This window comes from Scardovia wiggsiae F0424 (assembly GCF_000269605.1).
GTDB classification, from domain to species: Bacteria; Actinomycetota; Actinomycetes; order Actinomycetales; family Bifidobacteriaceae; genus Scardovia; species Scardovia wiggsiae.
Map to the genome: position 1 here is coordinate 115343 of NZ_AKCI01000001.1, position 57671 is coordinate 173013.

Annotated in this window: 51 protein-coding genes, 3 tRNA genes and 1 pseudogene (2 of these 55 running past the window's edge); 41 read left to right on the forward strand and 14 right to left on the reverse strand. The window is 53.5% G+C overall.

What is annotated here, in order from left to right:
* A protein-coding gene (locus HMPREF9156_RS0100570; protein ID WP_007148293.1) for a metallophosphoesterase family protein crosses the window boundary here: on the forward strand, positions 1–1161 show its 3' portion. 231 nt of this gene lie to the left of the window's left edge; 1161 of the gene's 1392 nt are visible here — the last part of the coding sequence; the start codon falls outside the window, past its left edge; the stop codon is at positions 1159–1161.
* Between the two features lie 33 nt (positions 1162–1194).
* Here HMPREF9156_RS0100570 and HMPREF9156_RS07255 read toward each other — a convergent pair whose 3' ends face one another.
* A complete protein-coding gene (locus HMPREF9156_RS07255) occupies positions 1195–2010 on the reverse strand; it encodes an IclR family transcriptional regulator (protein WP_029246289.1) in 816 nt (271 codons plus the stop codon).
* A gap of 728 nt (positions 2011–2738) precedes the next feature.
* Between HMPREF9156_RS07255 and murA the strand changes: the two genes are divergently transcribed.
* The 4 genes from murA (at position 2739) to HMPREF9156_RS0100600 (ending at position 7583) form a co-directional block, all read left to right on the forward strand.
* Positions 2739–4070 (forward strand): UDP-N-acetylglucosamine 1-carboxyvinyltransferase, encoded by a 1332-nt coding sequence (gene murA, locus HMPREF9156_RS0100580; RefSeq protein WP_007148295.1) that lies wholly within the window; start codon positions 2739–2741, stop codon positions 4068–4070.
* Between the two features lie 50 nt (positions 4071–4120).
* Positions 4121–5065: a lysophospholipid acyltransferase family protein gene (locus tag HMPREF9156_RS0100585; protein WP_007148296.1), complete on the forward strand. Its 945-nt coding sequence runs from the start codon at positions 4121–4123 to the stop codon at positions 5063–5065.
* 169 nt (positions 5066–5234) lie between these two features.
* A complete protein-coding gene (locus HMPREF9156_RS0100595) occupies positions 5235–6233 on the forward strand; it encodes an NAD(P)H-dependent glycerol-3-phosphate dehydrogenase (protein ID WP_007148297.1) in 999 nt (332 codons plus the stop codon).
* Positions 6234–6293: 60 nt separating this feature from the next.
* The gene (locus HMPREF9156_RS0100600) at positions 6294–7583 is read left to right on the forward strand and encodes a D-alanine--D-alanine ligase family protein (protein WP_007148298.1); all 1290 of its coding nucleotides are present in this window, start codon (positions 6294–6296) and stop codon (positions 7581–7583) included.
* 47 nt (positions 7584–7630) lie between these two features.
* On the opposite strand, the gene HMPREF9156_RS0100605 is transcribed toward HMPREF9156_RS0100600, so the two are convergent.
* Positions 7631–9037 (reverse strand): mechanosensitive ion channel family protein, encoded by a 1407-nt coding sequence (locus tag HMPREF9156_RS0100605; protein WP_007148299.1) that lies wholly within the window; start codon positions 9035–9037, stop codon positions 7631–7633.
* A 424-nt stretch (positions 9038–9461) separates the two neighbouring features.
* Between HMPREF9156_RS0100605 and HMPREF9156_RS0100610 the strand changes: the two genes are divergently transcribed.
* The 7 genes from HMPREF9156_RS0100610 to rsmD all read left to right on the forward strand — a co-directional run bounded on the left by HMPREF9156_RS0100610 (position 9462) and on the right by rsmD (position 16349).
* The gene (locus HMPREF9156_RS0100610; RefSeq protein WP_231198117.1) at positions 9462–10001 is read left to right on the forward strand and encodes a hypothetical protein; all 540 of its coding nucleotides are present in this window, start codon (positions 9462–9464) and stop codon (positions 9999–10001) included.
* 105 nt (positions 10002–10106) lie between these two features.
* Positions 10107–10460: a hypothetical protein gene (locus HMPREF9156_RS0100615; protein WP_007148301.1), complete on the forward strand. Its 354-nt coding sequence runs from the start codon at positions 10107–10109 to the stop codon at positions 10458–10460.
* Between the two features lie 81 nt (positions 10461–10541).
* Entirely contained in the window at positions 10542–11678 is a 1137-nt protein-coding gene (locus HMPREF9156_RS0100620) for a permease (RefSeq protein WP_007148302.1), read from the forward strand.
* Positions 11675–12655, forward strand: a complete 981-nt coding sequence (locus HMPREF9156_RS0100625; RefSeq protein ID WP_007148303.1) for a TIGR03943 family putative permease subunit — start codon at positions 11675–11677, stop codon at positions 12653–12655. The genes HMPREF9156_RS0100620 and HMPREF9156_RS0100625 overlap by 4 nt, the downstream gene beginning before the upstream one ends.
* Before the next feature lie 138 nt (positions 12656–12793).
* Positions 12794–12988, forward strand: a complete 195-nt coding sequence (gene rpmB / locus HMPREF9156_RS0100630; protein WP_007148304.1) for a 50S ribosomal protein L28 — start codon at positions 12794–12796, stop codon at positions 12986–12988.
* Between the two features lie 129 nt (positions 12989–13117).
* The gene (locus HMPREF9156_RS0100640; protein WP_007148305.1) at positions 13118–15559 is read left to right on the forward strand and encodes an ATP-dependent DNA helicase RecG; all 2442 of its coding nucleotides are present in this window, start codon (positions 13118–13120) and stop codon (positions 15557–15559) included.
* Between the two features lie 193 nt (positions 15560–15752).
* A complete protein-coding gene (gene rsmD, locus HMPREF9156_RS0100645; protein WP_007148306.1) occupies positions 15753–16349 on the forward strand; it encodes a 16S rRNA (guanine(966)-N(2))-methyltransferase RsmD in 597 nt (198 codons plus the stop codon).
* 342 nt (positions 16350–16691) lie between these two features.
* Here the strand turns inward: rsmD and rpmF are convergent, their stop codons facing one another.
* The 4 genes from rpmF to coaD all read right to left on the reverse strand — a co-directional run bounded on the left by rpmF (position 16692) and on the right by coaD (position 19160).
* On the reverse strand, positions 16692–16889 hold the full coding sequence (rpmF, locus tag HMPREF9156_RS0100650; protein ID WP_007148013.1) for a 50S ribosomal protein L32: 198 nt from the start codon (positions 16887–16889) through the stop codon (positions 16692–16694).
* A 144-nt stretch (positions 16890–17033) separates the two neighbouring features.
* Complete coding sequence (locus tag HMPREF9156_RS0100655) at positions 17034–17624, reverse strand: YceD family protein (RefSeq protein ID WP_007148014.1); 591 nt, start codon at positions 17622–17624, stop codon at positions 17034–17036.
* Positions 17625–17720: 96 nt separating this feature from the next.
* Positions 17721–18509, reverse strand: a complete 789-nt coding sequence (locus HMPREF9156_RS0100660) for a hypothetical protein (RefSeq protein WP_007148015.1) — start codon at positions 18507–18509, stop codon at positions 17721–17723.
* Positions 18510–18659: 150 nt separating this feature from the next.
* Positions 18660–19160 carry a pantetheine-phosphate adenylyltransferase gene (gene coaD / locus HMPREF9156_RS0100665; protein ID WP_007148016.1) on the reverse strand — a complete coding sequence of 167 codons (501 nt, stop codon included), beginning with the start codon at positions 19158–19160 and terminating at the stop codon, positions 18660–18662.
* Between the two features lie 216 nt (positions 19161–19376).
* Between coaD and HMPREF9156_RS06790 the strand changes: the two genes are divergently transcribed.
* Entirely contained in the window at positions 19377–19643 is a 267-nt protein-coding gene (locus tag HMPREF9156_RS06790) for a DUF3039 domain-containing protein (protein WP_193378046.1), read from the forward strand.
* 72 nt (positions 19644–19715) lie between these two features.
* Here the strand turns inward: HMPREF9156_RS06790 and HMPREF9156_RS0100675 are convergent, their stop codons facing one another.
* Positions 19716–21062: a nicotinate phosphoribosyltransferase gene (locus HMPREF9156_RS0100675; RefSeq protein ID WP_007148018.1), complete on the reverse strand. Its 1347-nt coding sequence runs from the start codon at positions 21060–21062 to the stop codon at positions 19716–19718.
* A gap of 158 nt (positions 21063–21220) precedes the next feature.
* On the opposite strand from HMPREF9156_RS0100675, the gene rph reads away from it, so the two are divergent.
* Genes rph through HMPREF9156_RS07145 form a run of 4 tightly spaced genes read left to right on the forward strand, consistent with a single transcriptional unit; the run spans position 21221 to position 23666 of the window.
* A complete protein-coding gene (rph, locus tag HMPREF9156_RS0100680) occupies positions 21221–22057 on the forward strand; it encodes a ribonuclease PH (protein ID WP_007148019.1) in 837 nt (278 codons plus the stop codon).
* A gap of 3 nt (positions 22058–22060) precedes the next feature.
* The gene (locus tag HMPREF9156_RS0100685) at positions 22061–22762 is read left to right on the forward strand and encodes a non-canonical purine NTP pyrophosphatase (RefSeq protein WP_007148020.1); all 702 of its coding nucleotides are present in this window, start codon (positions 22061–22063) and stop codon (positions 22760–22762) included.
* A 42-nt stretch (positions 22763–22804) separates the two neighbouring features.
* Complete coding sequence (locus HMPREF9156_RS0100690; protein ID WP_007148021.1) at positions 22805–23428, forward strand: hypothetical protein; 624 nt, start codon at positions 22805–22807, stop codon at positions 23426–23428.
* Positions 23429–23474: 46 nt separating this feature from the next.
* Positions 23475–23666: a hypothetical protein gene (locus HMPREF9156_RS07145; protein WP_155998884.1), complete on the forward strand. Its 192-nt coding sequence runs from the start codon at positions 23475–23477 to the stop codon at positions 23664–23666.
* 33 nt (positions 23667–23699) lie between these two features.
* Here HMPREF9156_RS07145 and HMPREF9156_RS0100695 read toward each other — a convergent pair.
* Together HMPREF9156_RS0100695 and HMPREF9156_RS0100700 are read right to left on the reverse strand one after the other, a co-directional pair.
* Positions 23700–23780, reverse strand: a tRNA-Leu gene (locus HMPREF9156_RS0100695).
* Between the two features lie 78 nt (positions 23781–23858).
* Positions 23859–23931 (reverse strand) — tRNA-Thr (locus HMPREF9156_RS0100700).
* A 271-nt stretch (positions 23932–24202) separates the two neighbouring features.
* Here HMPREF9156_RS0100700 and HMPREF9156_RS0100705 point away from each other — a divergent pair.
* From HMPREF9156_RS0100705 to HMPREF9156_RS0100765, 12 genes are all read left to right on the forward strand, one after another.
* Positions 24203–27445 (forward strand): Rne/Rng family ribonuclease, encoded by a 3243-nt coding sequence (locus tag HMPREF9156_RS0100705; protein ID WP_017147349.1) that lies wholly within the window; start codon positions 24203–24205, stop codon positions 27443–27445.
* 186 nt (positions 27446–27631) lie between these two features.
* Positions 27632–27940: a 50S ribosomal protein L21 gene (gene rplU, locus HMPREF9156_RS0100710; RefSeq protein ID WP_007148023.1), complete on the forward strand. Its 309-nt coding sequence runs from the start codon at positions 27632–27634 to the stop codon at positions 27938–27940.
* Between the two features lie 46 nt (positions 27941–27986).
* Complete coding sequence (gene rpmA, locus HMPREF9156_RS0100715; RefSeq protein WP_007148024.1) at positions 27987–28238, forward strand: 50S ribosomal protein L27; 252 nt, start codon at positions 27987–27989, stop codon at positions 28236–28238.
* Between the two features lie 227 nt (positions 28239–28465).
* Positions 28466–30124, forward strand: coding sequence for a GTPase ObgE (gene obgE / locus HMPREF9156_RS0100720; protein WP_007148025.1), 1659 nt, complete (start codon positions 28466–28468; stop codon positions 30122–30124).
* Entirely contained in the window at positions 30081–31310 is a 1230-nt protein-coding gene (locus HMPREF9156_RS0100725) for a pyridoxal phosphate-dependent aminotransferase (RefSeq protein ID WP_233417606.1), read from the forward strand. The genes obgE and HMPREF9156_RS0100725 overlap by 44 nt, the downstream gene beginning before the upstream one ends.
* Positions 31311–31575: 265 nt before the next feature.
* Positions 31576–31648: transfer RNA gene (locus HMPREF9156_RS0100730), tRNA-Trp, on the forward strand.
* Positions 31649–31717: 69 nt separating this feature from the next.
* Positions 31718–31948 (forward strand): preprotein translocase subunit SecE, encoded by a 231-nt coding sequence (gene secE / locus HMPREF9156_RS0100735; RefSeq protein ID WP_007148027.1) that lies wholly within the window; start codon positions 31718–31720, stop codon positions 31946–31948.
* Positions 31949–32022: 74 nt separating this feature from the next.
* Complete coding sequence (gene nusG, locus HMPREF9156_RS0100740; RefSeq protein WP_007148028.1) at positions 32023–32970, forward strand: transcription termination/antitermination protein NusG; 948 nt, start codon at positions 32023–32025, stop codon at positions 32968–32970.
* A gap of 157 nt (positions 32971–33127) precedes the next feature.
* On the forward strand, positions 33128–33559 hold the full coding sequence (gene rplK, locus HMPREF9156_RS0100745; RefSeq protein ID WP_007148029.1) for a 50S ribosomal protein L11: 432 nt from the start codon (positions 33128–33130) through the stop codon (positions 33557–33559).
* Between the two features lie 61 nt (positions 33560–33620).
* A complete protein-coding gene (gene rplA / locus HMPREF9156_RS0100750; protein WP_007148030.1) occupies positions 33621–34313 on the forward strand; it encodes a 50S ribosomal protein L1 in 693 nt (230 codons plus the stop codon).
* A 919-nt stretch (positions 34314–35232) separates the two neighbouring features.
* Positions 35233–35913: an HNH endonuclease family protein gene (locus HMPREF9156_RS0100760; protein ID WP_231198120.1), complete on the forward strand. Its 681-nt coding sequence runs from the start codon at positions 35233–35235 to the stop codon at positions 35911–35913.
* Between the two features lie 485 nt (positions 35914–36398).
* Positions 36399–37799 (forward strand): NCS2 family permease, encoded by a 1401-nt coding sequence (locus tag HMPREF9156_RS0100765; protein ID WP_007148033.1) that lies wholly within the window; start codon positions 36399–36401, stop codon positions 37797–37799.
* Positions 37800–38079: 280 nt separating this feature from the next.
* On the opposite strand, the gene HMPREF9156_RS0100775 is transcribed toward HMPREF9156_RS0100765, so the two are convergent.
* A complete protein-coding gene (locus HMPREF9156_RS0100775) occupies positions 38080–38331 on the reverse strand; it encodes a hypothetical protein (RefSeq protein ID WP_162097890.1) in 252 nt (83 codons plus the stop codon).
* Between the two features lie 538 nt (positions 38332–38869).
* Between HMPREF9156_RS0100775 and HMPREF9156_RS0100780 the strand changes: the two genes are divergently transcribed.
* Entirely contained in the window at positions 38870–39769 is a 900-nt protein-coding gene (locus HMPREF9156_RS0100780; RefSeq protein WP_007148035.1) for a hypothetical protein, read from the forward strand.
* A 647-nt stretch (positions 39770–40416) separates the two neighbouring features.
* Here HMPREF9156_RS0100780 and HMPREF9156_RS0100785 read toward each other — a convergent pair.
* Both HMPREF9156_RS0100785 and trxA read right to left on the reverse strand, forming a co-directional pair.
* A complete protein-coding gene (locus tag HMPREF9156_RS0100785) occupies positions 40417–41457 on the reverse strand; it encodes an aggregation-promoting factor C-terminal-like domain-containing protein (protein WP_007148036.1) in 1041 nt (346 codons plus the stop codon).
* 260 nt (positions 41458–41717) lie between these two features.
* Positions 41718–42071, reverse strand: coding sequence for a thioredoxin (trxA, locus tag HMPREF9156_RS0100790; RefSeq protein WP_007148037.1), 354 nt, complete (start codon positions 42069–42071; stop codon positions 41718–41720).
* Positions 42072–42995: 924 nt separating this feature from the next.
* On the opposite strand from trxA, the gene HMPREF9156_RS0100795 reads away from it, so the two are divergent.
* The 11 genes and pseudogenes from HMPREF9156_RS0100795 (at position 42996) to HMPREF9156_RS0100840 (ending at position 54698) form a co-directional block, all read left to right on the forward strand.
* Positions 42996–43631, forward strand: a complete 636-nt coding sequence (locus tag HMPREF9156_RS0100795; RefSeq protein WP_007148039.1) for a DUF4916 domain-containing protein — start codon at positions 42996–42998, stop codon at positions 43629–43631.
* A complete protein-coding gene (locus HMPREF9156_RS0100800; RefSeq protein WP_007148040.1) occupies positions 43631–44635 on the forward strand; it encodes an alpha/beta fold hydrolase in 1005 nt (334 codons plus the stop codon). The genes HMPREF9156_RS0100795 and HMPREF9156_RS0100800 overlap by 1 nt, the downstream gene beginning before the upstream one ends.
* A gap of 464 nt (positions 44636–45099) precedes the next feature.
* On the forward strand, positions 45100–45471 hold the full coding sequence (gene gcvH, locus HMPREF9156_RS0100805; RefSeq protein ID WP_231198121.1) for a glycine cleavage system protein GcvH: 372 nt from the start codon (positions 45100–45102) through the stop codon (positions 45469–45471).
* On the forward strand, positions 45446–47032 hold the full coding sequence (locus tag HMPREF9156_RS06795) for an App1 family protein (RefSeq protein WP_007148042.1): 1587 nt from the start codon (positions 45446–45448) through the stop codon (positions 47030–47032). The genes gcvH and HMPREF9156_RS06795 overlap by 26 nt, the downstream gene beginning before the upstream one ends.
* Before the next feature lies 1 nt (position 47033).
* A complete protein-coding gene (locus HMPREF9156_RS0100815; protein WP_007148043.1) occupies positions 47034–49565 on the forward strand; it encodes a S9 family peptidase in 2532 nt (843 codons plus the stop codon).
* A 54-nt stretch (positions 49566–49619) separates the two neighbouring features.
* Positions 49620–51167, forward strand: a complete 1548-nt coding sequence (locus tag HMPREF9156_RS0100820; protein ID WP_007148044.1) for a lipoate--protein ligase family protein — start codon at positions 49620–49622, stop codon at positions 51165–51167.
* A gap of 125 nt (positions 51168–51292) precedes the next feature.
* A pseudogene (locus HMPREF9156_RS07355) lies at positions 51293–51556 on the forward strand (ribosome maturation factor RimM); the annotation flags it as partial.
* Entirely contained in the window at positions 51548–52081 is a 534-nt protein-coding gene (locus HMPREF9156_RS07375) for a hypothetical protein (RefSeq protein ID WP_457851264.1), read from the forward strand. The pseudogene HMPREF9156_RS07355 and the gene HMPREF9156_RS07375, both read left to right, overlap by 9 nt.
* A 103-nt stretch (positions 52082–52184) precedes the next feature.
* Positions 52185–53153, forward strand: a complete 969-nt coding sequence (trmD, locus tag HMPREF9156_RS0100830; RefSeq protein ID WP_007148046.1) for a tRNA (guanosine(37)-N1)-methyltransferase TrmD — start codon at positions 52185–52187, stop codon at positions 53151–53153.
* Between the two features lie 793 nt (positions 53154–53946).
* Positions 53947–54462, forward strand: coding sequence for a 30S ribosomal protein S16 (gene rpsP, locus HMPREF9156_RS0100835; RefSeq protein WP_007148047.1), 516 nt, complete (start codon positions 53947–53949; stop codon positions 54460–54462).
* 2 nt (positions 54463–54464) lie between these two features.
* Positions 54465–54698: an RNA-binding protein gene (locus tag HMPREF9156_RS0100840; RefSeq protein WP_007148048.1), complete on the forward strand. Its 234-nt coding sequence runs from the start codon at positions 54465–54467 to the stop codon at positions 54696–54698.
* Positions 54699–55142: 444 nt separating this feature from the next.
* Here the strand turns inward: HMPREF9156_RS0100840 and HMPREF9156_RS0100850 are convergent, their stop codons facing one another.
* Together HMPREF9156_RS0100850 and ffh are read right to left on the reverse strand one after the other, a co-directional pair.
* Positions 55143–56315, reverse strand: coding sequence for an endonuclease/exonuclease/phosphatase family protein (locus tag HMPREF9156_RS0100850; RefSeq protein WP_007148050.1), 1173 nt, complete (start codon positions 56313–56315; stop codon positions 55143–55145).
* 223 nt (positions 56316–56538) lie between these two features.
* Positions 56539–57671 carry the 3' portion of a signal recognition particle protein gene (gene ffh / locus HMPREF9156_RS0100855; RefSeq protein WP_007148051.1) on the reverse strand. It continues 496 nt past the right edge of the window, so 1133 of the gene's 1629 nt are visible here — the last part of the coding sequence; its start codon lies beyond the right edge, outside the window; it ends in the stop codon at positions 56539–56541.

Here is a 57671-nt window from a genome sequence, read left to right on the forward strand (position 1 = left end):
TGTGATTCGGCACGTCCCGATATCGTTATTTTTTCCGGCAACCAGATCGCGGGCTATGATCCGGCGTATGCCGGCACTTTTATCAACCGGCCATGGGCTGCGAACTGGAAGGAGTCCTCACTTTCCGAGCAGGAGAGGCAGCGTAGCATGGAAGAGACATCCAGCCTGGTGCGGTCCAGTATCGCGCAGTTCCTCCAGCCCCTTATTGACCGTGATATCCCTTTTGCCGTAACGTATGGCACGCATGATTTCCAGTGCGGGCTCAATACTGCTGCTCTTGATGCTATCTACCGCGAATTCCCGGGATGTCTCAATCCGAAAGCTGTTGTTGCGGATCTCCGTGACCCTGAGCCTGTCCCTGCACAGGGTATGGACCGTCAGCACGTGTATGCATGCGAACCGGGGACCTTTGCGCTCACCGTTTCGGATACTGAAGGGAATGATACTTTAGGCATAATGCTTGTCGATTCCGGTACATATGCGTTAGGCGGGGGGTATGGTTCCCCTTCGCTGGATGCTCTGGAGTTTATGCGCGGGTTTGCGCATCAGTCCCCGGCAAAGTCAATAGTTTTCCAGAACATCCCTGTACCGCAGTATTACGAGCTCCTGCGTGAGACTGCCCCTACGCGCGCCCATGCAGTCAGGGGGTACAGGGCTTTCGATCATGCCTATTATGAGATCGACCCTGATAAGACACTTCCCGACAGCTACCTGGGGGAGGGGATAAGCTGCCCGGACAAAGATTCGGGCGAATTCGATATCATGGCCTCTTCCCACGGCTATTGTGCGATCTCAGCGGGACATGACCACCGCAATGGATTCGCAGGCGAATACAGGGGCATCCTTATGGTAGCCAACCCTACATGCGGTTTCGGTTCTTACGGGCCTGCGCCGCAGAAACGCGCAGGGCGGCTGTTTGAGTTCGATATCAGGCACCCGTATGAGCCTCGGATACAGCTCCTCGAATTCGGGCAGATCGTGGGCAGGCCATCATCCAGGAAAGCATATTCTTTTGGCCCAAGCTATGTGCCGAGTTACGGACGCAGGGCTTATGACCTGCTGGGAAGGCATACGGGCTGGAAGAAAGCTGTACAGTTTATCAGGGATATTTTTTCGCGAAGCAGCAGGGAAAACGGCGGGGAAAAAGGCAGCGGCAAATAGCTGGTGCTGGAGGGCCTGAGCTGAGGGGGGGGGTCACAGGCCGGCGTGGGAGATGTCGTCGCTGAGATGCTTTGCTGCGCTTAATACGACAGGGGCATACAGATGCCCGGGATGCTCGCCCATACGCTCTGAAGGCCCGGAAAGGTTGATTGCCGCTACGATCTGTCCTGACGCATTGCGGATCGGGGCGGCAACTGATGATACACCCGTCTCCCGTTCGTCAACAGACTCGGCCCAGTCCCTGCGGCGTACATCTGCAAGCGCCTTATTGCCGAATCTGGCCCGGGACAGGAATCCGCGCAGGTTTTCGGAAGGCTCCCAGGCAAGCAGCACATGTGACGCAGCGCCTGCTGCGAGGGACAGGCGTGTCCCTACCGGGACGCTGTCGCGCAGCCCTGTCGTCCGTTCGACGGATGCGATGCAGATACGCTGCCCTTCATGCCTGCGGTAGATCTGTGCGGATTCCCCCGTCCTGTCATGCAGGGACTGGAGGATAGGTATCCCTGCAGCAATAAGGCGGTCATTGCCGGCGGCAACGGCAAGCTGGGCAAAGCGGGCACCCAGGACGAACCGCCCGTCATTATTGCGGTCAACGAAATGGTGCACTTCAAGTGCAGTGGCTATGCGGTGCGCTGTGGGGCGCGAAAGCCCGCTGCGGTTAGTGAGCTCTACGAGTGTTGCCGGCCCCGTTTCCAGTGCTGCCAGCACTATTGCCGCCTTGTCAATGACCCCTACATTTGAGTGCAGGGCTTTGGCAATCGCTACAGTATCGGTATTCTGCAGTGTGCCCGCAGATGACAGTGATTTTTCGCTGTGCCCTACCTGCTGCGGATCCTGGAAGATTGACAGTGCTGCCCGGGAACGCCGGAGATTAGCCCCTGCACGGGCTTTTTGTGGGATATTGCCGCCCTCATCTTCATCTTCACCGGCCAGGCCTCCATTATCCGCTGCGGCAGTTTCCCCTATGCTGCTGTGCAGGTCCGATATAATGCGGGCGCCAAGCGATCTTCCGTCATTCCTGTCAGACGCAGAGGATCCGGAACGCCTTCCGGGGGCTTCCCCTCCCTGCCGGTTTTCAGCAGTTTCTGACGGGATACTTTCTGCGGGGGTTTCCGGAGAGGGTGCCTCTGTGCCGGACAGCCCTTTTTCCTCATCGTCATTGCCAAAATGGATCTCATAAACGGGTACAAAAGTTGAAGGGATAGTCCAGCCTGTTGTATTTGGGCGTAAATTGCGCATCGGTTTTCCGACGGGCCGCAGTAAAGCTACATCATCATCAATCTCAGCACGCCCAGCAGCCTTGTGAGGTTCATCAGCACTCATAGGTACCTCGTCAGATATAGTGTATCAGCTGTCTCCCTTAATCTTGTCTCATAATGCGGACAAAATGCGGACAGAAATGTTGCCCGATTTATTCCAGTTTCACGAAGTGTGCACAGCGTATATGGCACAATAAAAATAGTGTGGACAGCTGCTGTTCCCATTTCGCCTGCAGACGCATAAATGTGGATCCAGGAATACCCCCATTCCGGCAGATGTTGAAACAGATAATGTGTGAATTACCGTAAGGAGTGACAGTGAGCGCTGTAGAACCCGAGAAAGATGTCCTGCATGTTGTCGGCGGACGGCCGCTGAACGGCACGATCAAAGTGCGCGGAGCCAAAAACCTCGTCAGCAAAGCGATGGTCGCAGCATTACTGGCACCCGGAAGGTCAGTCCTGAAAAATGTCCCGGAGATCCGTGACGTCCAGGTGGTTTCAGACCTCCTGCGGCTGCACGGTGTCAGCGTAGATGTCAATGGGGACACCGGTGAAGTAGCTATTGATGCCCACCATGTAGAAATGCCTGCGGTGTCGGATGTGGAAACATTATCCGGCGCCTCGCGGATCCCCATCCTTTTTTCCGGGCCGCTCCTGCACAGGCTCGGTGAAGCATTCATCCCCTCATTGGGAGGCTGCCGTATTGGCGACCGCCCTATTGATTTCCATCTTGAGACCCTGCGCAAGCTCGGTGCGGATGTTGACAAAGAGCACGAAGACGGCATCCACATCACAGCACCGCATGGCCTGCAAGGGGCGAAAATACATCTCCCATACCCTTCGGTCGGTGCTACCGAACAGACTATCCTTGCAGCAGTCCTTGCAGAAGGCAAAACAGAGCTTTCCGGTGCAGCTGTTGAGCCCGAGATCATGGACCTTATCGCTATCCTTCAGAAAATGGGCGCGGTTATTTCAGTTGATGTTGACAGGACCATCCGTATTGAAGGTGTCAGGGAGCTCAAGGGGTATACCCATACTGCTCTGACGGACCGTATTGAAGTTGCCTCATGGGCTTCTGCCGCGCTGGCGACACGCGGGGACGTGTTCGTTAAAGGCGCTACCCAGCCTGAAATGATGACTTTCCTCAACATATACCGCAAAGTGGGCGGCGAGTTTGATGTTACGGATGAAGGCATCCATTTCTGGCATCCCGGCGGGGACCTGCATGCCGTAGCCCTTGAGACAGATGTCCATCCAGGCTTTATGACTGACTGGCAGCAGCCGCTTGTAGTGGCGCTGACGCAGGCGAAGGGCCTGAGCATCGTGCATGAAACTGTTTATGAAAACCGCTTCGGGTTTACCAAGCCTCTTGTTGATATGGGCGCGACGATCCAGCTGTATAAAGAATGCCTGGGATCGCTTCCGTGCCGATTCAAACAGCACAATTTTGAGCACTCTGCCGTGATATTCGGGCCAACGCCGTTGGCAGGCCAGGATATTGATGTCCCGGATCTGCGCGGCGGATTCTCCCACCTTATTGCAGCCCTCGCTGCGCAGGGCGAATCCTCGGTACATGGCATATCGCTGATAGACCGCGGATATGCAGATTTCCGCGGGAAACTGGCTGCCCTTGGCGCAGGGATCGACTAGGGGATAACCGCCCGGCTGGCAAATTCCTGCCCGCAGCGCACAATAAGAGTATGGTTTCTCCAGGAAAAGTTTCGCCCGGAAGCAATGTCAGCCCGTTAAGCGATGAGCAGGTAGGACGGCTGGCGCGTACCCACAGGCTTGTAGATCCTACGCATCCTCTGCCGACGGGGCGGCGTACCGTCAATACCGTTGAAGTCAATGGGCAGAACCCCCGCGCAACTGCACGCCTGCTTGCCGGCACAGCATGGGTGGTCCGCGGGCGCACCAAGCTCAAAGCATGGGGTTTGGACCATGTCCCTGAAAATGGTGTGTTCATCACTGCGGCGACCCATGTAACGCAATTCGATGTTTTTATCCCGATGATGTCGCTGTTCCACCAGGGGCGCAGGCCGCGGTATATGGCAAAAGCGGAACTGTCCAGATGGCCTGTCCTGGGCAGCTGGTTCAGGCTTGTAGGGATGCAGCCTGTAGAACGTCACAAAGGCGAAGCCCGTGCGATCGAAGAGGAATCCATCAGCATACTTTCAAGTGGGCGCCCGCTGACCGTGTGGCCCGAGGGGACAGTGACCCGCGACCCATACAGATGGCCGATGAGCCTCAAACCCGGCCTGGGGTATATCGCTCTGGAGGCTTCGCGCAGGCTTGGATATGAAATACCTTTATACTGCGCGGTTACATGGGGTGCAGCCAGCATCAACCATTTCTGGCCGTGGCCGCGTAAAAATGTTGTTATGTGCTTCGACTGCAGCCTCCCATACGGGGACCTCCTTAAAGATGCAGATTCTTGGGGCGCTCAGCCTCCCAAAGGGCTGATCATGGAACTGGTCAACCGCGTGCGCCAGCGGATGGAAAATATTATGGCCGAGATCAGGGGGGAGCGCCCGCCTGAAGAAGGCATGTGGGATTATCGGACGATGTCGCGCGTGCCCAGGCCTGAGCTGGGGATAGATGTATCCCTTGAGGCGCTGCCTGATGATGGGGACCCTCTGCGGTAGTAGCGCTTCCCGCACAGCATCAACTTTGTGGTTATGGTGTAGCAGTGGATGTTTTTCAGGCGTTATGTATGCAGCGTACTAAAATTGCTACAAGATATAAGACGCAGCGTGGAAGCCTTACTGTGGGCCCCATGCGCGGGAATTATACAGAATGAGGTGGTATGACGGTATGGCATCAGTAACAGTTTTAGGTGCAGGCGCCTGGGGTACAGCTTTCGGGCAGGTCCTTGCAGATGCAGGCAACGACGTGACTATGTGGGCTATCGAGCCTGACATAGTTAATGCGATCAATACATTGCATCAGAACCCTGTCAGGCTGCCTGTAGTAAACCGTCTTCCTGACGCTATGCATGCTACCCTTGGCCGCGAAGAAGCAGTGAAGGATGCTGAAATCATTATTGTTGCGATTGCAGCGCAGTTCGCACGGCAGGCATTGGATGGGTTCAAAGGCCTGATCCCCCCGCACGCTGTTGTCGTTTCCCTGATGAAAGGTATTGAGCGCTCAACGGATAAACGTATGGATCAGGTTGTGCGCGAGACCCTGGGCCTTCCTGCAGACCGTTTTGCGTGCCTGTCCGGGCCGAACCTCAGCAAGGAAGTCGCCCAGAGGCAGCCTGCTGCTGCAGTGGCTGCCAGTGAAAGCCACAGTACAGCGGTCAAAGTTGCGGGGATCGCGACAACTGGTTATTTCAAGGTATTTGCGTCAACAGATGTTATCGGTGTCGAGATGTGCGGATCGCTGAAGAATGTTGTTGCCCTTGCGGTAGGGATGTCGCGCGGAGCGGGTTTCGGTGAGAATACGGCAGCGATGATCGAGACGCGCGGCCTGGCTGAGCTTACACAGCTCGGGGTAGCTGCCGGCGCGCAGGCGCAGACCTTTGCAGGGCTTGCCGGGGTTGGCGACCTTGTTGCAACATGCGGATCCCCATTAAGCAGGAACTATACTTTTGGCGCCAACCTTGGCAGGGGCATGAGCGTGGACGAAGCAACGAAAGTTAGCAATGGCGTGGCTGAGGGCGTCCCTACGACCGCAGCTGTTGTGGCTCTCGGCGAAAAATATGGGGTCGATACGCCGCTTGCTTCCGCGATGTTCCGCGTGCTCAATGAGGGCATCTCCTGCGAAGAAATGCTTGCAGACCTTTTCGGCGATGATATGGTCGATGAATGACCTCAGGGATATACAGGAATCAGTAAAACTACGGGAATAACTACAGGAATCGAGGGAAAAATGCCGTTATCTCAGTCCAGCCAGCCGGGCCCGGTCCAGCCAGGCCAGCCGCAAAGGCTCCCGTCCCGGGATCCATCCGAGGGCGGGCCTTTCTCGGAGCTTCCGTTTTTACCTCCATCCTCCGGGCGTAAACGAATAGCTGTCCTTTATGGCGGGCGTGCAGAAGAGCATCCGATCTCGTGTATTTCAGCCGGGTATGTTCTGCAGCAGATGGATCCTGAAAAATATGAGGCTGTCCCCATTGGGATCACCCGCGAAGGTATCTGGATAACCGGCGGGGATGACCCCCGGCAGTGGAAACTGGGGGCAGGACAGCTTCCGGCTGTGGAAGAGGTCCACGGTTCCCGCAGAGTTGTCCTTGACGTATCCCTGCAGGGGGACGGTTTTTTCGCCAAGGATGCGGAAACCGGCAGGCTTGGATCCCTGGGCCATATTGATGCTGTATTCCCGGTGCTGCACGGTACGTACGGGGAGGATGGGACCGTCCAGGGGCTGCTGTCAATGATGGGTGTGCCGTTTGTAGGTTGCGGTGTGCTTGCGTCTGCCGCATGCATGGATAAGCATTATACGAAAGTCATACTTGAACAGGCCGGTATCCCGGTTGCCCCAGGGATCACTCTTGATACCCGCAGCTATGATGCCGGTTCCCGTTTTGAGCAGAACGGGTTCGACCTGCTTATGCAGGTTGAGGAGGCGGGGCTGGAATACCCTCTGTTCGTAAAGCCGTCGCGTTCAGGGTCGAGCTTTGGAGTTACGAAAATCGATTATGATGATGACAGCCAGGCCCGTACACGGAAACTTGTTGAGGCGGTCTATGAAGCTTCGCAGCATGACTGGCGGGTGCTTGTAGAGCAGGGGATGGATGCCCGTGAAATTGAATGTGCGGTATTTTCCCCGCGCAGAGGGCAGGCCCCGCAGACGGCATTCCCGGGGGAAATAGTCCTTGACAAACCTGAAGAGGATACATTCTACGATTTTGACAGCAAATATATGGATGCCCAGGCTTCCCATGTTGAGATTCCTGCCCATCTGCCCCAGGATATCCTTGATAAGGTAAGGCAGGTTGCAGCGAAGGCTTTCACGGCAGTTGACGGGGAAGGGCTGAGCCGTGTTGATACGTTCGTTACGCCTGACGGCACAGTCATGGTCAATGAGATCAACACCCTGCCCGGGTTTACGTCGATCTCCATGTATGCCAAGGCCTGGGAAGCTACCGGTATCAGCAGCCGTGAACTTATCGGTTCCCTTATTGAAGGGGTCCTTCAGCGGCCTGTCAGTAAATCGGCATAATGCATAACGGGCATAACATATAAGCCCGGGAGGGACTCCGGCATACATTAGTTTTCGTGCCGGTCGGTGCGGTTTTCTTTGTCAGGCTCTGCAGTGCTGCCCTCCTGTTCCCCTGCCTCCCGGGGGCCGGAACTGCTTTTTGCCTCTAAGGACTTCCGCAGCGGCCGCCCTGATGATGACGATATCTTCCTGCTTGAGCGTTTCCCCCCAGCACCCCTGCGCTGCCTGCGCACCTGTACGTGGGCGTCGTTGGGGATGATCCCTACTTTCTCCGGGTTAGCGTTGACTTCTATCTGCTGCATAACCTGGGGATTAGTATCAGCAACAGGTGCTCCCGGCATGTCAGGCGCCCGCCCGCTTTCTGTGCTTGCTGACCCTGAGGCAGGATAGGGGTTCGCAGGGCGCTTCCTGCTGCGTGACTCCGCTGCAGAAACAAGTTTTTTCAATATCCTGTTGACATACGGGTCATTCCGGGCATCTTCGGAATTGTCTACTGCAACATGCCCGTCTTCTTTCCTGATGATTCCCGTACCTGGATGCGCATCAGCTGCATTTTTCGCAGCTTTTTCTGATGTGACAGGCCGGAGGGCGATAGTTTCCTGGCTGTCTTCAGCAGGGACGGGGACGGCCCCCTCAGCATCCCCGCTGTCCATAATGTAATCTTCGCCTGCAATTGCGCGGCACGCAGTGTCGGTGATCTGCGCAAAACCCACTCCGCGCGCTGCATAAAGCACGATTTCACCTGTGATGCCGTCTGGAGTAAACCCTGTAAAGCGCACCGAAGGGTTCGTCTTTTTAAGGCTTATATTTGCTGTCGCGCGCCCTACAAGCTCAAGGATTCGCTTGGTTGCCATAGATATATCAGTACCATTGCGCAGGACGAACGGGACAGTTGTGCACGCTGCGTTGTTTGCAGGAAGCTTTTCCAGCTGTGTTGAGTTGAGGACTGAGTTCGGTATCCACATCTCGTTGCCGCCGCGCTCTTTGATGATCGTATGGCGCCATGTGATATCCCTGACGCGCCCTGACGCATTGCTGACTTTTATGTTGTCCCCCGGCGAAATAACGTGGCTGACCATCAGTGTAAAGCCGCCGATAAGGTTGGAGATCGTATCTTTCATACCGAAAGAAAGTGCAAGCCCTCCAACTCCCAGGGCTGTGAGGAGCGTACTTGGCGTAATGCCGAAAACCGGTTTGAGCACAACGAGCACGGCAAGGAACCATAATAATATGCGCAGGAAATTGATGAACAGCGATGCGCTTGGCAGGTTCGTTTTATCAAAAGCCTTAGTTGCAAGCCTTGCCGCAATTTTAATGATAAAAAATGCGACAATAAAAGTGACGGCAAGATAGATGATTTTTGACATATTCGCCCTGAGCCATCGGGTGATCGTCTCCCATGGCAGAGGAAGGTTCGCCGCTATTGCTGCACGGGTATGCTCAAACAGATCCATACCGGTATTGTGCCATAGTGCGGCAGCCTGCGGGTAAAAGCGGCCTGAATGTTTGCCAAGTATCTGCAATTGACTGCATGGGATAATGGTGCAGGACACGCTGTGAGCAGATTATTGCCCTCTTAGAAAAAAGTATATAATGTCAGCAAGGAAGGATGGTCGTGATAGTATGAAGATCGGCTCCTCAGTTTCTATCGTATTCAAATATTTCGTGACCGGGATAATGATATCTGCTGTCCTTTCTGCCACTGCCTGTACTCCCGCCCTTCCTGTAAAGGGTTTCAGCAATATCACGTTAGAGGGAGTTGTGGCGGCAATATCTGTTAATCCTCAGGCTTTTGGCCAGGGGATCGAAAATGTTAAGGAGGGCTATGTTGCGCTGATAAAGGAGAATGGCAATTATACAGTTATAAGGACCTCAGGCATGGCAGCTCAGGAACTCTTATGGACAAAGAAAGGGCTGTATTTTTCTGATCGTGACAGCGATTATTTTATTGGAAAGAAATCGGATGGCGGGTGGATGAGCAAGAGGAAAGCTGATGGAAAGGTACCGTATCAGAATTTTCTTGTTGAGGACCGTGAAGGAGGCGCAGTAGCGGCTTTTGACTTGGGCTTTACTGATAAGGTATCGAATCAGTTGAAGATCATACCAATGTTTTCCTCTCAGAAACCTTATACCATTACATCGCGTATCCTCAGTGCAGCTGCATTTTGCGGACCGAAACTTGTAGGTATTACTGCAGAAGAGAATAACTCTGACAAGGTCCATCCGGATATTGAAGCCAGAGATTATGTGACATTAAAAGATTTATCAAAAGATTCAGGGAATATCTCGGTTTATGATAGCGGCGGCAGGAGCTTTAATGTTATTAGTTACGGGAATGCAGTGTGCCGTACTTCTCAGCTTTTTTCCATTCTTTCAGAACGTGTATCAGAGACAACCGAAAAAACTGTTCCTTTTTAAATGGAATATTATTTCTGATGAGAAACAGCTTATTCCTATTATGTATAAAGACGGCGCCAGCTTAATCTGTCTAACGCCGGTATTTTCCAGGACAGATATTCACTTGTGGATAACGATACTTTCGTGTTCGCTGCGCGGCAGACAGGAAGCCTTTTCAGCATCGATGTGAATACCGGTGCTGTTAAAAAAAGGTTTAGCCCGGAAAACCTTCCCCTGACACGTGAGACTACCGATGAGGGAAACATTGCCTACTCCTTTCGTATAACTAAAAAGTATTTTTATATTTTGTTCGTGGGGTTTGGGGAACGGAACGGGCGGGCGCACATTACCGTTATCAATAAGAAAAGCTGGAAAATCGAGCGTACCATTACTTTTGATCAGACTTTGTCTGATTTGCTAAGAGGGGGAAACCGTAAAATGTCGTATGCTGATGGCTATGCGGTTGATCCTGAGCTATAGTGTGTAAAGCACACGATCCTGATATGGATAAAATAGGGGAGCCCGATATAGAATTGTGCGGGACACTATGGGAGGCATGGTATGGCAGGCACATCGCATAACCCTCTGAGGCCCTCACGGCCGCTGAGGCAGTCAACTGTTTACCTGCTGTTCCTTCTTGTGCTGGCGGTGCTGGTTTTTACAATTACCCAGGTTTCATCGTCACCCGTTACAGGCAGTACAGCGGTGGCCGTGTTTAATTCTTTTATCGGCATCATGCTGCAGGGCATAGCTTTCCTGATCGTGGGGGTCCTGCTGTCGTCGGCAGTGCGGATTTTTATCCCGGTCTCATTTTTTGAGAGGGTATTCGGAGCCCATGCAGATAATTCCCGGCGCTCTGTACGGTATGTGCTGCGCCTGGCATCAGGTATGTGTGCTGCAGTTCTGTGCGGACTGCTTCTGCCTGTTTGTGACTGTGCCGTTATCCCCCTTTTCGCAAGCCTGGTCAGAAAACGGGTGCCGCTTCCTGCAGCTGTCACATTCCTGCTGTGCGCCCCGGTGGCGAACCCTATCGTAGTGTGGTCAACATACTACTCTTTTAATGGGTCATGGGCTGCTGTCCTTCAGCGCTCAGGATACGGCATACTCGTCAGCGTTATTGTAGGGATGCTTTTTGTTCTGTTCCCGGTAAAATATGATATCTTCAAAAAACCGGATAGCCATGATAGCGTAAACTCTGCTGAGGCAGATAATATCCAGGGTCCCAGCACCGGCCATCACCATAAAAAAGTGTCTGAAAAAGCTACTTGCACCCAGGTGCTCACTATTTATCTGGAAGATGCCAGGGATGAGTTTTTCTCTGTTGGCGGCTATCTCCTTATCGGGACATTGATCGCCAGCGCCCTGGGGGCTTCGGCGCTGACTGCAGTGCTCAAATCATGGCCGCATGGCAGCGGGACGCTTCCGGCCGGCCTTGTGCTCCTTGCAGTAATGATGCTGGCAGGTTTCGTGATGTCTGTCTGTTCATCATCAGATGCTGTTATCGGACGGAGCTTCTCCACATACATCCCGTTCGATTCGGTCTTGGGATTCCTTGTTTTCGGTCCTATGATGGATATTAAAAATGTGCTTATGCTCCAGTCCCGCTTCAATCGGAGATTTATTATGCGCCTTGTGCTGTCCGTAGCAGGGACCTGTTTTGCAGCTATGGCTGTGCGGTTGGTGGTGGTGATGATATGACGGGATATGATACGGACTCCGTCCGTTGCGCCCCTTCTGCCGCGCAGGCATCTTCACAGGAATATGCGCAGGGTCCCAGGCAAATGCCTGCGCATGCTGATGCCTTTGATGTGATCCAGGCTCTGGCCTCTTTATGCAGTTCTGCGGCTTTTATCTATCTTCTTGTAAGCGGAAGATATGCGAGATTCGTTACGCCACGGCTGGTTCCTGTCCTGTGGATAGCGGCGCTGGCACTGCTGGCGTGGGGAGCTGCAGGGGTTCTGCGCATTGCCGGGGTACGCCGCCAGGCCCATCCCGGTATCTGCAGGGGGGATGGGAGAGCTGAAAATAAGGGGCGTAACGGTAACAGCGGGTGCTGCGGGGGAAATAATAATGGAAGCAGCCATGCCGCGGAAAGCGGGATCCATATTGGGCTCCATATATGGACACGCTGGCTCAGGCTCCTTGTGCTCCTCCTTCCCGTTACTTTGCTTGCAGTACCGTACACCGCTTTTGCCTCCACCCTGGCAACCTCATTGGGGTCGCCTCCGGCGTATGAAAGCTCCTTCAGCAGCGGACAGTCTGAGTCCGGGAAGTTGCCCGGGCTGGACAGGGCTAAAAAAGCGATCACTATTGATGCTGCGCATTTTGGCCCATGGTTTGAAGAAATAGGCGCCCATCCGGATGCGTACAGCGGGTATTCTGTCACTGTTGCCGGTTTCGTTGAGCATACTGCCATGAACACCGGTAAAGATTTCACTGTTTCCCGTATGCTGATGACATGCTGCGTGCAGGATATGACAGCTTTTGGCTTTACAGTAAAAGGCAACAGCACTGTCAAAAAGGCAGGGGACAGTGTCAGAGAACACCAGTGGGTCATGGTAACGGGGAAGATCAGGACATATAAGTCTGCATCCCGGGATGCTGAAGACGGTGTTGTGATCGAACCGGACAAGGTTGAAAAGACGGCAGATGTGCAGGGATATTTCTACAGGTAGCATAGAAACACGGCAGAAGTTTGCGCATGTATGGGCATTAGGCTAGTATGAACAAGTTGCGTGCCTGCAGGCTTTTGTGCGCTCAGACAGCGTTGCTATGCGGGCGCAGGAAGACGTGAAACAATTTGAGGAGTTATTATGGCAGCTCGTTGTGATATATGCGGCAAAGGTCCACAGGTCGGCTATTCCGTATCCCACTCACATATCCGTAATAAGCGCCGTTTCCTTCCAAACCTTCAGGCTGTTCACACAACTGTAGATGGCGAGAATGTCCGTCTGCGCGTGTGCACTTCCTGCCTCAAGGCCGGCAAGGTCCAGCGCCGTGTTGCTTAGTGTGCGGCACACAGGTTATTAAAGCTTTACCCCGCATATTGCGGGGTTTTGTTATTGTGGAGCTGGATCCTGATACCGCGGGATCCCATGTGTACCGCAACGCTTCATCGCTGTGACAGGGAGGCAATAATGGCTGTATCGCTCCAGTCATCATTATCTTCCGTTATGCCTAATAAGCGGCGTGTGAGCGCATTCAAAAGCCTTGGGGTCTTCAGTGTTGAAGATCTGCTTACTTACTACCCTTTCCGGATCACGGACCCTGTACCGCACTGCAGCCTGCATGATGTGAAGATTGGGCAGAAGGCTGCTTTTGCAGCTGCTGTAAAAAGGGTGAGGTCTGTCCCTATGAATGCCCGCAGGGGGTATCGCGTGGAAGTACAGGTTGAAGATTCAGCTTCCGCAGACACTTCGGCGGGAGGATATCCCGGTACCGCAAGCTTTATTTTCTTTTCACATAAAAAGCATTATGTTGACTGGCTTTTAGGGCGGTTCAGGCAGGGGGCCGCCGTCGTGGCATCAGGGGAACCGGGCCTGTATGGGAATACCCTCCAGTTTACCCATCCTGATGTGCTGGTTATAGGGAAGGACATTGATACGCCTGAGGAAGGGCTGGAACTGCTGTCGAGGCCGCAGCCTGTGTATCATGCGAGCTCCCGTATATCATCTCAGCATATACATGAATCTGTTGTCGGCATAATAAAGATGCTTGCCCAAAATAGCGGGGCAGGAGCAGTCCCGCCTCCATCCGGGGACTCCGGCCCCGGGGAGGGCGGCAGCAGTCCCGGTTCCGGGGATATAAGGGAAGAGGCCGGTTACGAGGCTGATACTGCCGGCATACCGTACAGCCAGCTCAGCGGGGCTGTCCCTGATATCCTCCCTGAAGAAACTGCTGCATCGCAGAAGATAATGCACCGTGCCCAGGCGCTGCTTGCTATCCATATGCCGCAGGCTGTTGATGAATTTTGGCAGGGGATACATTCTATGCGGTTTGAAGAAGCTTTCATCTCGCAGACGGCACTGCTGCAGCAGCGGGAGAAAATGCGTGAAAGCAGGTCGTATGTGTGCGGCAGCGGGGAAGAGACCGGCGGCCGGGATACGGACGGCAACAGGGCCGAAGAAGGTGCTCAGGAAGGGCTGGCGGCCCAGTTTATTAAAGCGCTGCCCTTCGCCCTTACCCAAGGGCAGAAGGATGTGATCGCCCGGATCCGGGCGGATATGGCACGGAGTTATCCGATGAGCCGCCTTCTCCAAGGGGAGGTTGGATCGGGCAAAACTGTTGTGGCGATTGCCGCAATGCTCCAGGCGGTACAGTCCGGATATCAGGCTGTGCTGGTTGCCCCGACACAGGTGCTGGCCCAGCAGCATTATCAGAATATTAATGCAATGCTCGGCAGTGCCGGGATCAATATCCCTGTTGTACTGCTTACCGGAGGCATGCGCCTGGCTGAACGCAGGCGCGCCCTGTCTGTGCCGGCAAGCGGCGTGCCCTGTATAACCGTCGCTACGCATGCTGCGTTTTCATCAACCTTCCAGGCGCCGAACCTTGCCCTTGAGGTGATTGATGAACAGCACCGTTTCGGTGTAGGGCAGAGGGAACAGTTGAGGCGTGATTCTGAAATCATGCCGCATCTCCTGGTAATGACCGCTACGCCGATCCCCCGTTCTGCAGCAATGACATGGTTCGGGAACCTTGACATCTCATGGCTTACTGAACTGCCTGGCGGACGTAAGCCGGTCACATCGGTTATTGTACAGGAAAATGATGCGCGTACTATGGGGCAGATGTTTGTGCATGCCCGCAGGCGTATTGATGCCGGGGAGCGGGTGTACGTTATCTGCCCCAGGATCGACAGCAGTGCTGAAGGTACTGCTGTCGAAACGGACGGCCTGTTCCTGCGGCAAGGGTATAACAGCAACGGCATGCCGGACAGTGAATCTGAAAACGGGATCCGTCAGCTGCATTCCGTAGAAGAGATATCCGAAAGGCTGTCATCGCTCCCGCAATTTTCGGGTATAGCGGCTGCAACGCTGACAGGCCGGGATGATGACGGGCAGAAGGATGCGGTCATGAGGTCGTTTGTATCCGGCGAGACCCCGCTGCTTATTGCTACCACAGTGATTGAAGTGGGGGTGGATGTACCGGAGGCAAGCTGTATTATTATTTTTGATGCTGACAGGTTCGGCCTGTCGCAGCTTCATCAGCTTCGCGGGCGCGTGGGAAGAGGAGGGACGCCCGGCTGGGCCTTTTTCATAACCCGTGCAGATCCGCAGTCCCTCGCAGCCGAAAGGCTGGCAGTGATCCGCAGTTCCTCAGATGGCGCTGAGATCGCACAGGCTGACCTTGAACTGCGCGGCGCTGGCGATGTGCTCGGCGATGCCCAGTCCGGAGGCCGCAGTTCCTTTAAACTTCTGCGCGTGGTAAAGGATGCAGAGATGATATCCCGCGCCCGCGAAGCTGCCGGCGGGCTGCTGCGTGATGATCCGGAGCTGGCCCTTCCTTCCCATATACAGCTGGCCGGCGCTGTACTTGATTTTACCCGTGGGGTCGAGGGCTTTATTACATCATCCTGAGCTTTATATCCTGAACCCTTCCCCCTGGATGTGCCCCCCTTGGCCATCCTTTGCCCTCTCACTCTCCTTATGGCCGTCCTCGGCGTATCCCGGGATCCTGCTTAACCGGCTGCAGCGGATACTGTGTTTGATTATCACTGGTCCCGCTGTACATATCTGTTATGTTGTTAATGGCAAAGGGGATAATGAAGGCATGCGCATTATTGCTGGCAGGTTTAAGGGAGCCGAGATCAAGGTTCCGAAGGACGGGAAAACTACACGCCCGACAACTGACCGCACTAAAGAAGCTATCTTTTCGCGGCTGAAGTCTGTAGGCGCCATAGCAGGTGCTGATGTCCTTGATCTGTTTGCCGGTACGGGCGCATTGGGTTTTGAGGCGCTTTCCAGGGGTGCGCGTTCGCTTGTTGCTGTGGAAGCCAGTTCCAGGGTTGCATCATGCATAAAAAGCACTGCAGGGGGTCTGTGCCGGCTGCCCGGCTGGGACCCGTCCGTTAAGGTGAAGGTTGTTAAAGCCAGGGCAGAAAAATTTGTTTCGGCAGCCCCATCCGATAAACCCGTATCTGGTTCCCCGTACTCGCTCGTTTTCATGGATCCCCCATATGCCATGGATACTGAGGAATGCAATATCCTCCTTAAAGATATAGTTACGGGCCCTGTAGTTACAGATGGTGCCGTGATCGTTGTGGAACGTTCTGCGAGGTCAGAGGCAGTGAGCGCCCCCGCCGGCTGGGAAATTACCATGTCGCGCAAGTATGGCGAAACAGCCGTTGATTATATCGGGCATTCCTGACCCGCTCCGGGTGTTACGCCGTTTTATTGCCGCCAGCTACTTTTGTCAGCCTGGTTCCATCCGCTTTTCCTCATCCTTCCCGTTATCCCGTTATTGGCTGGTGGTAAAACACGCAGATACAAAATCAAAAATGTGGAAAACCGCTGAAAGTAATTTTGTATCTGCGTGTTTTACCACCAGCGAGTGTGCAGTGCCGGCGGACGGATACCTGGTGATGGGCGAGGCAGCAGTAAATTACTGGATAACAGCAGTACCTGACGGGGGGGGGGGGGAATTAAAGGGGAAATTAAAAAAGTACTGCCGCCCGTCGGCGGCAGTACCCTGTAATAATAAAACGTCTCGTTACTTGTTGGCGAGAGTTGACTTCACTGCACCGCTGTATGTGCGGCCGCGATATGATCCGCAGTTCGGGCACGCAACATGGGCGAGCGTCGGAGCGCCGCAGTTCGGGCATGCAATAGTAGTGGTAGCCTTGGCTTTCCATGTGGAACGGCGGGTGTGTGTATTCGCGCGTGAAGTCCTGTACTTTGGCAGTGCCATGGGTAATTCCTTTTCGTTCGAACAAATTTACTTAAGCGTATGTGAGTTTAGTGCGACCCCTCGAAATTGTGTTCTGGATCAAGACTCGCCGGGCGGCCGGGGCTTGCCGGGCTGCTGCGGGGGCTACCGTCATGTCAGGACTGGTCAGGATTCACCGAGGCTTTTCCTGAAGTTTTCCAGCTCTGCCCACCTCAGGTCGGTGGTCTCATGGCGGTGCTCAGAGTTTTTATTAAGATCGATCCCGCATTGGGGGCATAACCCCTTACAGTCCGGTGAGCATAACAGTTGTGGCGGGAGCGCTTCAGCGAGATTATCCCGGATAAGCGCCTCGCAGCTGAGCATTGTTGACTGCGGGTCAAGGGAGTAAACGTCCTGCTGATCCCCGCTGCCCTCGTCGGCCTCGATTTCCTCCTCGCCATGCGGGAGCTTCTGCGGCTGCCCTTCATATGTGAAGAAAGCAGTAAAAGCAGGGGCAAGTTTTATGCTTACAGGCTTCAGGCATCGTGTGCATTCCCCGCTCAGCACGGATCCAACAGTACCGGTGAACAGCAGACCGTCGGGAAGGCTTTCGGCTGTCCCGCTCAGATATACCGGCGACCCTTTGGGGATACCGATAACAGCATCCCCGATACCGTCCGGCGCCGGCATAGTTTCATCAATATCCAGGGTCTGCCCGGCACGCTGCGAAAGGCTGGAAATAGATACAGACCAGGGGGTACGTTTTTCGCGGACCATATATCCTCTTAATTCCTTTTGATATCTTTTAAGTGTGATGTACGCGGTACAGTACCTCAATACCTTGCATATTTCAATATCCTGTATATAGTTATGTTACTGGCGGTCGGGGTAATCATCTGCGGACAGCCGCGGGATCTCCTGTTCGGCCTGTTTTTGCCGTTCATGCAGCACTTCCAGGCCGGACTGGATACTGTTATGGATCTCGGTGATCTGCTCATCCAGATCATGCATGGATTTCTGTGCGTACCTGTTTGCTCCGGCTGTGAGCTGGTTGGCCTTATCCTGGGCATTGTCAAGTATCCCGCGGGCTTTCTGCGTGGCAATAGACACTACGTTTTCCTGGCCTGCAAGGAACTGCGCCTGTTCGTTGGCTTCTCGTATGATCCCGGCGGCCTGGCTGTGCGCATCAGAGACTATGGAGCTTGACTGTGTCTGCGCATTCTCCAGGCGGCGTTCAGCTTCGCGCATCAGTGCAGAGGCGCGCTCAAGCTGTACGGGGAGGTCTTTTTTCAGGTCGTGGAGCAGATCAAGGAACTCATTTTTATTGATTTTAGCCACATCGGCGTTGAACACCCCTGTCTTGGCTTCTTCAATAAGCTGTTCCATATGCTCAATAATGTCATATGCGGTGGTGAACTGCTCGTCACCTATGCGGTTGTCATCATCGTCCGTCTCGGCGCTGTTATCCTTATAAGTTTCAGGTATATAATCGTGCAGCGCCTTCAGCGCAGCATCAGCGGGGCCTTCGTCCTGCCCGGCATCGCTGTCCTCACCGGTATCGTTGTCATTTATAATATTTTGTTCAGGAAGCGTTGCCTGAGTTTCATCAGAGGCTTCATCCTCCGCGCTGAACTCTGCATCCTGTGAATCAGTATCGTCCATAATGGCCTTCCCTGTGAGTTATCCTTTACTGTATTTTACTTCCTTCGCATGATATCCGCATGCAACCTGCAATGGTATCTGCCGCGGCGCCCTATCCCCACCATGTGGGGGGGGCTATTTGAATATCTGCCGTTCACAGGCCGGGCGGTATCAGGGGTTCTGCTGCATATCGTCCCGCAGGACCCTCAACAGGGGGGCAACTACGTTATCGGGCACCATCCCCGAGATATCGCCGCCATGGCGGGCAACATCCTTGACTATAGAGCTTGAGATATGTTCCTTGATCGGGTCTGCCGGCAGAAAAAGTGTCTCAACGCCGGCAAGCTTGCGGTTGACCAGGGCCATACCGAGCTCTGCCTCATAATCACCGTTCTGGCGCAGGCCTTTTACGATAACGCTTGCATTGACTTTAATGCAGTATTCGGTGATCAGCCCGCTGGTGCTGGAAACTACAGCATTGGTGCATCCATCAGCATAAAGGGCATCCTGTATCAGCTGCACACGCTCAGCCTCAGTGAACAAAGGTTTTTTGGCTGAATTTACGGCTACGACAACATGGATCTCATCAAAGAACTGTGCGCACCGTTCAATAACGTCCAGATGGCCGGATGTGACGGGATCAAAAGACCCCGGGCATACTGCAATAGTCATAGTCCAAGTTTACCGCATGATTTTTTTGAAAGCACAATTAATGCATAATGATGGCGCAATAACAGGATAGATTATATAATCTAGTCAGAGCAGACATACAGTTTTTACAGCAGGGGGCTTGACAGCATGGATGGGATGCATAACAGCAATAGTATATGGGACAGGGATATCCGCAATGAGGATACGGAGAGTGCACCCGGGCTGCAGCCGCAGGAGATGCCGGACCAGTCAGCAGGGACCGCTGTCCTGGAGCGTGAAGAGACTGATGAAAAAAACAGACGTAGCGATGACGGCGACAATGACCGCTATGCGCATTATGTGTCTAAAGAACGCCTGGAGCAGGCACGTATCACAGGCCGGCCGGTTATAGCGCTGTGCGGCAAAGTGTGGATACCTAAGCGTAATCCGGAGCAGTACCCTGTCTGCCCTGAATGCAAAAAAGTCTACAGCCAGATGCGCGGCTCAGGGAGTTCAGGGTTTTAAGTTTCCCTGTCCCTGCTTTCTGCCTTCATTGCTGCCGGCGGGCTCTTTGGCTGATAGCTGTCTCCGCTGCCCTCAGCCGCGGCTGACAGTGATGACCTGTGTCGGAATAGCAGGTTCGCCGTCGCTGAGTGACAGGGCGCTTACGGGAAGTTCCCTGAGTGCTGCCGAGTGGTATTCGCGTGCTGCGAACATCGCCTCGCGCGTAGTAAGGCTTTCGTCGATTGAACCATGGTCCACAGCTGTTATCTGCAGATCGCGGGTATCGCCGTATTCAGCAGGAAGTTCGCAGCTCTCCAGGGATACCTGATCACCTGCCAGGACTACTTCCCCCTGGGCAAGCCCGTACTGGTAGGAACGGACTGCGCGTTTGCGCCAGCCGTCAGTGGCCTTGCCGAAAGACTTTTTGGCAACGGGATGCATGGAGCCGTCAGCGCCTTCGCGTTCAACCAGCTTGTAAACCATATTGTTCGTCACATGCCCGGACCCTGTAACAAGGCGAGTGCCGACGCCGTATGAATCAATAGGCGCGGCAGCAAGGGCAGCAATAGCGTATTCGTCAAGGTCATTGGTTACCGTGATTTTTGTATCCGTTGCCCCCAAAGCATCCAGCTGATGGCGTGCCCGCTGGGCCAGGGAAGCCAGGTCCCCTGAATCAATACGGATCCCGCCGAGCCCGGAGCCGGCCACTTCTACCGCTGTTTTTATGGCGTCGTCAATATTATATGTGTCCGTGAGCAGCGTGGTTTTTGCCCCTAAAGCGCTGATCTGCGATGTGAAAGCGTCGCGTTCGGTGTCATGCACAAGTGTGAAAGCATGCGCTGCGGTACCGATGCAGGGTATGCCGTACAGTTTGGCTGCAGCAAGGTTCGCAGTCGAGGCAAACCCGCCTACGACCGCCGCCCGGGAGGCAGCGATTGCAGCATACTCGCTGATGCGCCGTCCGCCCATGTCTGCACAGGGCCGCCCGCCCGCAGCCGATGTGATGCGTGAAGCTGCCGATGCCACGGAACAGTCATAATTGAGGATACTTAAAACCAGCGTTTCCAGAAGCACGCATTCACCGAAAGATCCTTCCACCTGGAGGATAGGGGAGTTAGCAAAAAACATTTCTCCCTCACGGTAGGCGCGGATAGTCCCCGTGAATGTAAAACTGCTGAGATAATCGACAGTTTCCGGGGAAACGATATGGTTATCGTGAAGGTATGCCAGCTCGCTGTCATTGAGCCGGAAATTTTTGAGATAAGCAAGGATACGCCCCAGCCCTGCCGTCACGCCGTAGCGGCGCCCCGAAGGGAGGTGCCTGGTGAATACCTCGAATACGCTTTGGCGCGCAGCAGTACCGTCTTTAAGCGCTGCATCGAGCATAGTGTATTCGTACATATCGGTCATCATTGCCGGTGAAATATCAGAACTGACCATATAACACTCCAATCCTTGACGGTCCGGTAAGGCATAAGGCTTCCTGCCTTCCTTTTCCGGTACGGGTACTGAAACACCGCATGCCTGTACCTTATACCTTAAGACTAGTCTTAAGTATAGAATCTTGAGAATCCGGATACTATGGCGAAGGAGTTAGTATGACGCAGATCAAGGATTTGCTTCCTGACAGCGATGCGCTGAATGCAGTGCGCGCAGATGGCCGGGCAGTTGATGAGCTGAGGCCGGTAAAGGTCATCCGCGGATGGACACAGTCTCCGGAAGGCTCAGTACTGATCGAATGCGGGAATACCCGGGTACTGTGCACTGCAACTTTCACTCAGGGGGTACCGCGCTGGCGGCGTGACAGCGGATTAGGATGGGTTACCGCAGAATATGCGATGATCCCCCGCGCCACCCAGGACCGTACTGACCGTGAATCGGTAAAAGGCAAAGTCGGGGGCCGTACCCACGAGATCAGCCGGCTTATTGGCCGTGTCCTGCGAGGAGTTACAGACCTGAGCAAGCTTGGGGAAAACCAGATACAGATCGACTGCGATGTGCTCCAGGCGGACGGCGGCACCCGGACGGCATCGGTGACCGGTGCTTATATAGCCCTTGCCGATGCCCTGGAGTGGGCAAAAGGAAAGAAGAAGATCAAATCGGTAAAAGCAGTGCTTAAAGACCAGGTATCGGCAGTTTCAGTGGGGATCATCAACGGCACGCCTATGCTTGACCTGCCGTATACGGAAGATTCACAGGCGATGACTGATATGAATATAGCGATGACTGGAAACGGCCAGTTTATTGAAATACAGGGGACAGCTGAGCACCGCCCCTTCAGTAGGGACGAGCTCGGCACTTTGCTGGATCTGGCGCAGAAGGGCAACAGCGAGCTTCAGCAGCTTCAGCGCAAGGCTCTGGAAATGCCCCTGGGGGAAACCCTGGAATATACAGGCAAAACAAGCCGGCCTGCGTCCTTGGCAGAAGGCAGGTGACTTATGGTCCAGCGTATTGTGGTTGCAACGCATAATCGCGGAAAAATACGTGAGATCGAACACATCCTAGCCGATGAAATGGGAAGTGCGGCAGCACGATTTGAGTTCATAACGTCTGAAGATGCCGGGCTTCCTGATCCGCGTGAAACGGGGATAACGTTCCAGGAGAACGCCCTTCTCAAAGCGCGCGACGCTGCACAGCGCACAGGGCTTCCTGCAATGGCTGATGATTCCGGCCTGATCGTAGATGTTATGGGCAATGCACCCGGCATCCTCTCCGCGCGCTGGTCAGGGGCCCATGGCGATGATTCTGCCAATAATGCCTTGCTTCTTGCTCAGCTTGCGGATATCCCCGGCACCAGGCGTTCCGCCCGTTTCCGCTGCGCCTGTGCGCTGGTAGTGCCGCACGATGACGGTGCAGGTAATAACGGGGGGAAGGGAAGCGGTGCTGCGGAGTATACTGAATATGTAGAAACAGGTGAGATGCCGGGCCGCATTGCACTCTCTCCCCGGGGCAGCAATGGTTTTGGGTACGACCCTCTATTCGTCCCTGATGACCAGGGCTGTGTTACAGATCAGCAGCGGGAGCAGAATAACGGGCAGCCCCTGACCAGCGCTCAGATGTCTCCGGAGCAGAAGGACGCTATTTCCCACCGCGGGGCAGCTATCCGTGCTATGGCCGCGCATTTTGCGGAGCTTGCATAAGGCTGGATGCGGAAAAATTTAGTGAGGCAGGAAGGGGAAGTAATGGTTGAGGATTTAGACCATCCGTGGCGTATATATGCCCGTCAGGTTCGATGGGCTGCCTGTGGCGTGGTGTGTGTACTGATCCTTGCACTCGTAATAGGAACGGTGTGGTTTCGCGTGGCTGATGTACATCGTCGTGAGGCTCAGCGTCGCATTGATATTTCATTGGATATGGTCAGGCAATTTGAGGGGACTTCTTTAGGGCACCCTCCGTTCGGTAATGCCCCTGAGAGGTTTGTCCGCGTGTTGGAGCCTTCCCTATGGCCTAATGACCCTGTTCCAGCTGACCGCATACCTGGAATCAAGATGGCTATTGGGGTGTTCAATTCTATGTATCCCTATGAGGCTGTTACCTTTAAGGGCGTCAAGATGGCGTATGGTAGGGATTTTGAGCGCAATGTCACTGAAGGATGGAAACAGAACAGGAAAGAACTGAGATTCGTTTCATGGTGCCGTCAGCCGGCTCATGTGGTGTATAGGCGGGATGTTTTTGATGGTAATCGTCTGGTTCACAGGAGAGGCGAGCGTTTTGAGGGGAAGATTTCTAATTATGAATATGTCATCCATCGTGATAGTGCCTATGAAGAATTGGAGTTTGTTTCTAATCCAGGGAAGGGGAAGTAATGGTTAGAAATACATAGAAATACAAAAAGGCATATAACAAAATTTTGTGACAGAAATAGGTGTTTTATCAGAGGGAACATCAAGCATATGCGCAAACGAGGCGTTGGTGGAAGTCAAGCATGCTTTTGTCGGCATAGAGAACAGCTTTCAGGATTCCATCAGTGCTCTTGATCAGTTAAAAAGAGAAATTACAGATCACTGCGAGAAAGGATTAACGGATCATGGTAATGAAGACTAAACCTTTAAACTGGCTTGTATCCCTTGAACTGCGTGCGCGAGAAGGGACTTGAACCCTCACGTCAAAGACACAGGAACCTAAATCCTGCGCGTCTACCAATTCCGCCACTCGCGCGTTGGACAGCTTTCCTTCACCGGCCGATAGGATACATGGTCCTGCCGCCAGGCAGCAGGCCATAAAAATGTGAAGGGGAGCCGCTTACCAGAATCGGACTGGTGACCTTCTCATTACGAGTGAGACGCTCTACCAACTGAGCTAAAGCGGCATGTGCGGAAACACAAGAAATCATTTTACTTGATACTCACGATTTGTCTATCTGCTGATGGCGGGGTGTGTTATGGATTTTCGGCAAGGTATGCAATACTTATAGAAGGCGGACTGCATGCCGCCGGACGTGTTGGGCGTTGATCCCTCCTGGAGTTGTTGTGTTCCCGGGATGTGCTGGTGTCCGCCCTGCTGGAAGACTTTTGGGAAGCTATGGAAGCTTGCTGCGCGTACAGGCTCGGATGCTGAGCAATGCATAGGCAGCAGCGTGCATGGCCAGGACCCGGAACACAATGCAGTGTGTTCCGCTAGGAGTAAATAACGTGTCAGATAAAGACGAAAAATTGAATACAGATATAAAAGATGCGCAGGCGTCTGCACCGGATACTGCGAAAAGCCCGGCAGCTGCTGCCCGTTCTGCTGCAGCTGGGATGCCGAAACGTACGCGCAAAAGCAGAGGGCGTGTAACGCGCAGCGCGGGTGCAGCTGGTGACAGCGCCGTGCCGGTAGTCGTCGATGCCGCTTCTGATACTGCTGCCGATCCCGTTTCTGACAGGCAGCGTGCAAAATCCGGATCCCGTGCCGGCTCGGGGAAAGCGGTCAGCCGCAAGGCTGCAGGTAAAGCTGCGGATACCCGTAATACCCACAATAATGCTGCAGGGGATGCTGATACCCGCAGCGACACTCACGATGGCAGCAACCAGAAAAACGGAAATACCGGGAATCATGCGCAGCCGGCTGCGCGGGGTAAGCGTATACAGGCCCTTGCTGAAGAAATATTCGTTGATAAAGGTATTGCTGCGTCCCAGGCCGAACCGGCTGCCCATGCTCCCCGTGTGTCCGGTGCAGCATCCCCGGATGCATCTTCCGATGACCGCGGCAACTCGGCCAGTACCAGGTTCACCAGTAACAGCAACGATTCCCTGTTTTCTGCACCGTTCTCACAGCAGAATACAGGGCCGGATACGGACGGGGCAGCCCTTCCTGCCGCAAAGCCTATGATGTCGCTCCTTTTCCAGGCGCCTGTGCTTCCTGCTGCCGATTCTGTCCGGCCCAGGGCCACACGCGGCGGCAGCCATGTGACGCTTGACACTATCAATGAGGCTCTGGAAGAGCAGAGCAGCAGGAAAGATAAATCGCGCGGCATCGGTCTGCAACCTCATGGCAGCCGTAACGGGAATGACGGACGCGCCGGCAGGAACGCTGCTGCAGGCAATATCCGTATGCCCAATGCCCGGCAGGCTGAAGAAGAAGATTTCAGCGGCGACAGCGATACTGATGCCCGTTATGGAGGACATCGGAGCAGCCGCCGGCTGAATGCCCAGGAACGCCGGGCCGCAGCTGAAGTGGAACAGATCGAGGAAGACCTTGAAAATGACGAAATCACGTATAACCCTATAGAAAGCGAGCTTGAAGAGCTTGCCCGGGAGCGCCGGTACAGCAGGCATTACGATGACGGCGGTGACGAGGAGGAATATGATTCCCAGCCGCGGCGCCGCACCCGCAGCAGCTCATCGCGCACAAGGAAAGGGAACCGCCGCGGAAGGGGCGAGGACAGCAGCTATCCGGAGGATGACGGGCAGTTCGGCAGCCGTACCCGCAGCAGTGCTGATGACTACGATGCAGACGATGAACCGGTTTCTACCCGCCGTCGCCGCCGTCGCCGCAGGGGTTCTGCTGACCAGCAGGAGGATGAGCGGATCCCGCGTTCACGCAAGCAGCAGTATATTGACAAGATAACTGGGATCGAAGGTTCCACGAGGCTGGAGGCCAAGCGCCAGCGCCGCAGGGACAACCGCAGGGAACGTTCGCGCAGATCGCTTATTACTGAACAGGATTTCCTGGCACGCCGCGAGAACGTTGACCGCCTGATGGTCGTCCGCCAGAAGGGGCGCCACTCGCAGGTCTCTGTTATCGAAGATAACGTTCTTGTAGAGCATTATATTTCCGATATTGAGGAAGTTTCATCCGTCGGGAATATTTACCAGGGACGCGTGCAGAATGTACTGCCCAGTATGGAGGCTGCATTCGTTGATATCGGGCAGCACCGCAATGGTGTCCTGTATGCCGGTGAGGTCAACTGGGACGCTACCCGCCTTGATGGCCAGCCCAGGCTTGTGGAGCATGCATTCAGGCCGGGCGATAATGTGCTTGTGCAGGTGACGAAAGACCCTATCGGGCATAAAGGCGCACGTCTGACGGCTCAGATCACTGTGGCAGGGCGCTATCTGGTGCTTGTCCCCGCGGGAGGCATTACCGGCGTTTCGCGCAAATTACCGGAACGCGAGCGCACACGCCTGAAAAATATCGTTGATAAAGTTGCTCCCAAGAATATGGGCGTAATTATCCGCACGGCTGCAGAAGGTGCCAGCGAAGAGGCGCTGCAGCGTGATATGCAGCATCTGGTCAGCCAGTGGGATCATGTTGAAAAAGGCCTTAAAGATTACGAAAGTTCCAAGCGCCCCCATCTTCTCCAGGGGGAGCCCGATGTTGTGATCCGCGTGATCCGGGATATTTTCAATGATGATTTCAGCAAACTGGTTGTTGAAGGTGACGATGTGTACAGCAGGATCAGGGAATATCTTGAATCTGCTGCGCCTGATATGCTTGAGCGCCTTGAAAAATGGGATCCTGAAGAGCATAAGGGCAGGGATGTTTTCGATAAATGGTCTATTGATTCCCAGCTGCGCAAAGGGATGGAACGCAAGGTATATCTCCCGTCGGGCGGTTCGCTGATCGTTGACCGCACTGAGGCCATGACGACTATTGATGTTAATACAGGCCGTTTTATTGGGCGCGGACAGTCGCTTGAAGAGACGGTTACCAAGTGCAATCTGGAAGCTGCCGAGGAGATCGTGCGCCAGCTGCGTCTGCGCGATATCGGCGGTATGATCATGATCGATTTTGTTGATATGGTCATGCCGCAGAACCGCGACCTTGTCCTGCGCAGGCTTGTGGAATGCCTGTCCCGTGACCGTACCAAGCATCAGGTTGCTGAGGTGACTTCCCTCGGGCTGGTCCAGATGACCCGGAAACGTGTGGGGCAGGGGCTTGTGGAGGCCTTCTCCGAAGAATGCCCGACATGCGGCGGGCGCGGGTTTATCCTTCATGATGAGCCTACGGTTTCTGCAGATTATGATGACCCGTATGCGCTTAAAGGCGGGGATCCTTTCGTCCATACGAATAAGCACGGGTATGGGCGAAGCCATTATGACGACACTGATTCCAACGCACCCAAGGGCTCTACTCCGCAGGTGAAGGCAACGCTTGCGCGTATCGCTGCCGCCGCGGCTGAAGCTGCCGAATCGGATAAAACAGCTTCCGGCAGGACAGATGCGGATAAGGAGCATACGGATAGGGCTGAAGCGGGCACTGCAGATATAGGTACGGCAGCTGCGGGTACGGGAGACGCTGATACAGCGGATGCCAATACAGCAGATACGGGTACGGTCCCTGCCGAAACTGTTTCTGCAGGATCTGGCGACGGCGGAACGGACACGGCCAAGGCCGATTAGTCCAGTACGCCTCCTATGTTAGGAGTTCGCATGCATTTTGAGCGCGTTATAATACAGCAGATTTGACGCGAGGCCAATATGCATATAGAGTAGATAGCTGGTGTCTTCAGGTGCAGCAGAGTTTCCGTGCTTCTGCAGTGCCTGCTGAGCAGCAGGAAAATAGCTTAAAACAGGCAAGGTAGAACTATGTACGCGATTGTAAAAGCTGGCGGCCACCAGGAAAAGGTTGAGGTTGGGGACAAGTTTATTGTCAATCGCCTTGACGCCAAGAAAGGCGATTCTGTAGAGTTCCCCGTCGCTCTTATAGTTGACGGCTCTAAGGTTACCGTGGCTGCTAAGGATCTGGCCAAGGTTTCGGTCAAAGCTGAAGTGGTTGATGATGAGGCTAAAGGTAAGAAGATCCACATCCAGAAGTTTAAGAATAAGACCGGCGTTGCACGCCGCAAGGGTCATCGTCAGAAGCTTACGGTCCTGAAAGTTACTGAGATTGCTTAGTGCGCTCAGGAAAAATACGGGTTGTAAGGATACGAAAGGAAGTTAAATGGCACACAAGAAAGGTGCTTCAAGCTCTCGTAACGGTCGCGATTCAGGCCCACAGTACCTGGGTGTGAAGAAGTTCGGCGGCGAAGCAGTTGTAGCAGGTAATATTATCGTCCGCCAGCGCGGAAGTAAATTCCATCCGGGGCATGGCGTAGGTATGGGTAAGGATCATACCCTGTTTGCGCTGCAGGACGGCACCGTACAGTTCGGTGTACGCCGTGACCGCAAGATCGTTGACGTTGTTGCACAGTAGTACTGCCGGAAGGTACTGGTAATAGTACTGCTAGATAATATTTCTGTGTTTTTGATAAGGCCGCGTTTTGACGCGGCTTTATTTATAAGCTGGTATTATTGTGATCCTGCAGAGGCGATCCATCATGCCGGTTATGGGTGTGCCGGATAATAAGTACGGGTATCCCGGGCCGGTATCGGGAATAGCTGAAAGTAATCAGAAATAGTCGGATACGTACAGGTAATGATATGAGTGATTTCGTTGATAGGGTAACTGTCCATGTTAAAGGCGGTGACGGAGGGAACGGCGCCGCGTCTATAAGGCGTGAAAAATATAAGCCGCTTGCCGGTCCGAACGGCGGTGACGGAGGGAACGGCGGTTCTGTGATCGTTGTAGCAGACCCTAATGTTACATCGCTCCTTGATTACAGGTTTGCCCCCCACCGTGCGGCAGGGAACGGCACGATGGGCAAGGGGGACGACAAGGACGGTTCCATGGGGGCCGATCTGGTTTTGCCTGTGCCTCCGGGGACTGTCGTCTTCGGCGCCGCCGCGCATAAAAAAGAGGGGCTGCTGGCAGACCTGCGGAATGCGGGGGACAGGGTCGTGGTTGCCCGCGGCGGCGCCGGCGGTTTAGGAAACCGCTCCCTTGCCAGCCGTGCCCGGCGCGCCCCCGGCTTTGCCCTGCTTGGTGAACCGGGAGAGGAACGGGACATTGTTTTCGAGCTTAAATCCATAGCTGATGTGGCTCTGGTGGGCTATCCGAGTGCCGGGAAATCAAGCCTTATTGCTGCTGTGAGCGCAGCGAAGCCCAAGATCGCCGATTATCCGTTTACTACCCTTACCCCTAATCTGGGTGTGGTCAAAGCGGAAGATAAAGTTTTCACTGTGGCTGATGTGCCCGGCCTCATCCCCGGCGCGGCGCAGGGCAAAGGCCTCGGGCTGGAATTCCTCCGCCATATTGAGCGCACTGAGGTCATTGCGCATGTTATCGACTGCGCAACGCTTGATCCTGGCCGTGATCCTGTCTCTGACTATGAAACATTGGAAAATGAGCTGAAACAGTATGAAGACCAGCTCCAGCTGCCGCTTGGCGCCATCCCGATACGGGACCGCCCGCGTGTTATCATCCTTAACAAAATTGATGTGGCGGAAGCACGTGAACTTGCAGAATTTGTGAAGCCTGATTTTGAGGGAATGGGGCTTAAGGTTGTCCTTGTTTCGACGGTAAGCCACGAGGGGCTGCGGGAGCTGGCTTTCACCTTGGCTGAACTTTCTGAAAAAGTCCGTCGTACTATACGTGAGCGTGAAGTCCGGGATGGTTCCGGCAAGGAAGGGCGCGTTGTCCTCCGGCCTCTGGAGAACAGGTCCCGCCGCCGCCGGACGGGCGCCGGGACCGTTGGCGTTGATTTCAGTATTACGCGGCATGAAGATGCTGACGGGAATTTCTGGTTTACAGTGACGGGTGAAAAACCTGAGCGGTGGGTCCTCCAGACGAATTTTGATAATGAGGAGGCTGTAGGCTATCTTGCTGACCGGCTGGCGAAATTCGGCGTGGAAGATGCCCTGAAAGCCCAGGGTGCCCGTATCGGTGATGAAGTGTATATCGGTACCGGCGATAATGCGGTAGGATTCGACTGGGATCCGACGATTGCTGCCGGAGCTGAGATGCTTGACAGCAGCCCCCAGTCGCAGCGCGGGCATGATGCCCGGCTGGATGCCCTGGAGGAATCAAGGAGCCAGCGTAGGACCAATGCCCAGCGCCGCCGCGAGTACCACGAGTGGATGGATGCTAAGGCGGCTGTCCGCGCGGCCATGGAAAAAGAACGTAAGGCAGGGCATTGGGCTGACCCGTCGAAGGCTGATGACCCCCATGATGAGCATGGATTGGAAAATTATGAAGCTTAGCAGCCGTATCCGCAATATCGGGGCAAGTGTCACCCTGGAAATTGACAGCAAGGCCAAACAGATGCGGTCTCAAGGCATCAGAGTTATCAGTTTCGGCACAGGCGAACCGGATTTCCCGACGCCGAAGTACATTGCTGATGCTGCTTCGCGGGCAGCGCTGGATCCGCAGAACCATAAATACACTGCAACGCAGGGCCTTCCTGAGCTCCGTGAGGCGATCGCCCGCAAGACTTTAAGGGATTCCGGATACCCTGCCGATCCTGCTGATATCGTGGTCACTAATGGCGGTAAGCAGGCAGTATATGAGGCAATACAGATAGTTGCCGATCCGGGGGATGAAGTGGTTATCCCTTCCCCCTACTGGGTGAGCTACACTGAAGCTGTAAAGCTTGCCGGAGGCGTACCTGTGTGCGTACCGGCTGCTGCAGACACTAATTTTGAACCGGCTGTTGAACAGCTGGAGCGGGTCCGGACTCCTGCAACGAAGGTGGTCATTGTCAATTCGCCGAATAACCCTACAGGATCCGTATGGTCGGAACAGGTTTTGCGGGATATTGCCCGGTGGGCGCTTGAGAACGGGATATGGGTCCTGTCTGATGAGATCTATGAGCATCTTGTGTATGACGGTGCTGAGGCTCCGCATATCGGTGCACTGGAGCCCGATATCCGCAGGCAGCTTATTGTGGTGAACGGCGTTGCAAAAACGTATGCAATGACGGGATGGCGCGTAGGATGGCTTATTGCACCGCCTGATGCAGCGGCGGCGGCAGCCAGGCTTCAGGGCCATATGACATCGAATGTCAATAATGTTGCACAGCGGGCTGCAATCGAGGCAGTCTCGGGGGATCTGTCGGCGGTGGCGGGGATGCGTGCCGCCTTTGATGTGCGCCGGCACGCCATTGTTGCTGCGCTCAACAGGATCCCGGGCATTTCCTGCGGCCTTCCCCAGGGGGCTTTCTATGTATTCGCCGATATCCGCGGGCTTCTTGGCCGGCCGCTTGGCAGTCGTAAAAAAGTGTATACGGATTCTGTCCAGCTGGCATCTGATCTGCTCGATGATATCCATATTGCCGTAATCCCGGGTGAAGGGTTTGGCATGCCCGGGTATATCAGGTTTTCCTATGCTTTGTCTGATGATGACCTTGCTGAGGGGATGTCCCGGCTGGAAAAGTGGGTAATGCTGTAGGCCTGCGGTCTTGAGTGCCTCGGGCCGGGTGGGGCAGCCAGAGTGCGGCGGGGATCAAGGGTATCTCATCTGTTCAAGTGCCTTGTCCGTAATTACAGCAGTGAAGCTATGCTTTCTATGCCGGACACACGGCGAGGCCTTTAGTGGACGAAATCCAAGCTCCACGGTAGACTTAGGGTTTGGCTGTTTTTGGATATTGCTGAGCATACGGCGGATACGCCTGCTGAGGCGGTAAATCGAGAGCAATCGGTACAATAGACACCATAGGGGAGTGGCGCAATTGGTAGCGCAACGGTCTCCAAAACCGTAGGTTGTGGGTTCGAGTCCCGCTTCCCCTGCTTGAAGCCATCATCGCGCCTGCGGTGGTGGCAGATTATTAAGGACACCAGGCAAAAGGTAAGGATGATATGGCAGTATCTGATCATAGGCTTGCAAAGGATAAAAAGCCCAATATCTTTATGCGCATTGGCCTGTTCATTCGTCAGGTTTTTGATGAGATGCGCAAGGTTGTGGCGCCGTCAGGCTTTGAGCTTTTGAAATGGTCGTTTGCAGTGTTCGTCTTTGTGTTCCTGCTTATGCTCTTTACCACAGGGATTGATTTCGGCTTTGGGAGGCTTATGTTTACCCTGTTCGGCTGAACAGGCCATATCTGGCAGGAAAGCAAACAAAGGTTTAACAGCAAGGTTTAACGGCAAAGTTAGTGAAGGATAGTATGGCAGACAATACCGATAATCTTTTTGACGATGGAAGCAGCCACGTCCCGGCGGCAGACAGCAGCAGTGATACCCTGCAGGCTGCTGAAGCAGAAGAGGCTGCTAAGGCTGCAGAGGCTGATGGAACTGTTCCGGCTGAGGCACAGGAGGATCATGATGCCTCCCGTGAGGCTGCGGATAAGGAATCATCGGCTGCCGCAGAAGAGGGATCTGAGGTATCTGCCGATCCGGAACAATCGGATCAGGGCAGCAGCGGGGATGCCGATGCGGCCCCGGCCGGCGCTGAAGGTGCCGAACCTGATAATACCGGGGAAACCGCGGATACGCCGGATGCCGGTGACAAGGCTGTCGATGAGTTCAAGAGGTCGCTGCGTACCCTTGACGGCAAATGGTATGTCCTTCACACATATTCCGGTTACGAGAAGCGTGTAAAAGCGAATATTGAATCCCGTGTGCAGAATTTCGGCCTTGAAGATACCGTTTTCCAGGTCGAGATACCGATGGAAGAGGTGGAGAAGCATACGGAAAAAGGTAAGAAAGTCGTTTCGCGCGTCCGTATTCCCGGGTATGTGCTTATCCGTATGTGGCCTGATGACGATGCCCGCCGTATAATCCGCGAAACTGAAGGTGTAACGGGTTTTGTGGGATCTAACCGCGAAGCCGTGCCGCTGAGCCGTCAGGAAGTCGTTGATATGATGGCCCCGATGATCCGTTCGGAAGCCCTTAAGGCTTCTGGTGACAAGCCTAAGGCTGCGCGCCAGCGCAAGGTTGAAGTAGTCTTCAGCATGGGCGAATCCGTCACGGTGACTGACGGGCCGTTCGCGACTATGACGGGTGTCGTTTCAGAACTTCAGCCGGCCGCACAGAAGCTTACCGTACTTGTCAATATCTTTGGACGCGATACACCTGTAGAGCTCGGTTTTGACCAGGTGGAGAAAATCTCCTAAAGCCTTTAGTCCCCAGATACTGGCATAATAAGAAAGCTTGTTTTGCCTTACTGCCCGTAAGGGAACCCTTTTGCGGCAGAAGGCGGATCAGGAATGCGGGAGATGCAGGCAGACGTCTTGTATCGGTCGTACCGCGAATAGAAAGAAGAACCAGATAATGGCTCCAAAGAAAAAAGTCTCAGCTATTGTTAAGCTGCAGATCCCGGCAGGGAAAGCAAATCCTGCACCGCCAGTTGGTCCTGCATTGAGCGGCCATGGTGTTAATATCATGGATTTCACCAAGGCATATAACGATGCCACAAAGGATCAGATAGGGCAGATCATCCCTGTAGAAATCACTGTTTATGAGGACCGTTCCTTCACCTTCGTGCTGAAGACCCCTCCGGCAGCTGAACTTCTTCGCAAAGCAGCAGGTGTGCCAAAGGGTGCAGGGAACCCGTTGACCACCAAGGTTGGTTCTGTAACTCATGCCCAGGTGCGTGAGATTGCTGAAACAAAGATGCCTGATCTTTCTGCGCGCGATATTGACGCGGCTGTAAAGATTATTGAAGGTACCGCCCGTTCCATGGGGCTGACTGTAACCGATTAATAAACCAACTGTAAGCAGGCAGGTGTGAGTGCCCTGGCTGCGACTGCTAAGGAGAAAGCAGATGACAAAACGTTCCAAGAAATACCGCGAAGCCGAAGAAATGGTTGATCGCGCTAATTTATATACTGATGAGCAGGCTGTTGCACTGCTCAAAAGCATGCCGAAGCGCGGTTTCGACGAGACGGTTGAAGCTACGTATGTGCTGAATGTCGATCCCCGCAAGGCTGACCAGCTTATCCGCGGTACCGTCAACCTTCCTCATGGGACTGGTAAAACAGCCCGCGTCCTCGTATTTGCCCGCGGCCCGCAGGCAACGGCAGCGGCTGAAGCCGGCGCGGATGAGGTCGGCGACGATGAACTTATCGAGAAAGTATCCAAAGGCTACACCGATTTTGATGCCGTTGTCGCAACACCCGACATGATGGGCAAAGTCGGGCGTCTCGGGCGCGTGCTTGGGCCCCGCGGCCTTATGCCGAACCCGAAGACCGGCACGGTCACTATGGATGTCGCTAAGGCTGTTGCCGATATTAAGGGCGGTAAGATCGAATTCCGCGTTGATAAAGACGGTAACCTCAGCTTTATTATCGGCAAACTTTCGTTCGGAGATCAGGATCTGGTGGAGAATTTCCGCTCTGTTGCTGATGAGATCCGCCGCTTGAAGCCTGCTACCGTGAAAGGGCGCTACATCGAGAAAGTTACCATGACTTCCACGATGAATCCCGGCGTACCGCTGGATATAGCCCCTCTGTCATAGGGTGTGAAAATAAATGATAGTTAAGGGGCGGGAAATAATCCCGCCCCTTAACTATTTCCCTTATTCTTTCTTATTTCCTCTGTTTTCATATTATTCTTATTCTTCTTTTTTCTTTTTACCCTTTCGCACTCGCCCTCTTCACCTGCGTTCTCCTTCTTCCTTCCCTCATCTCATCTTCATCCTTATTCCTCTTCATCCTCGCTCCGGTCGTCATCCCGCTTCACCTTCCAATCTCACTCTGCCCTTCCTTACACCCTGCCTTTTCTTACTCTCCAATCTCATCTCACCTCCTTATTTTTCGATCTCACCCCGTTCTTCCTTACTCTCCGATTTCATCTCACTTCTTTACTTTCCGACCTTTTATCCACATACATATGTAGCCCCACTTCCGACCTCACTCCATCTCTCCCTACCTTCTGACCTCACTCCATACCCTCCTTACTTTCCGATCGTACTCCACCATCTCCTTACTCTCCAATCTCACCCCATCCCCTCACCCAACTCGAAGATACGGATCCTCCTCCGACGGCCTCCTCCCACATCCGTACAGCTGAAACTATAACGGGGAGAAGGCAGATAGCCTGTTATGTATCCATCATTGTGCAGAAGGGCTGTGTTTGCATCTTTGAGTTGGGTGAGTGCAGCATACCGTATGCGGCTACAATGGAAGATGGCCCGTTGTTTGAATCGCATCAGGGTCGGTAAGAAGACTGGCTTTAGGGAATTATGGAGCAGCGTGATGAGGAATCGTCGTTTTAAGGTGACTGATGTTGCAGCGCCGGATAAGGATAATCCGCCGCTGAGGAGGAATACGCAGCCTAGCATGGCTGCGCGCGCAGGCAGCGGCTCTGAGGACGTTCGGCCGGGTACCAGTGATGGTGTACGCGGCAGCGGATCATCGCATAAGCGTGCATGGGCAATGTTCCTTCTTCTTGTCGCCCTGGCCGTGTTGACAGGCATCGCCATCGCTTTGATACTACCCAAAATCAGCTCCAGCGTGGCGTCATCAACGGGCGCGAACAATCCGACGGGGGAAGCTGCTAATATCCTGCAAACGCTGGCTGTGCGTGAAGACTCGAGATCGGCAGGAGGTTATAACCGTGGGCTTTTTGGTTTTCGCCAGACTGATGATGACGGTAACGGCTGCGATATCAGGGAAGATGTGCTGGCGCGCGATCTCAAGGACATCAAATATAAATATGCCGGGAGCTGCAAAGTGTCAAGCGGAGTTTTGAATGATCCATATACGGGGACGGTTATATATTTCCGCAGAGGCGCAAAAACAAGTGCTGCCGTGCAGATCGACCATGTAGTTGCGCTGCATAATGCATGGGATTCAGGCGCAAGCCAGTGGCCGTCAGCGAAAAAGTATAAGTTTGCCAATGATCCATACAACCTGCTTGCGGTGGAAGGGCAGGCAAACCAGGAGAAAGGCGATGCCTCTGCGGATGCGTGGCTCCCAACGAATAAGGGGTTCAGATGTGAGTATGTAGCGCGTCAGATCGGCGTAAAAGCCAAGTATTCACTTACAGTCACGCAGGCGGAAAAGGATGTTATGATGGGCACATTGCGGTCATGTCCGGCTCAAAAATTACCGTGAAATAGAACATCAGCCTGTGACAGTTTTCCTCTATGTCGTCTCCCAGTCTTGGCGAAACCATATTACACATCTCATTATGCGGACGGATGCGCTGTATATGCAGGAAAATACGCTGATACATCCTCCATATGTATTATCCTCAGAGATGTTCCCACTTGATGGTCGTATTGGCTTTTGGTTTATATGGTTGATCCGCCAGGAATGCACAAATATAGATCAGTTAGTATGGCCTCATTTTGGATCATGGAATTGTGTGCGGGTGCCGACGGACATTGAGTACTGAGAGTTATGCGCATAAATCTAAATCTATAAATGAAAATCTCATAATCAAAGTAATGAGAAAACAGATCGTCAAGGAGAGCGGTGGCACTTCTGGTAAACCAAACCAGTCCCACTACTAGCAGCTGCCTGTGGAGCTGCCCCAGGGTATGGCGGGGAGGATCCGGAGCCCACATACACTATAACTCCGTACGCGAAGGAATCTAATGGAGCGACTATTCAAGCTCAGGGAGAACGGTACAAAAGTCTCCACTGAAGTTATTGCAGGATTAACAACATTTTTTGCGATGGCATATATTATCGCAGTTAACCCTAACGTGCTCACTGCAGCAGGGATGCCATGGGGCGCTGTGTTTCTGGCAACGATCATCGCAGCGATCATCGGCACACTGGTTATGGGCCTTTTTGCCAATGTCCCGTATGCTTTGGCGCCCGGCGTAGGGCTGAATGCGTTCTTTACGTTCACCGTGGTCAAAGGGCTTAATTTTACGTGGCAGGAAGCCATGGCGATGGTGTTCGTCTGCGGGATCATCAATGTGCTGATCACAGTAACGAAATTGCGGAAAATGATAATCCGCTCTATCCCGCCAATGCTCCAGCATGCGATTAGCGGCGGAATCGGTATTTTTATTGCTTACGTAGGACTTGTTGACATTGGGATAATCCATTTTACGCCTGATAATTCTGCGCGGTCCGGCGCAAATATCAGCCTTGCAACCTTGAATTCTCCAACCTTGATCCTCTTCCTTATCGGACTGTTTATTGCTGTCGTCCTTACCGTACTGAAATTCCCCGGTAAATGGGGCGTCCTCAATAAAGGCTCGTTCATTATCGCCATGCTGGCCACAACTGTGATCGGCATCCCTATGGGAATCACCACTATGTCGCACAGCGTGAACCTGGGGGAAGCATTCGGGCAGCTGCCACAGACATTCCTTGCGATATTTACACCTCAGGGGTTCCCGGCCCTGTTCAGCAACCCCGCGAAGATACCCCTGGTTCTGGTGACGATTTTCGCGTTCTCTCTGTCAGATACTTTCGATACGATCGGGACTTTCATTGGGACAGGCCGCCGGTCAGGGATTTTCTCGCAGGCAGATGAAGAGGCGATGGAGAACGGCAAAGGTTTCAGCTCCAAGATGGACAAAGCTCTGTTCGCTGATTCCACAGCCACATCAATCGGTGCACTGATCGGCACATCTAACACAACTACGTATATCGAGTCTGCAGCAGGCATTGCTGCCGGAGGCCGTACAGGGCTGACCTCTATTGTGGTCGCCGTCTGTTTCCTCCTCAGCGCAGTACTCTCACCGTTCGTTTCTGCGATCCCGAGTGCCGCTACAGCGCCTATCCTGGTAATCGTAGGATGCATGATGATGAGCGCCTTCGGCGAAATCGAGTGGAGCGATATCAGCGTTGCGATTCCTGCGTTCTTCACGTCCATTTTTATGGCGTTCGCTTATTCGATCTCATACGGTATTGCCGCCGGGTTCATTACATATTGTATTACCAAGGTCTGCAGGAAAGAGGCTAAAGACGTACACCCGATCATATGGGGTGTGGCGATCCTGTTCATTGCAGATCTTGCGCTGCAGGCCGTATTCTAAGTTCCCCGCGTCAAAAGGCGTGTAAGAAAAATGTGAGAGGGGAGAGAGGAGAACGGTGAGGCATGGTATATGATATATACCTATACCGCTGCGGCGGCTGATATCTTATATGTTATGTTGTATGGGTTTGTGCGGGTGCATCAGATGTGGATAGAGTACCTTCATAGATCCCTCAGAGAGGTGATTTTGGGCTTGAGGCTGAGATCGGGGATGGAATCTCTGTATAGGTTTGTGTTTACGAGAGACGTGTACCGGGTCAAGGTATGCCTTATTATCGCCGTTATATCGGGGGTATATCCGGGTCAGCTCTAGTTAAAACCGTACCTGTATCTCTTTTCTCTCTCTTTATCTCGCTCTCTCTTCCTCTCTCTCGCTCTCTCTTTTTTCCCTCGAAAAAGAAACGATCCACTCGTCTCTTCTTTCTTTTTTCCCGCACAAAGAGCATACTTACCCGCGTATTTACCTCTATACTTATCTGCGTGCACAGCCATCCCTCAGCCTCGCCTTCCCGCTTACCTCTCCTCCAACTCATTCCTCCCCCAACTTATCTCTTCTCCAACTCACCTCTCCTCCAACTCACCTCTCCTCCAACTCATTCCTCCTCCAACTTATCTCGCCTCCAACTCACTTTTCCTTCAACTCACCTCTTCTTCAACTCACCTAAAACGTATTTACGATACTGGGATCATTGAATATCTGCCCGTCATCAAAATGTATCTTCGAGTTGGGTGAGACGGATCCAGCGCAGGAGAAATTATCTTGACCTCACTGAACTGTACAGGCCGAAATTGTGGAGTATGGATCATAAGACACAAAGCGTAAATCATAAACTACAATGCATAAGATATAAGGCATGAACTATAAACCATAAGTTATTAAGTCATATATCCCAGATCATAAACCATAAATAATGTCAACAATAAGATCATGCGTTTTATCCACATTCGACCACATTTACCAAGGACTCTGACTTCAGCGCCGGAAATACTTTAGACTGATAAAGCGAAAACTGTAAAAGAAGATCATAAATGGGGAAGTAGCCACCTAGCGGTAACGGAGGTATAGGCAGAATGGTGGAAATGGTGAGCCCGCCAGGCCTAATGCTTTTCCGGCAGCCTGGCAAGTTCGAGATTATGAGGTACGCTGCCTGGGAACGGCAGCAAGAAGCGCTGCAGGTTTGTTCCGGTATGCAAATGAGAACGAAACATTGTATAGTGGCGAGCCACTATACGGCAGCTGCTCTTCTCGGCGTACCCGTGCCTAAAAGGAAGCCAGGCCGGTCATTTCTAGTTGTGCGGCATAAAAAGGACCGGATAAGGTTAAAGAATGTCAGCTGCCGCTATTGGAAAAATCTGGATATTCCAGGCGCCCTCGTTGATATGGGAGATTTTCAGTGTGTGTCTCCGGAAGCCCTTTTTGTCCAGATGTCAATGGAACTTTCGCTGGAACAGCTGATCATTTTTGGCGATTCACTGATATGCAGAGATCGCCGGCTCAGGCTGACAACTATACGGAACATCAGGCACTTTATTATGCTGTGTGATCGTTGCCGCGGGATACGGAAATGTATAAAAGCGCTGTTCCGGATGTGTGAGGGCACTGATTCACCTCAGGAGACGAAGCTCAGGCTTGATCTTATCCGCTATGGTCTGCCGAATCCGTGTGTGAATCATCTGTTAAATAATAATTATATTGACTTAAGCTATCCGGAGTCAAAGATCGGTATCGAATACGATGGCCTGCATCATTTGGGGCAGATAAGTAAGGATCATGAGCGGGCCAATGGGATACAGGCTGAAGGATGGCATATTCTTACAGTCGATAAATATATTACAAGGAATTGGGCAAGCTTTATTAAATTTATAATTAACCTCTATGACCTTTTACGTATGAGAAATACCTCAAAAATATCTTTATTGAGGATTCCGCTTTCAGTACCCCAGATATGTGATCGCCGGCGGAGGCTGTGATTATTGAATAACCTGATTTTGTACGATCTATTATGAGGCTGTGTAATCCTGATGCAGCCTGTACAAATGGATTCTTGCATCTTTCATAATGATGGGTATTCCATTGGGCAATAACCAAGATGCTAGGATATTTATAAAATCCGCGTAAGGCAATTAATTTTGCTGTTCCTGTAGTTTTTAGTAACGCCTCACTGGTGCAGCTATATATGTATGATATCTTTATGATGCCGGCAGAGGTAAATGGCTACCGTAAAGATTTGTGATCGCTGATTATTTTTCGCAGCATATCTATCTTTTTTCTTCGACTTTCCGTCGCCCCCCCTATTCCTTTTACCCTCCCACTCAATATTTTTGAGGAATTCCCTAAGGTACCCTCCTCATCGGCTCACCCAACGAGGAATTATATTTCATGATTTATTGAGAATTATGAGGAGAGTATTTTACATCTGCGCGTTAGGTGAGGGGGCAGGGGTAGAGAAGTGGAGGACGGGGGGAGGGAGAGCGAGACAGGGGAGTTAGAGAAGAAAGCAGGATGTAAGAGATAAAATGAGATAAAAAAAGTAGGCAACCACAAAATGGCTGCCTACCTTATGTCCGTTTTCATAAAAGGGGTGTACAGACCAGTGCGGTCAGGACACGCTATGTATTTAGTACCATCCGGTTTTACGCGAATGTGCCCAAGCGCCGCAAGGCGTTGAGTATCGGCCGGCAATATAATTGAGGCCCCAGTTAATCTGTACTGTAGCATCGGTCTGCCAGCCTGCGCCCATCTTAGAACCTGGCAATGCTTGCGGGATCCCGTAAGCACCCGATGGGTTGGCGGCGTTTGAACGCCAGCCGGATTCTTTCTGCCAGAGCTGCACCAGGCACGTAAATTCGCTTTCGCTCCAACCACGTGCAAGCACTTTTGAGTGAGCATAAGACTGTGCATCGCCTACCGGCATTGTTGTCCCATAACTCGCTGAGGAAGAAGAGGAAGGAGACGCTGATTTACGTTCAGAAGTAGAAGTAGACGCTGCCTTCTTCGTCCCTACAAGGATGACCTTGTTAATGGGCGCATTCTTCACATATTCCGTAATGGTGTTAGTGGCCAAAGTCTCGGTGCCATTTTTAGTCACCAGATTGGTGATTTCCATGGTGCCTTCCTTACCTTCGGTCTCAACTTTAGTGCTGCCGGATGGAAGGGAATCATCATTCTTCCGGATCACATTGAAGGGGATAGACTGCTCAAGGGTCTGGATCTCTGAATTGGTACTCGTAATTTTAATAACGGTAGATTCATTGACCTGATCGTCAAGGGAGGGAGAAACCGTGTCGTCATTTGTCAGAGTGATATTCCCGGCCTGCAGGACAGACTTCACTGTAGTAAATCCGCTTCCAGCGACCATACGGAGCTTTCCGTTGATCTCAACCCGCACGTACGTAGTGTTCCTGTCTGCCCCGCCGCGATGCTCTTCAAGGGCTTCGCGGATTGTGCTTCGTGATACGTCCTGAGAACCGTCTTTCAGATCGCTTACCGAGTATTCGGTGATACGCGACGCACGCGATCCCGAATTCCGCCACGCAGCTATTGCCCCGCCAGTAGCAATCAGAACGACTGCAATCGCAGCAGCAGCTGCGCCTATCCACTGCTTTCGCGTGAAACGGCTAAAAATCGATCCTTTACGCTCTATGTGACGTCCAGCCATAAAACTCCTTAATGCCATCCATCTGATAGCAACGACTCCATATTTTAGCAAGTGTCATAAACATCATTGGAAATATTTGCCTATTGCAGTATCCGGGTATTCAGCCAGTCTGATCCCGCTGTTTTATAACAGGATGTTTCGCAACAGGCGATAGATAAGAGGATGCCAGGGAATCCGATATCAGTTGCCCATATACTTATTCGCCTGCACAAGAGGCATGCATGGGGTGAAGCGCAGCTCGGGAGCCAGCGAAGGCTGCCTTACGCCTGCTGGGCTGGTTCCGCCTTGCTTACATCCAGATCTTTCGCCTTCTGTATCAATTCATCCAGATCGGACTTCCTTAACGCGCCGGCCTCTTTATAGATCGTTTTGCCGTTCTTGATAATCGCCAGAGTCGGAACTGCCTGTATCTCAGCATTTGCAGCCAAATCCTGATTCTGGTCAATATCTACCTTACCGAAATATACATCAGCATTCTCATTGCTGGCCTGCTCGTAAATAGGGCCGAAAGCCTTACAGGGGCCGCACCAGGTAGCCCAGAAGTCGATAAATACAAGATCGTTATTTTTGATAGTCTCGTTAAGATTCGTAGAGGTTATTTCATGCGTTGCCATTTGGCGCCTTTCTGTTCCTTAATGTTTATGGTTACGATTCAATGTTCTCAACTGTGGAGGCAGCCTTTATATTCCCCGCGGATTCGCTCCGGGCGATGAGAGGGCATTGGATTTGGGGAAGAGCGGGTCTGAGGCGGGGCGATAGGCCATGCCAGGCTGGAAGATGCGCGGCGGCGGTCAGATGGGAATCAGGCAGAGATGTTAGCGGGTACGTAGGGTGGGCAGGGGCAGCAGGAGGAGATAGGAAGGGAAACAGGAGGGTGTTAATGACCCGAGTGGGTGGGGACTGCCTCACCCAACTCGAAGATACATTTTGGTGATGGTTGGATATTCAATGATCCCGGTATCGTAAATACGTTTTAGGTGAGTTGGAGGAAAGGTGAGTTGAAGAAGAGGTGAGTTGTAGGCGAGATAAGTGGGGGGAGGAATAAGTCGGAGGAGAGATGAGCGGGGAGGGTGAGTTGAAAAGAGGGCCGATAACGGTGTGCAGGTAGTAGATGAGAGAGGTGAGTAGGGAGGCGCGAGTTGAAGAGAGGGGCGAATGGGGAGGGGTAAGTAGAAGGGGCGAGGGGAGTATGCGAGTAGGTGAACGGATGGGAAGATGGTACAGAGGGAGAAATCGTAGATAAGTACGCAGCCACGTATGTTTCGGGGATGAGGCCAGAGGAGGAACGGTGATGAGGAAAGAGATATGAGGAGGAAACAGAGGGAAAGCCAAACGTCAGAGACGTATCGCTGCAACGTATATGGTAAGCAGGGACGGTACCGCAACAGCGGCATACGTGATAACGGCATAAGTAAGGATAGGCAGGAAAGTCAGGGACGTCCAATTTCCCGGGCTATGGATCCAGATTTTGCTGTATTCTGTTTTGCCTCACGTTATCTTTGCTGCACGTTATCAGCTGGACAGGGCATAATAAGGATATGCCAGTTTTGAATGATGAGATCCCGGATCCCGGTGATTTTGATGCCGGCCGTGACCGGAGCGGTTTTGGCGGTGACTCCCCCAACGATTTCATTCATGGGATGGGAGGTTCTAATCCGCCGGGCTGGCTTGCTAAGGATGAGATAGACGGTATCCGCAGGGAGGTGCCCATCCCTTATGTCATCGTAGTGCCGGTGCGAACGGATGACCTCGGCCGCATCCGGCAGGTCGGGACGCTTCTTTGCGCCAATGACGATAACGATGTAGCCCTGAGACGGACTCTGATATCAGGGCGTATCCTTTACCATGAGTCGATCAGGGAAACGATTGCCCGCAATATTTCAAAAGATCTGGGGGATCTTACACTCTCATTCCTGCCTCCCACGATACAGCCTTTTACCGTTGCGCAATTCTTCCCGACGCCGGGCTTCTCAGATTATTATGATCCCCGGCAGCACGCAGTAGCTTTATGCTACATTATCCCAATAGACGGCGATGTGAAGCCGCAGGATGAGACATTAGATGTGGAATGGTCCGATCCGGCCGATGCCCTGAAACCGGAGTTCCTCCGCCAGCTGGCCCACGGTATGGATCACATACTTGTCCAGGCACTCAGCGGAAGCGGGATGCTGTGATGGCCGGCCACGATAATACGCTGTCCCGCCGCAGCAGCGCTGCGCCGAGGACGGATACCGCAGCTGCAGGGCATGGGGACAGCAGTGCAGTCGTGGATCCGTACGGTCAGGCTGAAGGAATCATGGCTGCCATGCCTGATGACATGGAAATAGTGACTTCTGTATACCGTGAGGGAAACAAGGGCTATATACCCGTTGTGCTGCTTCACGCTTTTCCGGTAGACCATCGTGTATGGGACAGATGCGCCCAGGAACTGATCCGCATCTCGGAAGAGGAGCATGAAAACTATCCGATCTTCGCTCCTGATATGCCCGGCGCAGGCATGAGCCCGCTCCCTGAGCCAGGCTTGACAGGTCCCGTGGGTGAAGATGGGTCATATCCTGAGGCCTGCAGCAGGCTTGCCGCTTCCATTGTCATGGCCATTAAAGATATGGGCTATGACCGGGCAGTATGGGTCGGGATTTCCATGGGAGGCTATCTTGCGCTGGCTATCCAGCGGCTGTTCCCTGAATCTGTAGTGGGATTCGTCCTGTGCGATACACGCGCGGAAGAAGATGCCCCTGAAGCGCGTGCCGGACGGCTGGGCATTGCGTCTGAGGCTTTGGAAAGCCATTCAGTCAGCCCCGTCCTGCATTTTGCGCGGCCTCAGAAGGGTGATTCAGCGTTTAAGCAGTCGGCGGAATTCGTTGATACATTTACCCAGTGGATTGATGAGCAGAGCCCCGCAGGGCTGGCCTGGCGTGAACGCATGGCCGCCGGCCGCCGCAATGAGGTTGCTACGCTGTCTTCGGTCACGGCTCCGGCTGCAGTGGTCAGCGGGGAACTGGACAGATCCAGCGGACCATCTGTTATGAGGCCTGTCGCCGAGGCGATGGTGCATGCAGATGTGAAGTTTTATGAGATCAGGGATTCCGGGCATTTCTCCTGCTTTGAAAAGCCGCAGGAAGTAGCTCTGGCCATTGAGGATGTAGCCCGGCGGGCTTCACAGACGGTTCGGCGGTAAGAGGGTGCCTGGCTGCTGCGTCAGCCAGGTTATACCTTCAGCATCTATTGATTTATGGTTTATGGTGATACGTATGGATGGGGGAAAGCCTGCACGGCAAATTCTATGATTTACTATGTATGTGCGTATGCGCAGCACCTCACGTGAAGTGCGGGCAGCATAAACTGTACAGGCTGTACAGATTGCAGAGTACCGGCAAAACAGTAGGGGAGCCGCATAAAATAGTTAAAATAGTACAATATAGAATAAAAAGGATAAAAGGCAGATTAAAGATTAATCTGAAAGACAACAGTATACGCATGGGAGATATGGACATGGACAGCAACGAGATTGGTTTTGATACCGGCAGCGCCACAGACGGAGGCGTTGATCCGTTCGGCAGTCCCTCCGCTGACAGCGGAGCGAGGGCAGGCCGGACCGGTATAAGGACGGGGAAATCAGGGAATACAGCGGACAGTATAGACATGCCCGAAGAGCTCAGCTATTCTGAAGACCATGTATGGGTTGATACTTCTGTGTCCCCGGCAGTCCTTGGGATCACGGCATATGCGGCAGATAAGATGGGGAGCCTGGTCTATATTGATTTTCCGGCGGAAGGCGACCATGTCCGGGCCGGCGATGAGGCCCTTGAGGTTGAATCTGCTAAAGCTATTTCCCCGGTGCCGGTCCCGGTAGATGGGACTGTCCGATATATAAACAATGCAGCCGATGAAGACCCTGAAATAGTGAATAATGATCCTTACGGCGAGGGCTGGCTGATAAAAATCGAGTTAGATGATGATGAGCCTGAACTTTTAGACAGTGAGCAATATGCAAAAATCGTCAAAAAACAGTAATCTGGCTGACACGAGCAGTTTTCGTCGCAGGCGGCAGAAGAGGGACCGTACAGACCTTGCGGGCTGCGTATCTGCCTGCCTGAGACGTGCCGCGCACCCGCACCGCCAGGCACGGTGCCGCATGGAGTGGGACAGGGCACAGGCGTTCATGGACCCTGTGAGTATGGTGCAGCGCCGGTTTGTGGCAGCACGGAAAGGATACAGGTACAGCCTGCGGAGCTCACAGCGGCGTAAGGAGAATCTGCGCGAGGCTGGGGCGTATGCTGCGCAGGAGCGTCTGCAGGGAGCCGCTGAGCCTCCTGCCGATACGATGGAGACGATCCCGATTATTGTCAGGCGCTCTTCTACAGTGGTGGACGCTCCATCTTCAAGGGAGCTGCTGCGGCAAAGGACGCTGTCATCCCGGGCTGCCCAGAGCCTTGTGACGCTGGGATTTGATATGTGGCAGGCAGTCGCCAGCACAATCGCTGCATACATTGGCTGGAAGCCGCGCGTTGCGCCTTATGTAGGGTATGGGACTACGCGGTACGTGCGGCTTATCTGCCGGACTGTGCTGGGAATGCGCCGTCTGGCCCCGGCCGGGACGGTCTCCCTGGGCATCCGCAATATGCTTATGATCCCCGCCCCCCATACCCAGGTTCGTATGACGATTGACGGGGTGCCGGTGCATACTGCGCAGGTAGGCAATTCTGAGGCCTTTGAACCGATAGGCGGTACGGAAGAGCTGAAAGGCGATTCCATTTACAGCGACAGCAAAGGGTATCTCGATCTCCTGGCCCGCAGGCGCCTTAAGACAGGGGAGCATCAGGCGTCTTATAAAGTCCGGGGCCGCCAGTCAGTCGAAGCCCCTGTCTATATCTTCCCTGTAACAACCCGGGTAGGGATCATTTCTGATGTTGATGACACTATCCTGGTTTCCCAGGTAACATCAATTTTCAAGGCGGTCTATAATTTTTTGCTCCGCAGCCCCAACGAACGCGCCTCAGTGCCAGGCATGGCCGTGCTGTATGCCAGGATCAGGGATATGTTCCCCGACGCACCGTTTTTCTATCTGTCAACATCGCCGTGGAATGTTGAAACGACGATCCGCAGTTTTATTGAACGGTATGGTTTCCCCAAGGGGCCTATGCTTCTGCGTGATCTTGATCCCAGGCCGAAAACCTTTATCCCCAGCGGAGTCCAGCATAAACTCGAATTCGTCGAGCAGCTTATGAGCGATTTTCCCCGTATGAAATTTATCCTCTTTGGGGATGACGGGCAGCGGGACCCTACGACTTATGCCCGCCTGACGCATATGTATCCCGGACGTATCATTGCTATTGGGATCCGCCAGCTGAGCAGGGAGGAAACGACCCTCCAGCAGAAGCTCAATCTAGGCACCCCTGAGGCACCCGCGCCGGATGTACCCGTTTTTTACGGGCCTACAGGAGCCAGCCTTATGAGGTCAATGATCCCGTATCTGCAGGAAGCTGTAAAGCCTGCAAAAAAGGCCCCCAAAGGCAGGAGCAGGAATAGGAGTAGAGACAGGGGAAACGGACAGGAAAAACGAAAGCAGGACTGATATGGATTTTTTGGACCCTCCGCAGCCCCAACGGATAAAGCATATCCGTGATATTCACGGTGAAACCTTTACAGATTACTATGAATGGCTCAGGAATAAAGATTCGCAGAATGTGCAGTCGTATGTAGCAGCTCAGGATGCTTACGCGGACAAGCGCCTGGAAAAGGTAAAACCGCTGGCATCTGCCCTTTTTGACGAGCTGAAATCACACGTGGAAGAAAATGACATGTCAGTCCCCGTGAGGCTTTTCGGCTACTGGTATTTTACACGGACACAGGAGGGCAGGCAGTATGGGATATCCTGCCGGGTGCCGGTGAAATCCGGCAGCGACTGGGATCCTCCGCGTATTGAACCCGGCAATAACACCCCGCTGGATGGCGAGGAAATTATTTTTGACGCGAACAGGGAAGCACAGGGGCATGATTTTTTCCGCACTGGCGGGATAGACCTCAGTGACGATGGCCGCTGGATGCTGTATCTGGTGGATACCAGGGGTGATGAGCGGTACGACTGCTATGTGCGTGATCTGGCGAGCGGCCGGCAGATGCCTGATACGATCCGCGGCATCAGCTCGAATGCGTGCTTTACGCCTGACGGGCAATGGATATTCTATACGCGGGTCAACGATGCATGGAGGCCGGATTCCGTCTGGCGGCATCGTATGGGTACTGATACCACTGAGGACAGGGAGGTCTTCCATGAAGATGACGGCCGTTTCAACTGCGGTGTAGGACTTTCTTTTGATGAATCGCTGATTGTTATTGAGTGCAGCTCAAAAACTACCAGCGAAGTGCATTTCCTTGATGTCGGGGACCCCGAAGGGGAGTTTTCCACTTTTATTCCGCGCAGAGATGGCGTGGAGTATGATGTCAGCTTTGCCAAATTCGAGGATGCCAGGGAGATCCTGCGGGAGCAGGTTCAGGCTGCCCGTCTTTCGGGAGCCGGGAAGGACAGTATACGGCTTGCTGAGCTGGCTGAGGGGATCAGGACTGATGAAGAAGGCAATATACCTGTTGCGGTTGTTGTCCATAATGTGTATGACCCGAATTTCCAGATAGATATTATCAATATGCTTGAAAAGCAGCCTCCCTATACTTTGGGGGATGGGACATGCATTGCGCGGGGCAGCGATTACGGCTGTGAAAAGGCTGAAGCAGAGCATCGCAGGATTCCTGTGGATACGCCGTACAGCGATGCAGTGAATCCTGGGATACTGCAGTCGGCGCGCGGCCTGGCTATTGGCGGCCTGGGGGTGTACAGGCATTTTGTGACTCTTGCTTACCGTTCGTCCGGCCTGCCCCATATAGCTGTTGAAATAAAAGGCTGTGCGCTTGCTGATTATGTGCTTGGCCGGCAGTGGGGCTTCACGGAACTTACAGGCCAGGACCCCCATGCGCTGTATTCTGTTGATTCAACGGGGAACCCTTCCTATGAAGCACCTACTCTTCGGTACAGTTTCACCAGCTACGTGCATCCTGCACAGCTGCGTGCTTATGACCCTGCTGCCGGGAAAGATACCCTGCTGAAAGCGGCATCCGTTAAAAACTACAATGAAGAGGAATATGCTGAGCGCCGTATCTGGGTGCGTGTACGGGACGGCGAGAAAGTACCCGTGTCGCTTACGTGGAAACGCGGCCTGGTCCCCGCAATGGATGAGGCATGCGACAGGGATGGGCGTCCGCTGGGCTTAGGCATGACAGACTATGTTCTTGATGCCCCAGGAATAGAAGAAGCCCAGAAAGCTGCAGCCAGAGTGTGGGGTGCAGCATCGGCAGCGCCGACGGCAACAGCGGCACCGATGTTTATCACGGCATACGGCTCTTACGGTATAAGCTGCGATCCTGGATTTGGCGTGCCGCGCCTGAGTTTCCTTGACCGCGGCGTGCTCCGCGCGGAAGTCCATACGCGCGGCGGCGGGGAAATGGGGCGTGCGTGGTATGAGCAGGGACGGCGTCTGAATAAAATCAATACCTTCAATGATTTCATTGATGTGACTGCTGCGCTGCAGGCCCGGGGATGGGCTTTTCCTGAAACTACTGTTGCCAATGGCGGGTCGGCCGGCGGGCTCCTTATGGGGGCTATAGCGAATAGGGCCCCGTTCCTTTATGCAGGGATAGAAGCAGATGTCCCATTCGTTGATGCGCTGAACTCCATCCTTGACCCGTCCCTTCCGCTGACAGTAACGGAATGGGATGAATGGGGGGATCCGCTGCACGATAAAAATGTATATGGCTATATGCGTGCGTATACCCCTTACGAGAATGTCGCTTCTGCGCGGGAGCGTTCCGAGCTTTTCGGCACGCCTCATTTCCCCCGGATTTTCATTACTACATCTATGAATGATACCCGTGTGCTCTATGTGGAACCTTTGAAGTGGCTGTCGCGCCTGCAGGAAGCTGAGGTAGGCGCCGACGCCTTCGCCAGGATCGAAACTGAAGCCGGGCATGGCGGGGTTTCAGGGCGGTATAAGGCTTGGGAACAGGTATCCCTTGAAAACGCATGGTGCTTGGCTGCCATGGGTATCAGAAAATGAGCCGCGGGTATCCAGCTGCCGGCACAGCCCTGCCCGCTCGGGGAGGAGAGGCTGATGGCTGACCGGTATGAGGCGCATCCATTGCGGGGCGAGTACAAAGAGCATGGCGGCAAGCTTGTCGCCGTAGAAATACTGCTACCATATCCTCCCGATGGTGCGGGTAACGGCGATCCCGTTAATGGGACTTTCAATAACGGGATCAATGGGACTGAGGGTACTGGCCCGGGCATGCCCGGAAGCCCTGCCGGGTGTGCAAGGCCTGTCGGATATGGCAGCCCCGCTGGCCCTGATCCCGGCCTTGATCCTAACCCTGAGGGTATGGGCGTCAGTATTGACGGTGATTTCTTTATTGATGGGACTGACGAACCCGAAAAAGTACTGGCAAGCCTTTCGCATACTGTGAAGGATTGCCTTATAAGGCTCCTGCCTGATCCGGACTCGGCCGCGCTCCGCCAAGATGCCGTAGAGAGGCTGGGGTCAACCCTGAATGAGTGGGCTGCGCAGGGAGTCTGTATGACAGGCATAAGCGCTGACGGGTTGCTGGAGGCATTGCTTGCAGCCCTTGCCGGAAGGGGGCCTGCCCATATCAATGGCGGAGGATCCGGTTCCTCCGGTCCCCGTGGCCTCCACCAGCTGAGCCCTTCAGGAGATTCTTCCTCTGCCTGGTCCAGTACTGCAGGGAATGCCGGCTCTGATGCTGCTGGTACTGTCAGCCCTGCCAGTACTGATATTCTTACTGATACTGATCTTCCTGCCGGTACTGCCATCACCGAACCTCACCTTCCTGCCCAACTTCCTGTTGCGGCCGATCCCCGCTGGCAAAAGCTTGACCTGTCTGTGATACGCGACCCCCAGCCCCTTGCCCCATCAATGCAGATGGCCATAGACGAATCGTTTGCGCTGGCTGTTGCCGATGGGACACAGGGGCCTGTCTTCCGTTTCTGGCAGTGGGCGTCAGATGCTGTTGTTATAGGCGCACACCAGTCCTTTAGCCATGAGGTCCGTAAAGAGGCCGCTGCAGAAAATGGGTTTACTGTGGTGCGGCGGGTGACAGGCGGCGGTGCAATGTTTATCCAGCCCGGCAACACGATCACTTATTCGTTGTATGTGCCGCTGTACTTCGTGGAAGGTATGGGCATAGAGGCCTCCTATGAATACTGCGACCGCTGGGTTATCGAAGCCCTCCGGAGCCTCGGGGTAGATGCCAGATACAGGCCAGTCAATGATATCGAATCGTCCGGCGGGAAAATCGGGGGAGCTGCACAGCGCCGGTTCCGCTCGCAAAAAGGCGGTCCGGGCTGCCTCCTCCATCATGTAACGATGGCTTACGATATCAATGCGCAGCTTATGAGTGAAATACTTAATATTTCTGCCAAAAAAAGTGCTGACAAGGCTGTGAAATCTGCACTGAAACGTGTCGATCCCCTGAGATCCCAGACTGATCTCACCAGGCAGCAGATCATTGATTATTTCGAGCATTCCCTTCTTGAAGCCCTTCCTCTGGCGGATTATGCTGGTATCCAGCCAAATATCCTTAACATGGCCAGACAGCTGGATCAGGATAAGTATTCCGATCCCCGATGGCTCCGCTGTATCCCTTAATCCCTTGAGGTATCGCTGTTTTACCTGTATCCTGTGCTTGTTCACGGCACTTCGGTAGCATAGGGGTTATGACGAATCGTACCGGGCAGGATAAGGATAATGTTCTTCAGCATAACGGCGGTTCCCTGCGGGGCAGCAGCCTTCCGACGAGCGGCCTTCTGCGGGTCTGCCGTATCGGGCGGGCTCAGGGGCTTAAAGGCGAGGTAAATGTGCAGGTTTTTACTGATACCCCTGAAACGCGCTTTGCCGCAGGGTCCGTACTGGCTGATGGAAGCGGGAAACTGTATGCGGTTGAACGGTCAAGGACTTTTAAGGACCGCTGGATAGTGAAATTCGCGGATATCAATGATCGCAATGCATCGGAGGGGCTTAAAGGGACAGTGCTGTTCATAAAGGAATCCGCTGGCAAATCTACCGGCACAGGATCCGGCAGCACTCTTCTCCCTCTTAATGGGGCTGCTACGGACATGCCCGGTGTTCCCCTTGCTTCTGATGCGCCTGGTGCTTCTGGCAGATCCCCTGCTGCGGCAGACAGCCTCCCGCTCTCCAATACCGGCAGCGACCCGGCTGATGAGGATGGCGGGGACGATAAAATTGGCAGGGATGCCGGTAGCGATAATGATGGATGGTATCCCGATGAGCTGATCGGCTGTGAAGTACTGCAGGTCAATGACCATGCTGAAGCGCTTGCGGCAGACTATGACGGGGTGGATGCGCATACTGTCGGGAAGATCGCCGGCGTCAGCCTCAATGGTCCGCAGACTCTTATTGAGGCGGAGCTGAACGGTGATGATGCCCCGGAGTATAAAGGCAAACATGTGCTGATCCCGTTTGTTGAAGAGATCGTCCCGATTGTTGACCCTGCCGAGGGATATATTCTTATTGATCCCCCTGAAGGGTTATTTGACCTATAAACTTATAAAGGCGCTGTTCGGCTTGCAAAAATGTAAATACGGCACGATATAACAGGATGCAGCAAGAAATCAAGAAGTATGGCACAACTTGGCAGGAAATAATATGGATATCAGCATTATTTCAGTTTTTCCGGAATATTTCGATTCGATGCAGCTGAGCCTGCTGGGGAAGGCGCAGGCTAGTGGGATTGTGCGGATACAGACATTTGATCTGCGGGACTGGACCCATGATGTGCACAGATCAGTGGATGATACTCCGGTCGGCGGAGGCGCAGGTATGGTGATGAAGCCTGAAGTCTGGGCTGAGTGTCTGGATGATGTGCTCGGGACTTCCGGTGCCCCCGCTGGACTTTCCTCACACCCTGAGCTGTCTGATTCTGCTGCCGTGTCTGCTTCTGATCCTGACTCCGCTTGTGCGTCCGCCGGGCCTTCCTCGCCGGGCCTTCCTCGCCGGGCCTCGCCGGGCCTCGCCGGGCCTTCCTCGCCCGCCTCCGCCGGATCGGATTCCTCCTCTTCCGCCGGTGCCCCGTCCACGCTGATCTTTCCGAACCCCTCGGCACCGCTGTTTACGCAGAAAGATGCTGAGGAACTGTCTCATAAGGGGCATCTGGTTTTTGGCTGCGGCCGCTACGAGGGTTATGATGCGCGCATCCCTATGTATTATCAAGGCCGTGGGCTGGATGTGCGGGAGTATTCAATAGGTGATTATGTCCTTAATGGCGGTGAAGTTGCGGTGAGCGTGATGGTGGAGGCTATTACGCGCTTGATTCCCGGTTTTATGGGGAACTCAGATTCTATTGTTGAGGAGTCGTACTCCGGCGAGGATGGGCTTTTGGAGTATAAACAGTACACGAAACCGTCACAATGGCGTGGGCTGGATGTGCCTGAGGTATTGCTCAGCGGGGATCATGCGAAAGTTGGCCGGTACCGGCGTGATGAATCCCTGGAACGGACTTCCAGTATCCGCCCCGATATTATTGCGAGGCTTGATTGCAGCGTTTTGGATAAGGCCGATCGTAAAAAACTCACTGACCTCGGGTGGGATGTGTCGAGGGCTCATCCGCAGCGCTAACGTCCATTAAAATACTGCCGGACAGTGATATGCGGCGGTAACGTGCTGTGAAGCGGCGTGTTATGGCAATGTTGCCAGATCGTTGCTCTGGTTGTTTTGGGCTGTTTCTCTTCTCCAGTTGTTCCTCGGGCCGTTTCCCTATCCGTTTCCCCGGTCATGTTTTCTGTCGCTTTCTCCGGCCGTATCTCTGGTTATTCTTCGCCCCGCCTCACCCAACGCAGAGATATGAAATGGATTTCGATTGTTTCCGCGGTTCCGATAAAAGTATCTGCGGGTTGGGTGAGGCAGAGTGGAAAGCTGGGCAGGGAGGCGGGGCTGGGTACCTGAGAAGTATCCGGCGTTGATATCAGATCAGCGGTTCTTTGGTTTGTGCCCATGATCCGCTTTCAGATTGTAAGCAGGAGGATGATATATCTCGCGGCGTGTGGTAGCGATGTTCTCCGTTTATATTTTGACGGATATCGTACCGCCTCCCGCTCGACGCTCCCTCGCCTGATACCTGCTCACCCAACCCGCAGATATATTTTGTAGTTATAAGAGCCTGGGCCGGTTGCCATTTTGTATCTGCGAGTTGGGTGAGCCGTGCTGCGGCGGGCTACAGTAAGCCAGGCATTCTACCCGGAAAGACTGGCATGTAGCGGCAGAAAATCCACGAGTACTCCTATAATTGACTTTTGTTATCGCGCCTGAGGGGGCCCTCAAAACCTGATGGCGTGGGTTCATGCATGTGACACGGATTATGCCCCACATAGTCAGCGGCATGTGCGCCCCGAAAGATACAAGGAGAGCCATTTTGGCAACACGTATTCGTTTAAAGCGTATGGGTAGGAAGTTTTATGCTTTCTATCGCGTAGTAATTGCTGATTCGCGTAAAAAGCGCGATGGCAAGGTGATCGAACAGATCGGCATATACGATCCGAACAAGCAGCCGTCGCTGATCCAGATAGATTCTGAGCGGGCACAGTACTGGCTTGGTGTAGGCGCTCAGCCTTCCGAACCTGTTGTAAAGCTGCTCAAGATCACGGGAGACTGGCAGAAGTTCAAGGGTCTTCCCGGTGCTGAGGGCACGTTGAAGACCGCGGAAGATGGTCCTGATGCAGAAGCACGCATTAAAGCTGCCGATGATAAGGCACAGAAGCTTAAAGCTGCGAAGTCCGAAGCTAAGGCTAAAGCTGAGGAAGAAGCTAAAGCTGCAGCAGAGGCAGCGGCGAAGGAAGCGGAATCGTCTGAATCTGAGGCTGAGGCTGAGACAGCCGACAGTTCTGCCGAATCCGCAGAAGAATCTTCATCTGAGGAAAAGGCTGAGTAGATATGCTTACTGAGGCGATTGAACATCTGATTCGCGGTATAGTTGATTTCCCCGATGACGTGTCGGTCCGGTCATATCAGAATCAGCGAGGCGAACTTATCCGCGTCCGCGTCAACTCTGAAGATATCGGCCGTGTTATTGGGCGCCACGGGCGCACAGCTACAGCGATCCGCACAGTGATCCAGGCGATTGCCGATCACAGTGTCCGCGTTGATATTATGGATGCGCGACCGTAATAAGCATTAATAAGCATTAAATTTCTGCGGGGCAGGCCTGTTTCAGGTCTGTCCTTTATTTATTGATCTGTATCTGTATAGATGTAGAGGAGACCCGGTATTTATAGGCAGGAGTACGGGTAGGGGAGGAAGGGCATAAGGAGGGGGAGGGGGGCACTATAGATGCTTATATTGAAGGAGGGGCTGCCGGCCGATGCCGGCAGGACAGGCAGCCGAATAGACACATATTCAAGCAATTGGTTATCCGGGCAGCCGGTTATTTTTGGGGATTTCCGGGCAGTTGGGCAGCACGGCAGCAGGATAGCCAGTCATGTAACCATGCGGATGCTTTTGTGTGTGGGAGAGGCGTGAAAAGCACTTCCAATGTTGAACGCATTGTATCAGCATGATATTTTTGTGTGTGGACAGGGCATGAAAAGCACTCCCGCCAGTTATCCTACTAAGTTACCCTACGATCAGTGTTGAGACAAGGGCACGGTGATCCGTCCGCGGTATAACCAGCGATTTGACGGTGGCTGCCCGGACAGGGCCCGAGTAAAGCACGTGATCTATCTCAATCAGTGACGGCACCAGGGGCCAGGAGGCTGGGAAGGTGGGGTGCATCCCTTTATGGAGGTTGTAGGAAGCATCAGTCAGCCCGCTGCTGAGGATATTGCGGAAAACAGAGTGATGGATCCCGGAGTTCATATCTCCGGCAATTACAGTAGCTTCAATATGGGTGGAAATACCGAGGGAAGGATTATTGACCTGCGCGAAGCTTTTCAGGGCATTTATGCTGTTCCGCCATGATTCGCCGCCGCGCTGGGGCGATTTTGGATGGGTGCTGCCGAAAAGGATGTTATGCCCGTTAACGGATACTACGGCTGTCGGTATTTGGGAAGATTCGGACTGGACCGATTTATCATGCTGCTCGGCAGGCTGTTTACGTGTCCAGACAGCATTGAAGCCGCCGTTGTCCCGACTGGTTTTTGCGCCGGACTGCAGGAAGGGGAGCTCATCTGAGATCCCGGCGGCTCCCATACGGTCAATGAAAGAATCGGTTGCCTCCTGAACGCACAGTACATCAACGTGGTTCGTTTTAATGGCCTGTACGATGCTTCCGGTGTCCGCCTGCCCATAGCGCGCATTTATAGTCATCACGGTTACGGCTGAGGGGTTGCTCAGCGAGCTTGCTTCCGAACCGGGGGCCCCGTCAGATACCGCATTTGATGCTGTCTGCCGGGGCAGCGCCAGGATCTGGTTCAGGGACTGGGGGATCTCAGTAAAATAACCGATCGACCATACGATTTCAATAGCGATCAGAAAGAAAGAGACCAGGGATTGCCCCCACGAACGCCGTGCGAGTGCAATAGCAAGGATGACCAGCAGCGGTACGATCAGCAGGGGGATAAGGGCAGTTGCTTCGGGTACTGGCCTAAGGTAGCTGAAACGCTCAGGCAAAAAGTGCAGGCACATCCATAAAACAATAATGATAAGAAGTATCCACAGAATCATAGAGCTCTTTTTCCTTTTTCTTGATTTCTTCCCGGATGAACGTTTGGAAGCCTCGGATGGATTGTAGCTGTTATAGTATTGCGCTGTGCTTGATGCGGAAGAGTTTCCCTGTTGAACAGCCATTATCCTCCTTAATTTGTGGACAGTATGGTGGCCTGCGGTAACTGCCTTGGATGCCGTGGATGTTTTTGGATAACACGGGCATCTCAATGCCTCAGATACCCTGGAGCTCCGGGCATCTCAGGCGCCTCCGAGGCCCCTGAGTATCCAGGAATCCTGTATCCCTCCATGATTCCCCGCAGATATGCAGAAAGGTAAGAGCCTGGAGGCCTCTTTTCCATGAGGCTCAGGTGAGCCCGGGGATATTGAGGTTACCAAGATTGCCCAGATCAACGTTGTCAAGATCCTGCCCAAGCCCTGTGCCCAATCCGCCTGGGAGCTGGCCGGGCTGCGGTTTCTTCATGAAAGAAGACCCGCTGCCGCCTTTATGCCCGCCGAGTTTTTCCCTCAGGGCTTTTTCCTCAGCTTCACGTTTCATGGGGTTCCCTGAACGCCCTGACTTGTTCCGGTTCTTTTTCTTATTCTTTTTGTTCTTACGCGGGGAATTGCTATTGCCTATACCCGGCATACTGCTGCCTGACATCCGCTTCATCATTTTTGCGGCCTGGCTGAACCGGTCAAGAAGCCCGTTTACTGCTGATACTGTGACGCCAGAACCGTAAGCAATCCGTGCCCTGCGGCTTCCGTCCAGTATCTGCGGGTTGCGGCGTTCCTCGGGCGTCATGGAATGGATAATAGCCTCAGTGCGGTCGACCTCCTTTTCATCGAACTGGTCGATCGCCTGCCGGTACTGCGACATACCCGGTATCATACCCAGGAGTTTCTTCATCGAACCAAGCTGCCGCACCTGCTGAAGCTGGCTTAGGAAATCATCCAGGCCGAAAGTGCCCTCGGCCATTTTTTCTGCAGCTTCGCGGGCTTCCTGCTCATCAAACTGTTTCTGCGCCTGTTCAATAAGGGTAAGGACATCACCCATGTCGAGGATGCGGGAAGCCATGCGGTCGGGGTGGAAGACCTCAAAATCTTTGAGCCCTTCGCCTGTTGAGGAGAAAAGGATAGGCTTGCCGGTAACTGACGCCACCGACAAAGCGGCACCGCCCCGGGCATCGCCATCGATCTTTGACAGGACGACGCCTGTAAAATCAACACCTTCATTGAAGGCTTCCGCCGTAGCGACAGCATCCTGGCCTATCATGGCATCAATAACGAAAAGGATCTCATCAGGATCAACAGCATCGCGTATATTGCGGGCCTGGCGCATAAGCTCTTCGTCAACGCCAAGACGGCCTGCAGTGTCAATGATCACTGTGTCATAAAGCTTCTGGCGGGCAACGTCGATGGAATCCCTGGCGACTTTGACAGGATCCCCGGCCGCAAGCCCGGCAGGGACGACATCCGAGCTTCCTGACTGTACCCCGG

Excerpts from the sequence above, each read along its gene's own strand:
- nusG (WP_007148028.1), top strand. The coding sequence starts at position 32,023 with ATGGCAGACAATACCGATAATCTTTTTGACGATGGAAGCAGCCACGTC.
- HMPREF9156_RS0100660 (WP_007148015.1), bottom strand. The coding sequence starts at position 18,509 with ATGGACGATACTGATTCACAGGATGCAGAGTTCAGCGCGGAGGATGAA.
- HMPREF9156_RS0100765 (WP_007148033.1), top strand. The coding sequence starts at position 36,399 with ATGGAGCGACTATTCAAGCTCAGGGAGAACGGTACAAAAGTCTCCACT.
- HMPREF9156_RS0100600 (WP_007148298.1), top strand. The coding sequence starts at position 6,294 with ATGCCGTTATCTCAGTCCAGCCAGCCGGGCCCGGTCCAGCCAGGCCAG.
- HMPREF9156_RS0100620 (WP_007148302.1), top strand. The coding sequence starts at position 10,542 with ATGGCAGGCACATCGCATAACCCTCTGAGGCCCTCACGGCCGCTGAGG.
- HMPREF9156_RS0100795 (WP_007148039.1), top strand. The coding sequence starts at position 42,996 with ATGCCAGTTTTGAATGATGAGATCCCGGATCCCGGTGATTTTGATGCC.
- HMPREF9156_RS0100760 (WP_231198120.1), top strand. The coding sequence starts at position 35,233 with ATGTTCCTTCTTCTTGTCGCCCTGGCCGTGTTGACAGGCATCGCCATC.
- HMPREF9156_RS0100780 (WP_007148035.1), top strand. The coding sequence starts at position 38,870 with ATGGTGGAAATGGTGAGCCCGCCAGGCCTAATGCTTTTCCGGCAGCCT.
- trmD (WP_007148046.1), top strand. The coding sequence starts at position 52,185 with ATGGATATCAGCATTATTTCAGTTTTTCCGGAATATTTCGATTCGATG.
- HMPREF9156_RS0100675 (WP_007148018.1), bottom strand. The coding sequence starts at position 21,062 with ATGGTCAGTTCTGATATTTCACCGGCAATGATGACCGATATGTACGAA.
- HMPREF9156_RS0100850 (WP_007148050.1), bottom strand. The coding sequence starts at position 56,315 with ATGGCTGTTCAACAGGGAAACTCTTCCGCATCAAGCACAGCGCAATAC.
- trxA (WP_007148037.1), bottom strand. The coding sequence starts at position 42,071 with ATGGCAACGCATGAAATAACCTCTACGAATCTTAACGAGACTATCAAA.
- HMPREF9156_RS0100815 (WP_007148043.1), top strand. The coding sequence starts at position 47,034 with ATGGATTTTTTGGACCCTCCGCAGCCCCAACGGATAAAGCATATCCGT.
- HMPREF9156_RS0100775 (WP_162097890.1), bottom strand. The coding sequence starts at position 38,331 with ATGAGTTGGAGGAGAGGTAAGCGGGAAGGCGAGGCTGAGGGATGGCTG.
- HMPREF9156_RS0100655 (WP_007148014.1), bottom strand. The coding sequence starts at position 17,624 with ATGGTCCGCGAAAAACGTACCCCCTGGTCTGTATCTATTTCCAGCCTT.
- HMPREF9156_RS06790 (WP_193378046.1), top strand. The coding sequence starts at position 19,377 with ATGCCGGACCAGTCAGCAGGGACCGCTGTCCTGGAGCGTGAAGAGACT.
- HMPREF9156_RS0100725 (WP_233417606.1), top strand. The coding sequence starts at position 30,081 with ATGACCCCCATGATGAGCATGGATTGGAAAATTATGAAGCTTAGCAGC.
- HMPREF9156_RS0100595 (WP_007148297.1), top strand. The coding sequence starts at position 5,235 with ATGGCATCAGTAACAGTTTTAGGTGCAGGCGCCTGGGGTACAGCTTTC.
- rpmF (WP_007148013.1), bottom strand. The coding sequence starts at position 16,889 with ATGGCACTGCCAAAGTACAGGACTTCACGCGCGAATACACACACCCGC.
- rpmA (WP_007148024.1), top strand. The coding sequence starts at position 27,987 with ATGGCACACAAGAAAGGTGCTTCAAGCTCTCGTAACGGTCGCGATTCA.
- HMPREF9156_RS0100840 (WP_007148048.1), top strand. The coding sequence starts at position 54,465 with ATGCTTACTGAGGCGATTGAACATCTGATTCGCGGTATAGTTGATTTC.
- HMPREF9156_RS0100820 (WP_007148044.1), top strand. The coding sequence starts at position 49,620 with ATGGCTGACCGGTATGAGGCGCATCCATTGCGGGGCGAGTACAAAGAG.
- rplK (WP_007148029.1), top strand. The coding sequence starts at position 33,128 with ATGGCTCCAAAGAAAAAAGTCTCAGCTATTGTTAAGCTGCAGATCCCG.
- HMPREF9156_RS06795 (WP_007148042.1), top strand. The coding sequence starts at position 45,446 with ATGCAAAAATCGTCAAAAAACAGTAATCTGGCTGACACGAGCAGTTTT.
- coaD (WP_007148016.1), bottom strand. The coding sequence starts at position 19,160 with ATGACTATTGCAGTATGCCCGGGGTCTTTTGATCCCGTCACATCCGGC.
- rph (WP_007148019.1), top strand. The coding sequence starts at position 21,221 with ATGACGCAGATCAAGGATTTGCTTCCTGACAGCGATGCGCTGAATGCA.
- HMPREF9156_RS0100640 (WP_007148305.1), top strand. The coding sequence starts at position 13,118 with ATGGCTGTATCGCTCCAGTCATCATTATCTTCCGTTATGCCTAATAAG.
- HMPREF9156_RS0100785 (WP_007148036.1), bottom strand. The coding sequence starts at position 41,457 with ATGGCTGGACGTCACATAGAGCGTAAAGGATCGATTTTTAGCCGTTTC.
- HMPREF9156_RS0100610 (WP_231198117.1), top strand. The coding sequence starts at position 9,462 with ATGGCAGCTCAGGAACTCTTATGGACAAAGAAAGGGCTGTATTTTTCT.
- rsmD (WP_007148306.1), top strand. The coding sequence starts at position 15,753 with ATGCGCATTATTGCTGGCAGGTTTAAGGGAGCCGAGATCAAGGTTCCG.
- obgE (WP_007148025.1), top strand. The coding sequence starts at position 28,466 with ATGAGTGATTTCGTTGATAGGGTAACTGTCCATGTTAAAGGCGGTGAC.
- HMPREF9156_RS0100585 (WP_007148296.1), top strand. The coding sequence starts at position 4,121 with ATGGTTTCTCCAGGAAAAGTTTCGCCCGGAAGCAATGTCAGCCCGTTA.
- HMPREF9156_RS0100705 (WP_017147349.1), top strand. The coding sequence starts at position 24,203 with ATGGCCAGGACCCGGAACACAATGCAGTGTGTTCCGCTAGGAGTAAAT.
- HMPREF9156_RS0100690 (WP_007148021.1), top strand. The coding sequence starts at position 22,805 with ATGGTTGAGGATTTAGACCATCCGTGGCGTATATATGCCCGTCAGGTT.
- secE (WP_007148027.1), top strand. The coding sequence starts at position 31,718 with ATGGCAGTATCTGATCATAGGCTTGCAAAGGATAAAAAGCCCAATATC.
- HMPREF9156_RS0100625 (WP_007148303.1), top strand. The coding sequence starts at position 11,675 with ATGACGGGATATGATACGGACTCCGTCCGTTGCGCCCCTTCTGCCGCG.
- HMPREF9156_RS0100605 (WP_007148299.1), bottom strand. The coding sequence starts at position 9,037 with ATGGATCTGTTTGAGCATACCCGTGCAGCAATAGCGGCGAACCTTCCT.
- HMPREF9156_RS0100800 (WP_007148040.1), top strand. The coding sequence starts at position 43,631 with ATGGCCGGCCACGATAATACGCTGTCCCGCCGCAGCAGCGCTGCGCCG.
- HMPREF9156_RS0100685 (WP_007148020.1), top strand. The coding sequence starts at position 22,061 with ATGGTCCAGCGTATTGTGGTTGCAACGCATAATCGCGGAAAAATACGT.
- rplA (WP_007148030.1), top strand. The coding sequence starts at position 33,621 with ATGACAAAACGTTCCAAGAAATACCGCGAAGCCGAAGAAATGGTTGAT.
- gcvH (WP_231198121.1), top strand. The coding sequence starts at position 45,100 with ATGCCCGAAGAGCTCAGCTATTCTGAAGACCATGTATGGGTTGATACT.
- rpmB (WP_007148304.1), top strand. The coding sequence starts at position 12,794 with ATGGCAGCTCGTTGTGATATATGCGGCAAAGGTCCACAGGTCGGCTAT.
- rplU (WP_007148023.1), top strand. The coding sequence starts at position 27,632 with ATGTACGCGATTGTAAAAGCTGGCGGCCACCAGGAAAAGGTTGAGGTT.